The following is a 57,671-nucleotide window of genomic DNA, read 5'->3' on the forward strand; positions in this document are numbered from 1 at the left end:
GCCTGGCTCACCGCTCAAACGCCGCTGCCCAGGAAATCAGGCACCTGGTCGGCGCGGCGGCCAACGCTGTCACCCGCGGTGGCACGCTGGTCCACGCTGCTGGCGCGACAATGCAAGAGGTGGTCGCCAGTGTGCAACGCTTGAGTGCTGTCATGACGGACATCAGTATCGCCAGTACCGAGCAGGAAAGCGGCATCGAACAGGTCAACCGCGCCATCAGTGAGATTGACGGCATCACGCAGCAGAATGCGGCACTGGTGGAGGAAGCCGCCGCTGCGGCGGGAGCAGTGCAGGATCAGGCAGCGACGCTCAAGGGCGTTGTCAATGTGTTCCAGCTTGGCATAGCCAGCTAGGACTGCTGCCGTAGAGTGGACGAAAGTACCTGAGCCGGGACACTGGTGTAAGTTACTGGGCCATTCGCGGCGACCTTTGGACCTCGACGGTCCGTCGGCGAGAACAGCACCCGCCGCGCCGTTTCGATTGGCACCCCATGTTTTTTCAAGTAGTGAAGCGCTTCCTCGCTACCAACCATTTTTTGAAACACAAGAGCAACCTCGATGTGCTGGCGGGTTAACACATCCGCACGCGGCGATTTTTTCATCATTCTGTTCCCGGAAAGCTACGGCAGCCTTACGTAGCAAATTTATTCAATATTTCGTCGGCGTCGGCGGTCAGTGCTGCTTCCTGAACAGCAAATCATGCCTAGCGGCCTGAGCTGTTCGGACGGCCTGGAAAGAACCTGTCGCAGCAAATGCGCGGAAAGACCTGCGTCCTCGACAAAGTTCGCGAACTTTGCTTCGTCGAATGCTGCTTTGGTGAGAAGAGCAATATCAATCAGCTCGGCAGTGCGTCGGTCGATTCTGCGTGTCATGGTTTTGGCGCTATCTGGGGCGTCACGATAACGCGGACTTTGCATTTCTTCAGTGTGCAGCCGCACAGTATGCTCGCACTGTCGCCAGCAGCAGAAACGCCTTACAGAATGTAACAAACCGCTCGCTGCGGTCTGTTTGCCGACAAACCGAACCCGTTCCAGTGAATTGTCCAGACACCCGGACGGATGCCATGCCGACGTCCGGCGACACGGTCACGTGTGCGTTATCTGCGAAAAAACATCGCCTGAGAAGGCGATCGGGGCGGTGACGGAAACCGGCTGGACATGCCGATGGACGAAGACATCACCGACCAAGTCGAGGCCGGGGCGGCACTGCGCACCCGCAAGGAGCGCTTGCGCTTACTGGTGGCGGCGACGGCGCGGATCGTCGATACAGACTAGGGCAAGTCAAGCCGGAACAACAGCGAACCGCGGTCCGGATAATCGTAGGCGACGGGCAGGTCAGCCTTGTCGATCTTCCTGAACCCCGCCCTTTCATAGAAAGCATGGGAGCGCGTTGCCACGGCCGGCGTATCGAGCACGATCGTCCGGATGCCTGCGCCGGACGCAAAGGCAAGCAGTTCGGCATAGAGCCGGATCGCCGGTCCCTCCGGCGTGCCACGATGGTCCGCCCGCACAAAGAACTTTTTCAGCACGGCCGTGATCGCGTCTTCACGTTGCAGCCCGATGGTACCGGCGACCTGCCCGCTTTCGTCCAGCGCCACCCAGAATCCGCCCCCCTGGTCGAGGTAGGAAGACTGGATGGCGAGGATATCGGGTTGCTCCTGCGCGGAGATGCCGACCCCGGCCTCGACGTTCTGGATATGCAGGATCAGGTCGATGACCTGCGCCTTGAGCTCCTCGCGGTAGGGGACAATACTGATCGACGTTTTGCTGTGCATGAATCGGCTTTCCGGGTGGTTGTCGTGACAGGCCAGGCCAATATACTCGACAGGGCAGTCCAGGTCACCTGCACCTACGGCTGGGGTTCCCCGTACATCGGGCCATCGAAGACGAACTTGCCGCCATGGTAGTTCGCCACCGCGTCGTCGGGCGACGGGTAGGTCCCCGATTCGGGCACTGCGCCGCGGAACTGTTCGGACGAATCCTTCGGGTGGAATCCCAGGTGGGCCGCCTTGCGGTTGTCCCACCATTGGCGCTGGTTGTTCGACGCACCGAACAGGATCGTGTGGCCCACGCGCGGTGTCAGCAACGACACGCGCAGTGCTTCGACCAGGTCGTCGTGGGACAGGTAGGTGCACATCATGCGCGGGTTGTCCACGCTGGGGAACGACGAACCGATGCGCAGGCACACGGTCTCGATGCCGGCGCGATCGAAGTAATAGCGTGCCAGCTGTTCGCCGAACACCTTGGACAGGCCGTAGAGGCTGTCCGGGCGCGGCGGGTCGTCGGCATCGATCACCTGCGTTTGCGGATAGAAGCCGATCGCGTGATTGGAGGAGGCGAACACGATACGCCGCACGCCGTGGCGGTGCGCCGCTTCATAGATGTTGTAGGTACCCTGGATGTTGGCGGACAGGATGTTCTCGAACGTGTTCTCGGTTGAGATACCGCCGAAGTGCAGCACCGCGTCCACGCCTTCCATCATCTTCAGCACGGCGGCCTTGTCGGCCAGGTCGCACCGGACGATCTCTTCCCCTTCGCCGGCTTGGCCCATGTCGCCCAGGTCGGACAGGCGCACGATCCACGCCCAGGGCGCGATGCGCTGTCGCAGCACCTTGCCAAGGCCGCCGGCCGCGCCGGTCAGCAACAGGCGATTGAAGGGTTTTTTCATTGTCATGCAGGGCTCCGTTCCTGGGAGGGTTGTTGAACACGCGGGTGACCAGCCACGCATGTCGTCCATGGCGTGGTGCCGGATGCCTCGCACACCTGACTGCCACAAAAAAACAGCTGTCCGGCGAATCGCCGGACAGCTGACAAGGAGGGAAAAGCAGGCAAGCGCTCAGGGCGCGGCGACCTTGTTGGCGGGCAGGTTGGCGTCCGCATTGGCTGCCGTGGCCGTGGCGGCATTGAGTGCCCCGGTTGCGGTGATCGTGTCGCGGGCGCGCAGTGCCTCGAGGAAGACGTTCTGCTCGTTGCCGGCCGAACTGGCAGTGCGCGCTACCAGTTTGCCGGTCAGGAAATCACCGGGTACCACCAGCGTCGATGCCGGCGCCGGGACGGTTCTGGCGAATTCGCCGACGCGGGCGATCGACCGGTTCAGCAGGTCCGGGCTGGACATCAGCCTGGCGAAGGCGGCGTTGCTCGTCAACGGGATCGGCGAATTGGTCGTTCCGGGTGTGACCGGCACGGCCGTCGTGCTGATCTGCGAGGAGATGTATTGCACCAGCAGTTCGGTCACCGGCGTGATGTTGAAGTTGCCGTTGCCCGTGGCGACCGACCGGAGCGTGAAATTGTCGGCCCTGAAGACCTGCAGCACGCAGGGTGCCGCGCCTGGATTGGCCACCGTGACCGAGAAGCTGCCGTCGGCGTTCGTCGTGGCGGTCCCCTGCCCGCGGGCGCAGGTCGCCAGGACGGCAGCGCCGCCGATCGCGCTTGTTTCCGTACCGGCCGCCACGGTGGCGGCCGTACCGGTGATGGTCAGCGTGCCCGACAGGTCGCCGGTATCGTAATCATCGCCGCCGCCGCAGCCGGCCAATACCGCGCCGACGAGCATCATGGTGGCGCCCAGCCGGGCGGGAGCAGCGACAGTTTTCAAAGTGGATTGCATGAATTTTCCTTGGTTTTCCTGTGAACCCGCAGCGCGGACCGGACTCAGAACTTGCCGCGCAGCGTCAACGTGAACGTCTTGCCGGCCAGGTTGGCGTTCTCGATCCGCGAGTGCTCGTCGCCATAGCGGCCTTCGAAGTGGCGCAGGAAGTCGTAGGTGCGCTCGTTGGTCAGGTTCGAACCATCGAGGCGCAGCTCGAGGGCGTCGCTGAACTTGTAGCTGACCGAAGCATCCAGGTAGCCGCGCTCGTTGAACCAGCGGTTGTAGCCCAGCGGATTGAGTGCCGGCGCGCCCTGGTTGGCGAACTCGGTCTTGTGGTTGTACGACGTGCGCAGCGCCAGCGGGCCCTGCTCGTAGTACAGCGTGAGCGCGTAGGTCGATTTCGGAATGATCGGCAGCTCGTAGACCGCGCCGTTGTACTGCGCCTTGAAGCCGGCCGCGTCGATGCGCGTATAACTGACGATCGAACCGAGGTTGTTGAATGGCGCGGGCAGGCGGCGATAAGCCTGCTGATAGGCGATCTCCAGACCCTTGACCTTGAATTCGTCGGCGTTGGCCCAGCGGCGCAGCTCGACCGGCGTGTTCGGATCCGCGGTCACGGTGCCCTGGATGTTGGAGGTCCACAGTTCCTTCGGCAAGCCCAGGCTGCTGAACGGCACGAACGTCGACTGTGACTGCGGCCGGTCCTTGATGTCCTTCTGGAACACCGACAGCGCCAGCACGCCGCCCTTTTCAAAGTACCATTCGAGGCCGGCGTCCAGGCTGCTCGACTGCTGCGGACGCAGGTCCGGGTTGTTGGCGTTGACGATCAGGTCGCCCGCGCCCGGCACGAAGAACGGCCGGGCGATCAGCGAAATCGAGCTGCGCGTCAGCGTCTTGCCCCACGATGCACGCCCCACCAGGTCGTCGGTCAAGTCGTACGCCAGCGACAGCGAAGGCAGCACATTGTGGTAGCTGCTCTTGGCCTGCTGCGGGTTGTACACGTTGGACGAATTGAGGCGGTAGTTGTCGACATCCATCGTGGTGCGCACATAGCGCACGCCGGCATTGGCGCGCAGGTCGCGGTCGAGGAACTTCGTCTCGAAATCGGACTGCACGAAGAAGGCGTCGATGGTTTCCTTGGCAACGAACGTGCCGCCAAAGTTCGGCGCCGCCGCGCGGTTGGCCGCCACGGCATTCAGGTTGCCATAGATGAAGTCCTTGCTGATGACCGCGTAGTCGGTCGGCACATTGTCGATCTTCACATTCTTCAGGTCGTTCGGCACCATGAAGCCCTGGGCATACGCCGCCTTCTCGGCCGCGGTGGATTCGCTGAACAGTTTTCCATTGGCCAGCCGCTGCGCGTTCAGCAGGTTCGTCGTGGTGAACTGGCGCGAATCCTTCGTGCTGACGGCGCGCGACAGGCCGGTCTTGAGCTTGGCCTCGACATTCCAGAAGCCGTAGTCGTACTCGGCCACCAGCTTGATGTTCTTCTGCTTGTCGGTCTCGGTGCGGTAGCCGCCGCTGTAGCCGAATACACGGTACAGGTTGGGATCGAGCAGGTTGCGGTCGGACGACAACTGCGGGAACATCGGGTCATCGGTCGTGTTGAAGGTGATCGTGTGCCGGTTGTCGAAGTTGCCATTGCCCGTTTCGCCATTGATGGACGCGTTGGTGCTCCAGGCCTCGCTGCGATTGGTGCCGAGCTGGCCGGTGAAACGCAATGCATCGGTCGCGCGCCACTTCGCGTTCAGCGTCACGTACTTGAATTCGGTCTCGGCGCGCGAGACGGCCGAGCCGGAAATCGCCTGCACATTGGCCAGGCTGCCCTGCAGGTTGTTTTTCTGGTCGACGGTGACGCCGCGCGGGATCAAGGCGTTCGCGCCCGTGCTGTCGCGGATCGGGAACGCGATCGAGTTGCTCTTGTTCTTGTCCTTCAGCTGCGATGCCAGGGTATCGAGACTGACATCCCAGTCACCCGACTTCCACTGCAGCGATGTATTGAAGCCCACGCGGTCACGCTCGGTCTCGCTGGTGCTGGAGCGAAAGAAGCGCGGCAGGATCGCATTGCGCAGGTCGGCCAGGCCAACGCCGCTGTAGTTGGCGCTGGGGTCGGTCAGGTTGTAGGTGTAGTTGAAGCTGCCCGGATCGAGCCGCTGATTGGTGCTGGCGTAGGTACCCGTCGACTGGAATCCGGCGTTGGCGTTCTTCGACCCGGAACGGGTCACGCCCACCAGCAAGCCCCAGTCACCCCAGGTATTGCTGTACAGGGCGAACATGCGCGGGCTGTTCAAGCCGCTGCGGGTGTTGCGCGCCACCGCGGCCGAATAGCGGAAGGTCTGTTTCTTGCTGTCGAACGGCCGTGGCGTCTGCATGTCGACGACGCCCGCCACGCCGCCCTCTTCCAGCTCGGCCAGCGGCGTCTTGTAGACGTCCGTCCGGCCGAACAGTTCGGACGCGAAAATGTCGTAGTTGAAGTCGCGCGTGGACTGGCCGATGCTGCCGCCCGATGTGGCGCGCACGGCGGCGCCGTTGAACGTCGTCACCGTGTACTCGGAACCCAGGCCGCGCATCTGGATGCGCTGCCCCTCGTTGGTGCCCGGGTCCTTGACCACTTCCACGCCCGGCAGGCGCACCAGCGCATCGGCGATGTTCTGCTCGGGGAATTTGCCGATGTCCTCGGCCACGATCGAATCGCGCGTGCCGATGGAAGCCCGCTTCAGGTTGATGGCGCGCTCGAGGCTGGAACGGAAGCCCGTCACCGTCACCTGCTGCACTTCGCCCGCGGCGACCGGCTCGGCGGGGGTGGTGGCCGCGGGTTCAACCGTACTGGTCGCCGTGGCTGTGGTCTCGGCCGTGTTGCCGGGCGCGCCGCTCTCCTGGGCCAGGGCGGGCTGGATGAAGCCCGCGCAGGCACTGGCGACGGCCAGGCTGATGAGCTTTCGATTATAGTTATTGGGCGACATGGTATCTCCTGTTATTGAGGCGCATGCATGCCGTGGCAGGCCACCCGAACAGCCGACGTGGCGGGCATGCGCCTCAGATTTCAATGTGTTCGAGCAAGTACCAGAAAGCAAGGCACGCAGCTGAAAGTGCAGGGAATTGTGGAGGACGCCGCGAGGGTCGCGCAATTGCGAAATCGCGCCTGTCATTCGCTTTTCTGCGAAAACCGCGATGCGGTGCCGGGACAGCCTGGCGTGGAACAGGCTCCCTTTGGGGCGGGACCGGGCCATCCGGCGCAGCACTGCCGGCGGGATTGTTTATGTTTCTGGCCGGCGTTCGGCGGCCGGGCGCTTGCGCCGGTAAATATCGCAATTGCATCGCGCCGCGCTAGCGTCCAGCATGGCGGCTTGCGCGTCCTCCGCCTGCCGGAGCCGCGCGCGCCGTCATTCGCTCATCCACTTATCCGCGTACCCGCCTCGATGCCCGTCAAACACACTATTCTCGCGGCCGCCGTTGCCGCCCTCCTGGCCTGCAATGCCGCCGCCCAGACCACTCCCGCCACCGAGCCGTGGATGAACCGCGCGCTGCCCGCGGAACAGCGCGCCGGACTCGCACTCGGCGCCATGACCCAGGAGGAAAAGCTCAAGCTGGTATTCGGCTACTTCGCGATCGATATCGCCGACAAGGGTTACCAGCGCCCGCAGGCATCGCGGCCGCAATCGGCCGGCTGGGTTCCCGGCGTGCCGCGGCTGGGGATTCCCGACCTGTTCGAGACCGACGCCGGCATCGGCGTGGCCAGCCAGCGCGGCCCCAAACCGCGCCAGCGCACCGCCCTGCCCTCGGGCCTGGCCACGGCCGCCACGTGGAACCCCGAACTGGCCTACCAGGGCGGCGCCATGATCGGCGCCGAGGCGCGCGCCTCGGGCTTCAACGTGATGCTCGCCGGCGGCATCAACCTGACGCGCGAGCCGCGCAACGGCCGCAACTTCGAGTACGCCGGCGAAGATCCCTGGCTGGCCGCCACGATGGTCAGCGCCCAGATCCGCGGCGTCCAGTCGAATCACGTGATCTCCACCATCAAGCACCTGTCGGCCAACGACCAGGAAACCTCGCGCATGGGTGTCAATGTGAAGATGAGCGACCGCGATGCGCGCCGCTCCGATCTGCTGGCCTTCCAGCTGGCAATCGAGCAATCGAATCCCGGCTCGGTGATGTGCGCCTACAACCGCTACAACGATTTCTACGCCTGCGAGAGCGACTACCTGATGAACCAGGTGCTCAAGCAGGACTGGCAATTCAAGGGCTTCGTCATGAGCGACTGGGGCGCCACGCATTCGACCATCCCGGCCGCCATGGCCGGCCTGGACCAGCAATCCGGCTGGCCGCTCGACAAGCACCAGTACTTCACCGCCGGCCTGCAGGAGGCGGTGGCCAATGGCCACGTGCCACAGGCGCGCCTGGACGACATGGTGCGCCGCATCCTGTGGGCGATGTTCGACAAGGGCGTGGTCGACCATCCGGTCGCCGAGGGCGGCCCCATCGACGCGCAACGCCATGAAGCGATCAGCCAGGCCGACGCCGAGCAGGGCATGGTGCTGCTCAAGAACGACGCCGCGCCGCAAGGCGGCAAGCTGTTGCCGCTTGCCCCGGGCCTGAAACGCATCGCCGTGATCGGCTCGCATGCCGACATCGGCGTGCTCTCGGGCGGCGGCTCGTCCCAGGTCTATCCGCGCGGCGAGCTGCCGCTGCCCGGCCTGGGGCCGAACGAATTTCCGGGGCCGCTCGTATGGTTCCCTTCGTCGCCGCTGAAGGCGCTCAAGGAGCGCCACCAGGCCACCTTCACGTTCGACGCCGGCCGCGACCCGGACAGCGCAGCCCGCGCCGCCGCCGGCGCCGACGTGGTGATCGTGTTCGCGAACCAGTGGACCGCCGAGTCGCTGGATGCGTCACTTGACCTGGCCGAGCGCCAGAACGACGTGATCGCCGCCGTGGCGCGTGCCAACCCGCGCACGGTGGTGGTGCTGGAAACGGGCGGCCCGGTACTGATGCCGTGGCTGGCGCAGGTGCCGGCCGTGCTGCAGGCCTGGTATCCCGGCACTTCCGGGGGCCCGGCGATCGCGCGCGTGCTGACCGGCGAAGTGGACGCGGCCGGCCGCCTGCCGCTGACCTTCCCCGCCTCGCTCGACCAGCTGCCCCATCCGCAACTGCCGGGCCAGGGCAAGGGCCCGGAAGACCGCTGGGATCTCACCTATCCGGAAGGTGCGGCGGTGGGCTACAAGTGGTATGACCTGAAAGACAGGAAGCCGCTGTTCCCGTTCGGCCATGGCCTGTCGTATGGCGAGGTCAAGCTGGAAGGCCTGGGCGCGCGCCTGGACGGCAAGACCCTGAAGGTGACGTTCCGGATGACCAATCATGGCCAGCGCGCGGCCAGCCAGGTGGGCCAGGTCTACGTGGCCGCCCCGCGCGGCCGCTGGGAAGCCCCGAAGCGGCTGGCCAACTTCGCCAAGGCGAGCCTGAAGCCAGGCGAGAGCCGCAGCTTCGAGCTCGCCGTCGACCCGCGCCTGCTGGCCGACTGGGATAGCCGCGGCAAGACGTGGAAGATCGCCGCCGGCAGCTACCAGGTCCTGCTGGCACGCTCGGCCGGCGACATCGTCGCCCGCGTGCCGGTCAAGCTGCGAGCCCGCACCATGGACCTGCATGGCCGCTGAAACAGATATTCCCGGATCGATCATGACTGCCGTTTGCCGTCGTACCGCACCGCGCTTGCCGGCTGCCGCCATGTGCCTGGTTTCGCTGATCGCACTTGGCGCCTGCGGCAAGCCGCACGCCGGGGCGGAACCCCGCTCCCCGGCGCGGGCTCCCACCCCAGCGGTCAGTCTGACTCGCATGCCATTCGGCGCATTGTCGAGCGGAGCGCCGGTCGAAGCGGTCGTGCTGACGAATCGCCACGGCCTGTCGGCAACCGTGATCACCTACGGCGCCACGCTGCAAAGCCTGCGTTTTCCCGACCGGAATGGACAGGTCGCCGACCTGGCGGTGGGCTATGACGACCTGGCCGGCTACGAGGCCACGCCGGGCTATACCAACGTGACCATCGGGCGCTTCGCCAACCGTATCGACGGTGCCGGCTTCGCCCTCGACGGCAAGACCTACAAGCTGTCGGCCAACGAAGGGACCAGCCTGCTGCACGGCGGGGCCGAAGGCTGGGACAAGCGCAACTGGGCCATCAAGGCAATCGACCGGGGCACCGGCAAGGCTGCGGTCACCTTCACCCTGACCTCGCCCGACGGCGACCAGGGATTTCCCGGCACGGTCACGGCCGACGTCACCTATGAGCTCAACGACGACAACGACCTCACCATCCGGTACCGCGCAACCACCGACAAGCCCACCGTCATCAACCTGACCCACCACGGCATGCTCAACCTGGGCGGCATCCCGGCCACGCACCTGGCCACGGATGCCGAACTGGCCATCGAATCCGACGCCATCCTGCCGATCGACGGGTCGCTGATTCCGCTGGCGCAGGCCATGCCGGTAGCCGGCACGCCTTTCGACTTCCGGCGCGCGGCCGCCGTGACCGGCCGGGTACGCATGGCGCACCCGCAACTCGCCATCGCCAACGGCGGCATCGACCACAACTACCTGCTGCGTGGCGGCCGGACCGCCACGCCTAAGCTGGCGGTGACGCTGGAAGACCGCCGCTCCGGGCGCGCCATGACGATCTCGACGACCGAGCCCGGCATGCAGGTCTACACAGGCAATTTCCTGGCCGGGAAGATCGCCGGCAAAGGCGGCCAGCACCTGGCCAAGTACCAGGCCATCACCTTCGAAGCGCAGGCCTATCCGGACAGTCCCAACCGGCCCGACTTCCCGGGCACGCGCCTCGATCCCAGCCAGGTCTACCGGCAAACCACGGTCCACCATTTCTATCACGTGAAGCAGGCAGGAACACCATGACGATTTCCAAGGCAAAGCCGCTCCCGGCGCCACCCGGCACCACGCGGCGTCATTTCCTCGGCGTGGCCGGCAAGGCGACCATGGCGGGCGCGCTGCCGGCAGGCCTGGCCGCGCCAATGGCGGCGCGTGCGGCCGCCGGACCGGCGCACGACGTGCGCCGCCTGGTCGGCCGTGGCGACATCATCGAGCGCGCGTACCGGCCGGAGGCCGCGGTCGGCCGCTACCAGGGCAACGGGCGCTTCGGCGGCGTGTACGCGAAACTGGGCCTGCATGCGCACCCGGACCAGCGCGACGACTACGACAGGCACGGCTTCACGCAGATCATGCACATGAAGCACTGGGGCCGTTTCTTCTTCCACTCGGCGGAGCGCAAGGCCGACACCAGCGCCGACTACCTGCTGCCGCTGGCGCGCATCCACTGGCAGGACCTGCCCGAGGGCGTGACCGACTACCTGCAGCACCAGTCATTCATGGATGGCACCGTCGTCACGCGCTTTCGCACGGCGGCGGGCAGCAGGGCCGGCGTGACCACGTGGTTCGATCCCGTGGCGCGCAATCTGAGCGCGATCGAACTGGACATGGACGGCCCGGCCATGCCGCTGGTACTGGCCGCCGTCACCCGCTTCGTGCCCTACGCGTATGGTTTCGCCGAGCCGACGACGCAAAGCTTCCGCGTCGTCCGCATGGGCGACCAGTGGCGCATCGACATCACCTGCGCGGCCAGCAAGCCGGCCGCCGTGTCGGCGCTGTATCTCAAGACCGACGCCGCCGTCGAAGCCCATCCGGATGGCCTGCTGATCCGGCCGCGCCGGGGGCGCAGCCAGCTGTTCATCTCGTATGGCGAGCCGGTGCCCGCCGATGCGCCAAGGCTGTCGCTGCGGCGTACGCGCGCGCACTGGCAGCGCACGTGGGAAACCTCGGCCATGCTGGACCTGCCGGACGAACGCGCGCAGCAGACATGGGTGCGTTCGCTGGCCTATATCCTGTCCACCTTCAACGACGACGGCTATGGCTTCACGCCGACCAACGGGTTTTCCGGCAATCTGTACATGTTCAACTATGCGCAAGACCTGTTCTATGTGCACCCGACCCTGCTGGCAAGCGGCAACGTGGCACCGGCCAAGGCCTGGATCGAGCGCTTCGCCGCCATGATCCCCGGCATGCGCGACTACGCGCGCCGCCTGTGGCCGGAAACCCGGGGCATCTACCCGCCATGGGAATTGCCGTTCGGCCCGGTCGAGGGCTACCACGACCCGTCGGTGCCGATCGTCTACTGCTACGAGCCGCACAATGCCGGCTACCTGTGCCGCATGGCACATGACACGGCACTGATGGTCGACGATCCCGCCTGGACCCGTGCACATGCGCTTCCCCTGATCGAGGAAACGGCCCGCTTCTTCCACAGCTTCTGCCGCAAGGAACCGGACGGCCGCTGGCACCTGTTCCTGTCGCCGTCCGTCGGCCAGGACGAAGCCGGCGGTCGCAACCAGAAGGATTACCTGTGCGCCCTGTACAGCGCCAGGTACAGCTTCCAGAAAGCCATCGAACACGGGCTCGATACCGACGGCAGGTACCGCCGCATCCTGCAGGACGGCCTGGCGTTCGATACGCTGTTGTCGGACAAGCAGTTCTACTATGCGTCGGCCGGCTCCGGGCCGAAGGACTACGGCACGCAGAAGCACCCGGTGCAGCTGAACGGACTGGCTTACCTGCCCACCGAGAGCAAGCCGCAGCGCCCGAACTGGCCGCCTACCGCCAGCGCTACAGCTCGACCGAGCGCGCAACCGAGCCCTACTTCCATGGCTGGACACTGGGGAATTCCTGCTGGCCGGCACCCACGCGGGCGATCCTGCGGGCTGGCGCCGCGACTGGGACAACGTGCGCCGTTCCGACTACACCGACCCGGCATGGGTGCAGATCTACGAAACCAGCGCGCGCCCGGCCTCGGCGTTCTATGTGACCACCAGCGGCCTGTTCGCCCAGAGCCTGGTGGAGAACCTGGTCAGCGATTACTGGGGCGAGCTGCGCATCGGTGCCTGCAACCCGTTCGCCGGGCCGGTGTCCTTCGCCAACGTGCGCAGCCGGCTGGGCGTGACCGTCAGCGGCACGCTGCGCGACGGCGCCGGCCAGGTCACCCTGCGTGCCTGGAAGGATTGCCGCCTGCTGTGCAATGGCACCCTGGTGACGCTGGCGAAAGGAGTGGCGCGCCAGATGGCGATCGTCGCGCCGCCGGCCGTGCACATCTGATCGCGGAACGCTTCCCGCCACGCCATGCCCGGCAGTTCGACATCGCCGGGCCCCAAGGAGACATCCAATGCATCGTCGCGATTTTCTCGGTAGTTCCGCCGCCCTGGCGGCCAGCATGCCCGCCTGCGCGGTAGCCGGTCCGGCCACCACGCCATCGCAGGCCCCGCCCGTCACGATCCTGCACGGCCGCAAGCCGGCCGCCGGCTGGCGCTTCGCGCTGAAGGACCTGCGCAAATACCTGGCGGCGGCCGGCGTGCCGGTAACGGCGCGCGTGCCGGCACCGGGCAGGCTGCCGGCCGGCGTCCTGGTCGTGCTCGTCGACGACGATGCGGCCATGGCCGCGCTGCGCGGCGCGTATCCGGCGCGCGCGGCACCGGCCGGCAGCGACGCGTTCTCGATCGTCACCCACGACCGGGCCGACGAACCGGGCAGCCCGGTCTACTTCCTGGCCGGCGCCGACCTCCTTGGCCGGCAGTTCTGCTGCTACGACTTCCTCGAACGCTACGCCGGCGTGCGCTTCCTGCATCCCGACTTCGAACATGTACCGCCATTTCGTGGCCCGCCGCAACCGATCGCCACGGCCGCCGCGCCGCCGGAGTTCCGCTACCGCGGCCTGTATCCGTGGAACTACAACTACGACCGGCGCGGCCTGTCCACCTTCTGCGACATCAATGCCCGCTTCGAAGCGCGCGACTGGGCGTGGTTCGAACGGCTGGGCGACTGGCTCGTGAAGAACCGGCAGAACACGCTGTTCTGGTTCGACGACGTGTTCAACGACGACGCCCTGTCGGCGCGTTTTCCGCAGGCTCTCCGGCGCTACTGGCGCGAGCGCGGGCTGCGCCAGGTGCTCGGGCTGGGCTGGGGTTCCAACGAAGGCCGCCCCCGCGGCGGCAAATGGGAAGCGCTCACCTGTGTCGATGCGCAGGGCAGGAGCATCGAGGAGGCCGACTGGCGCAAGACCCTGTGCCCGCGCGTGCCGGAGTATGCCCGGCTGGCCGCGAGCAATATCGCCGGCGTCGACTTCGCCGCTCCCGAGGCGATCGGCACCCTGATCGGCTACGGTGAAAACACCTGGGCGGCGCACCAGGCCAGCCGCTGCAGCCGCCACGCGGGCATCGCCGGCGACGTGCTGATCGAGCGCGACCTGCGCCAGGTCCGCGGACAGGTCGAAGCGCGCGGCGGCGCCAGGCTGCCGCTGGGCTTCGTGATCTCGACCCACGGGGCGAACGCCGACAGCCCCTTCGTCAGTGGCAGGGTGATCGATTTCCTGCCCCGCAACGGCCTGGTCAGCATCCATACCTACCAGCAGGATTCTTGGAACCACTTTGCCCCCGTCTACGAACGCATCCAGGCACGCAACGCCCGCGAGAAGACCGCCATCCGCGCCGTGCACATCGGCGAGGTGGCCTTCCTGTGCAATTACGACATTCCACTGTTCCGCCCGTCGATCCTGCGCCGCCGCGAGGTCGACCTGCGCAGCGTGCCGCGCGACGTCGCGATGGCGCACCTGGCCACGCTCAACACCACGCAATACCTGTACTGGCTGAAGTCGTACCAGATGATGCGCTGGCAGTGGCACAAGGATGACGCCCGCTGGAGCGAGGGCATCGTCGCGCTGGGCATGGACCTGTTCGGCCCCGTGCACGGCAAGGTCTTCGCCGAACTGTTCGGGCGCCTGACCGCGCTGGATTACCTGCAGCCGGCCAGCGCCATTCCTGACCTGCTGGGATCGCTGAAGGAGCCGGAAAAGATCCGCGCCTGGACCCGCTACAACCCGGCCACCCATTCGGACACGTGCGGCTTCTACCTGTGGGCCAAGGGCCATGCGCCCGCCCTGCTGGACGATGCCGCGCGCAATGCCGAGGCCTGCCTCGCGCTCGGCGAGCGCCTGAACGCGTCGGCCGGCGCGCTGTATCGCCGCCAGTTCCACGACACGCTGGCCCTGACCGCCCACTACCATGCGATCCGTATCCACTGGGGCAAGGCCGGCCACGCGCTGGCCGCCGTGCAAGCCGATGTTGCCGCGAACCGTGCCGCGCACATCGCTGCCGCGCTGGGCGAGCTGGCGAAGATGCGCGCCGCCCGCGCGGCCTTCGACGTCCACCTGGGCAAGCTGGTGAACACCGCCGCCGGCGACAGCGTCACGCGCGACTCGATCGCCGCCGATTTCGTGCGCAATCCGCCGCTCGAATTCATCGATGGCAAGATCGCCCTGCTGCGCGCGGCACAGGCGGCCGATGCCGCCCTGCCCGACCTGATGGCCTAGCTTTGCTGCCCAGAAGCCGGGCGGGCCCGATAGCCCATGTGCGCCGTCAGCCACGCCCAGGTGGCGTCGTCGTTGCGAACGGCGGGCGGTGCCGCCGGCGTCCTGGCTGGCTTGACCGGCTTGCCGCGCCAGCGCTCGGCCAGGCGGCGGTACACGTGGGCGGCCGGCTTCATGCGGTTGCTGGTGTCCAGCAGGCCCAGGTCGTACTCGAATGGATGGAATTCGTACTGGCGGCTGACATCGTGGCTGGCCCACCAGGTGAACCAGTTGACGCCCTCCTCCAGCGCCGCTTCCACGGCGACCTCCAGGTAGCGGGGGATATCCTTTTCCGGCATCTCGACATTGCACACGCCGAACTCCTGGATCCACACCGGCTTGGCCGGATCGCGCGCGTGGCTGCGCACCAGCGCCGCCATGGCGGCCGGCAGGTGGGTGTACGGCTTGTCGAGCGGGCCGCCCAGCTTGCCCGCGCCGGTCCAGAACGGCCAGCAGTGCAGCGCCACGATCGGCTGCGTCGCGATCAGCGCCTCGCGCGAGAACGTGTCTTCCTTGAACCAGGGGCTGTTGTCGACGCCGTTCACGTGCACCTTGCCCGGCGCCAGCGCATGCATTTCCTGGAATACGCGGCGCATCCATGCGTCGCCCTGCGCGATCTTGTCCGACCACTGCACGTTGATCTCGTTGCCGATGTCGAAGCCCATGAAGTTCGGGTGGTGCCGCATGCGCGCGGCCAGGGCCTGCAGGTACACCGATTGCGCCCGCGCCCACTGGAGCGAGGTATAGAACGGTTCCTTGTGATAGAACACGGGATCGAAGCGGAAGCCGCTCAGCCAGCCCGTGTAGATGGTCGGCATGACGTCCAGGTTTTCGGCGGCCGCGGCCTGCATCAGCTGGTCGAAGCGGTCCAGGTGGGCGGTGCTGACGGTCTTCGGGTTGGTCTGGAACCACGGCCACACCACCATCACGCGCAAGTGATCGATGCCCAGTTCGGCCATGCGCGCCATGTCCTCGCGGATGTCGGCGATCTTCCAGTCGTTGAAACTGAAATACCAGTTCTTCGACGGTACGTAGTTCAGCCCGAAGCGGTGATGCTGCAGGCTCGGCTTGTTGCCCCGGTAGCCGGGCGTGGGGGCGGCGAGTGCATCGGCGCCGCCGATGGCGCCGAGCGCGGCGGCGAGCGAACCGGTCTTGAGGAAGTCGCGGCGCGAGCCGCCATGGGGATCGTTCGGGTGCATGGTGTCCTGGTAGTTGAAGACAATGACAGCGGCCGGCTTGCAGCAGGCGGCAAAGTGTGGCACACGCCAGGACGATCAGACATTATGAAATCTGCGTGTCGATGCACGGATTTTGCAAAGCATCCGGCTGCCCGCGCTGGCGGAAGTCGCGCGGCGTGCAACCCAGTTCACGCGCGAACACGCCATACAGGTACTGCACCGAACTGTAGCCGCAGCGCGCGGCCACCTCGGCCAGGTCGCCATGGCCGTGCAGCAGCATCGCCTTGGCCGCGTCGAGCCGGCGCCGGAAGATGGCGTCGTGCAGCGAGTGTCCCAGCTCGCGCTGGAACTGGCGTTCCAGCCAGGAGCGCGACAGGCCGACATGGCGCGCCACCTGTTCGGCCTTGATGCCGTCCGTGGCGTGCAGGTCGATGAAATGCAGGGCGCGGGCCACCGCCTCGCCGTGCGCGCCTTCGCGCGGCGCGGCGCCGTTCATGCCCGAAGGCGGCAGCAGGATGTTGCGCACGCCCAGCCCCAGCCCCAGCATGTCCTGGTGCAGCAGCGAGGCGGCGGCGCGGCCGATGGCGTCGGTGGCGTGCATGACGGAGCTGATCGGCACGCGCGCCAGCGTGTGCACCAGCGGGTCGTTGTCGATGCCGACGATGCTGATGCTGCCCGCCAGCGCGCGGGGGCCGGCGGCGCAGGCCTGGAGCAGGTGGCGTGCGCGCGCGTCATTGACAGCCAGCACGGCCGCCGGCTTGGGCAGCAGGACCAGCCAGTCGACCAGTTCCTCGAGCTGCGACTCCCACGCCAGCACGCTCGGTTCATGGCCGTGGTAGACGGGTCCGACCGCGCCGTCGGCCGCGCACAGGCGGGCAAACGCCCGTTCGCGTTCCACCGCCCAGTGGCGGTTGTGCGCCGGCGGCAGGCTGTACATCGCGAGGTGCGGCGCGCCCTGCTCGACCAGGTAGCGGTAGGCCTTCTTCACCAGTGCCAGGTTGTCCGACCCGGCCATCGAGAACGGCCCGGGCGGCGTGTCGGCACTGGCGCTGCCGACCCCGACCACGCAGGCGCGCGCCGCGGCCAGCTTGTGCACGGCCTGCGGCTGGTCCATCTCGGCGATGATGCCTTCGATGCGCCACTGCGCCACCTGCTCGATCGAGCAGGACGACAGGTCGGCGGCGATCAGTTCCCAGTCCAGGCCATGGCGCGCCACGTGCGCCGCCACGCCGGCGGCCACGTCGCGGTAGTAGAAATTGCTGGCGGTGAACAGCAGGGCAATGCGTTTGCGTGCGTGGTTCATGACGGGTCTCCTGCGGTCATCGTAGGCGCAGCGGCGTGGGCGATGCAACAGGCGAGTAGATTTCATAAAGCGCCCGCGCAAGAAGCATAAAACCTGACCGCCGTGCGCTGGCTATCCTTTGCCGAAGGTCGGCCGCACTGCACCGCACTGCGCAGCGCCGCCCCGACCGCTGACAACGACATCAACGAGGGCACTGCCCCGGGAGACCCATGCATTCCATCATCGACACCGGTCCGGCGCCAGCGGACCAGGCCGGCACGCCCGCCGGCGACGCCCCGGTCAACCTGCGCGCCCTGATGCTGCTCGGCCTGGCCGGCGCGTTCGGCGGCATCATGTTCGGCTTCGACATCGCCATCATCACCGGTGCCGGCCCGTTCATCGAAAAGCAGTTCGGGCTGACCCACCTGCAACTGGGCTTCGCCTTCAGTTCACTGCTGTTCGGCTGCATGCTCGGCGCGGCCGCCGCCGGCGCGCTGGCCGACCGCCTGGGCCGGCGCGGCGTGATGCTGTGGGTGGCGCTGCTGTTCGGCGCGACCTGCGTGGCCAGCGGCGCGGCCACCGACTTCACCTGGTTCAACGTGGCGCGCTTCCTGGGCGGGCTGGCGGTCGGCGTGGTGTCGCTGGCGGCGCCGGTGTACATCTCGGAAGTGGCGCCGCCACGCCTGCGCGGGCGCATGGGCGCGCTGTACCAGATGGCCATCGTGACCGGCATCCTGGTGTCCTACCTGATCAATTACGCGCTGTGCGACGCCGGCCCGGATGCCTGGCGCCTGATGTTCTACACCGGCGCCCTGCCCTCGGCCATGCTGTTCGCCCTGATGCTGGCCTCGCCCGAAACGCCGCGCTACCTCGCCAGCCGCGGCCGTGATCACGAGGCCCTGCGGGTGCTGGCCCGGGTCAGCGGCGACGCCCACGCCCGGCGCGAGCTGGACGCCATCCGCGCTTCGCTGGCGCAGCAGGATGCCGGCTGGCGCGCGCTGGCGGCGCCGGCCAACCGCCGCCCGCTGCTGGTGGTGCTGGTACTGGCGATCCTGGTGCAGCAAACCGGCATCAACACGGTGATCGACTATTCGCCGATGATCTTCCGCTCGGCCGGTTTCACGCTGGACGCCGCGCTGTTTTCCACCTTCGTGGTCGGCCTGGCCAACTTCGTGTTCACGCTGCTGTCGTTCTGGACCATCGACCGGCTGGGCCGGCGCCCCCTCTACATCACCGGGTCGATCGGCATGGCGCTGACCCTCGCCGGGCTGGCCGTGGCCGCCTGGACCGGGCACTTCGAAGGCATGCTGGTGCTCGCCCTGGTCGTGCTCTACCTGTTCTTCTTCGCGGCGTGCATCGGCCCGGTGTTCTGGACCCTGCTGCCGGAACTGCTGCCCAACCATATCCGCAGCCGCGCCATGATCGTGCCGGTCCTGGCCCAGTGGGCCGCCAACGCGGTGGTGGTGCTGCTGTTCCCGGATGTGTTCAACCGGCTCGGCAGCGCCGCCACGTTCACCCTGCTGGCCGCCTTCTGCGCCACGCAGGGGCTGTTTGCCTGGTTCTTCGTGCCGGAAACCCGCAACCGCTCGCTGGAAGACATCGCCGCCGGCTGGAACAAGGCCCGCTGAATCGCTGGCCATGCGCTCCCGGGCGCACGGCTACCCCACATATTCAACCTGCATCCGAAAGGGATTGCCATGCCCAACTACGTCCTCGACCAGGACCAGAAAGCCGCCTACGACCGTGACGGCTATGTCCTGCTGCCCGCCTTCTTCAAACCCGCGGAGGTGCGGCTCCTGCGCGACAGCGCCCAGCAGGACCGGGTGCTCGACCAGGCTTCGTTCGGCCGTGCCGACGGCGAAGGCGGCGTCGTGCGCCTGTCCCTGTGGAACCACCCGACCGACACGATCTACGGCGCCATCGCCCGTTCGCGCTCGCTGGTCGACTCGATCGAGACGCTGCTGGGCGGCGAGATCTATCACTACCATTCGAAGATGATCATGAAGGACGCCCGGATCGGCGGCGCGTGGGCCTGGCACCAGGACTATGGCTACTGGTACCAGAACGGCGTGCTGTTCCCGCGCCTGTGCAGCGCGTTCATCGCCATCGACCCCTGCACCCGCGACAATGGCTGCCTGCAGGTGATCCGGCAATCGCACCTGCTCGGGCGGCTGGATCACCAGCAGACCGGCGACCAGGCCGGCATCGATCCCGAACGCATCGCCGCCATCACCGCGCGGCTGGACACCGTGCACGTGGAGATGGCCCCCGGCGACCTGCTGCTGTTCCATCCGAACACGCTGCACCGCTCCGACCAGAACCATTCGGACCAGCCGCGCTGGTCGATGATCTGCTGCTACAACGCGGCCGACAACGATCCATACAAGCCGTCCCACCACCCGAACTACACCCCGCTGCACAAGCTGGACGACGACCAGGTCCTGGCCATGGGACAGAAGCGCTTCGCCGACGATGACAAAGCGTTGATGGCGCCGGAGACCGACCGCTCGGTCAGCACCCTGGCGGGGCGCTGACCGTGGTGCCTCCACAGCACAGCCTGGTGCGCATGCTCAGCACCTGGACGCTCCGCGCGCTGCCCGCCTGGTCCAGGGCGCCGCTGCAAGACGATCCGCAGGCCACCGTCGCGGCCATCCTGCAGGCCGGCTATGCCGGGCTGCAGGTCGAAGCAGGCGATCCCCTGATGGATGCCGGCTTTCGCGCCGGCGCCGTGATGCACGCGGCCGGCCGGGTCATCGCGCCGGCCCAGGCGCACGAGCTGGTATCCCGGCACAAGGCGCTCGGCTTCGGCCTGACCACGATCCACCTGGGCACCGGTTTCGAGTCGGCGGCCGAAGGCCATGCGCTGGTCGAGGCGGTACTCGAGGCGGCCGCCGCGCAGCGCTACCCCGTCCACGTGGAAACGCACCGCGCCACCCTCACCCAGGACCCGCGCCGCACGCTGGACCTCGTGGAGCGCTATCCGGCGCTGCGCTTCAATGGCGATTTCTCGCACTGGTATGCCGGCTGCGAACTGCGCTACGGCGACTGGGAACGCAAGCTCGACCTGCTGCAGCCGGTGTTCGACCGGGTGCGCTACCTGCACGGCCGCATCGCCGACTGCGGGGCACTGCAGCCGGCCATCCTCGACGAGGGAGTGCCGCACGTGCGCGACTTCCGCGCGTTGTGGACACGCGCGATGGCGGGCTTCCGGGCCCATGCCGGTCCCGGCGAGTCGCTGTACTTCGCGCCCGAGCTGCTGCCGCACGCGTTCGAGGTGGAGGGGCGCATGGTGTACCCGGCCTATGCGCGCCAGCGGCGCGGCGTGGACGGCCGCACCGAGGACGACTGCGACCGCTGGCAGCAGGGGCTGCTGCTGGCCGACATCGCCGAGGACTGCTGGGAAGCGGCCGGCGGCGCGTGAGGGCATTCAGGCGAAGCGACACGCCCAGTGCCAGCAATCGGTATAGGAATCAGTTCATACCGGCGTTGCGATGACCTCCCGCAACCACTGATGGGCAGGATCCCGATGGGAACGCTCATGCCAGAGCATCACCATCTCGTACCCGGGAACATCCACAGGTGGCTCGATGACCTGCAGTGTCCGGGTATTGCGCACCAGGCGCGAGGGCAACATCGCCACGAGGTCGGTGCTGGCCAGGACGGACATCATCAACAGAAAGTGGGGAACGGAAAGGACCACCTTGCGCTGCAATCCGGCTTTGGCAAGCGCATCGTCAGTGACGCCATGGAAGCCGCCGCGGTCCGGCGACACCATTACGTGCTCCAGTTCGCAGAATTCCGCCAAGGTCAGTTGCGGACGCAAACGCGGATGCCCCACCCGGCCGGCAAGCACATAGCGCTCTGTGAAAAGTGACCGACGGCGCAGTCCGGGAGGGGAGTCTTCGACAGTATGGAAGGCAAGATCCACCTCCCCCTGTTCAGCTTGCTTCGCAAGGCGTGACGGTACCAGGTCCAGTACTGCAAGCCGGGTTCCCGGCGCCGCCGCCCGGATAGCGGTCATCGCGGGTAAAAGGATGGTCGATCCACTGGAGTCCGAAGCGGCGACGCGCCAGGTATGTTCGGACTCGGCCGGGTTGAACGGCCGCGCTGGCGTCACTGCGCGCTCCAGCGATTCCAGCGCTTCGCGCAATGGCTGGCGCAATGCCTCGGCTCTTGCGGTGGCCTGCATGCCGCGCGGACCGGGGAGCAGCAGCGGATCGCCAAAGATATCCCGGAGCTTGGCGAGGTGAACGCTGACGGAAGGCTGCGAATAGCTGAGGCGCCGCGCTGCCCGCGTGACATTCCGTTCAGCCAGCAGCACGTCGAGGGTGACGAGCAGGTTCAAGTCGAGGTTTCGCAAATTAACCATCTTAATAGCTCGTATGTTGACAATTCATTTCCAATATACCTGAATCGAACCTATCCTGCCCTTCCCTGCTTACGTTTAAAGAACAATCATGAACATCCTTCTCGTCCATGCGCATCCGGAATCCCGGTCCTTGAACGGTGCGCTGAAAGATTTCGCCGTACAGCGGCTGCAGAGCGCCGGACACTCGGTAAAAGTGTCGGATTTGTACGAAATGAATTGGAAAGCGGCTGTCGATGCTGCGGACACCACCCAACGGCTGTCGACGACCCGGTTCGATGTCGCCTTCGAATCGAAGCACGCTTTTGAAAACGGCTTCCAGAGTGAAGACATCGGCCGCGAGCAGGAAAAGCTGTTGTGGGCCGACGCGGTGATTCTTCAGTTCCCGCTATGGTGGTACTCCATGCCGGCGATTCTGAAAGGCTGGATCGAGCGGGTTTATGCGTTCGGCTTCGCGTATGGCGTTGGGGAGCATTCCGACACCCATTGGGGGGATCGCTTTGGCGAGGGCACATTGGCCGGAAAGCGAGCCATGCTGATGGTGACGGCAGGTGGCTGGGAATCGCATTACGGTCCGCGTGGCATCAATGGTCCGATCGATGACATCCTCTACCCGATCCAGCATGGCATCCTGTTCTATCCGGGCTTCGACGTGATGCCGCCGTTCGTGGTGTATCGAGCCGGCAGCACGGATGAGAGCAGGTTTGCCCGCATCCGCGACGAACTCGGACAACGACTCGATACGCTCTTCAGCGCGGATCCCATCGCGTTTCGTCCTCAGAACAAGGGCGATTACGACATTCCGGCGCTTACCTTGCGGAGCGACATACTCCCCGGGCAAACCGGCCTTTCCGTCCACGTCTCGGATCGCAAGAGCGAGAGTCGTCATTTGACTGAATAGCATGACGTTGGCCAGTTAAAAAACCGCGCTTGTCCCATCCTCGAGGAGAGATTACTGATGAGTATCACATCAAACAAACATGTCGTAGAACGCTTCCTCAGCCACTTTGAAACTGCTGGAGCAAACGAGCTTCTTGCCATGCTGACGGATGACGCGACCTGGTGGGTCAACGGAAAACCGCACCTGTTTGCGTTTTCCGGATCAAAAACGAAAGCTGAAATGCGGCCCGTTCTTCACGATCTCTTTGCTTTTTTTGATGGTGGATTAAAAATGCAGTTGAACAGCTCGATTGGAGAGGGCGATACTGTCGCCGCAGAAGCGCGTTCGCTTGGAAAAACGAAAAGTGGAAAACGCTACGAGAACGAGTATCACATCCTGTTTCGGCTTCGTGACGGGAAGATCGCGGAAGTCCGGGAGTACACCGACCCGATGCATGCGGTGGAAGTCATGACGGCATAATATTTTTTTGTTTGCCGCATTGGTAATGCGTGTCATGCAGCAAGCTCCAGCTGTGGGCAAGATCTGGTTGCCCGTGGTATCGGCAGCGAGTTTTCGAAATCGCTTTCGAGACCTGCGCGTTGGGCAAGTATGTTCGGACACAACGATAGGTTGCATTGCCAGATGCCGTTCGTGGACAGCGCGATCCAGACGAGGTCCGTCGAAGCTGATCCGGTCGGGCCGCCAGTTCAGCGACCCGGCCCGCGCGAGTGCGACGGCGGTGGGAAAGCGCTGCCCCACTTTCCTGGCTTGTCGCTCATGGTGAACTTGAGTGTCGCGCCGCCAACCAGGTCGGCATGGCGGATCCAGGGCTGCGTCCAGGCACGCCCATTGACCGTGAGCGCGGCGATGTACTTGTTCGCCACGCTGGCGGCTGGCGCCTCCAGCGTGACGCGCTTTCCATCGGCCAGATGGATCTGCGCGCGGGTGAATACCGGGCTGCCGATGTAATACCAGTCCTGGCCGGCGTTCGGGTACAAGCCCAGCATCGCCCACACCAGCCAGGCCGAGGTGGTGCCGCTGTCGTCATTGCCCGGCAGGCCCGCGGGCGTCGCGCTGAAATGGCGCAGCGCGTGGCGTGAATAGTGCTGGGTCAGATCGGGACGGCCCGCATGGCTGAACAAGAAGGTCTGCAGCATCCCGGGCTCGTTGTAGGCCTCGTAGTGCCGGTCCACCGCCGTGCGGAGCCGTTCCACGAAGCGCTCGTTGCCGAAGTTCAGAGTGATCAAGCCCTGCACATCGTGCGGCACATGCCAGCTCCAGGTCCATGCGCTGCCCTCGTAGTACTGCTCTCCGGTGCCGTACCACAGACCAGCGCCGCTGCCGTGGGCGTTGGCGACCGGATCGAAGGGCGCAAGCCAGCTGCCGTCCTTGCGCTTGCCGCGCATGAAGCGGGTCTCTCCATCCCACACATTGCGATACCAGAGCACGCGCCTTTCCAGTTCCGCGACATCTTCGGTGCTGCCGAACCGGCGCGCCAGGGTCAGTACCGCGTGGTCATTGTGCGCGTACTCCAGGGTACGCGATACGGCCTGGATGGCTTTGTAGGTACTGCTGGCGTCGACTGGCACGTAGCCGTGTTTCCGGTAATCGTCCAGCCGGAAGCGCCCCTTGTCGGGACGGCCGTCGATCGCCGGATCGTCGTCCACGAAAGCGTTCTTGCGGATCGCCGCGTAGGCGTCGCGCCAGTCAATACCCGGCAGCTTCTTCACGAATGCGTCGGCCACCACGACATCGGCGCTCGAGCCGTTCTGCACATGCTCATAGTGATGGGCGCTATGGGCGTCGCCGGTCCAGCCGTCGTGCTTGTAATAGTTGATCAGGGTGTTGACGATGCCGGCCTGGACGGTCGGCTGGATCAGTGTCAGCAGCGGATTGACGGTGCGGAACGTATCCCACAGGCAGAGCATATTTTCATAATAGGTCGCAGTGCCATAGCGGGCCGGGGCTTCGCCGGTCCAGTCGTTGGGCGTCATGTGGATACGGTACATGGCCGAGTGAAACTGGGTGCGCTGGTCCCGGGTACCGCCTTCCACCGTGATCTTGCCCAGCACCTCGCCCCAGGCGGCGCGTGCGTCCATCCTGGCGCGCTCGAAAGCAACGTCGTGCGTTTCCTGCTCCAGGTAAGCGTGGGCCTGCTCCAGGCCCGTATAAGACAGGGCCACACGCGCTCCCACCACGCTCGCCTCGGTCTCGGCAAAGCGCAGCCAGGCGCCGATCCGCTCGCCCTCGAGATGCGCCACGCGCACTTGTGGTGACGCGCCTGCCGTCCAGGCGCCAAAGTCGGCGAAAGCCTGGTCGAACCTGGCCACGAAATGGATTTTGTAGCGGCGCGCGCTGCTGCGTCCGCCCTGGTAAGTCATGTGTCCGCTGACTTCGCGCCTTGCCGGGTCGATGCGTACCTCGCCCTTGACCGGCCTGGCCGAGTTCCATGAGGGCTTCCCGGCGCCGTACAGCACATGGCCGATGTCGAGCGCCACGCTCCGGGCGGCGCCGGCCGGGAAGGTATGGCGGTGCAGCGCCACGTGCCGGGTGGCGGTCAGTTCAACCCTGACCCCGGACGGTTGCAGCGTTACGGCGTAATAGCCGGGCGTGGCGACCTCGTCCGATTTGCCAGCAGCGGCCAGGCGTGCCGGATCGATGAACGCGCCAGCCACCGGCATGAGCGAAAGGTGGCCATACAGCGGGCCGCCCATGCCCGAGATATGCTGCTGCGAGAAGCCGGTGATCGGCTTGTCATGCTTGTAGCCCGACGCGCCGCTGCCAGGACCGGTGTCCGGGCCGGGCTGGAGGAAGCCGAACGGCAGTGTCGCTCCGGCAAATACATTGCCTTCGCCAAGCGTGCCAATGAAGGGGTCGACCTGATCGACCGGCTCCTTGGCGGCCGCGTCATACGTCAGGAGGCAATACAGCAGCGCGGCGCGAATGCTCGGGCGCAGGGTCATGATGGGTCCAGTCGCAAAGGCCAGGGCAGCCGATCGTAGCGCCACTCGGCATTGGCCTGAATTGCGAAATTTGTGACCCCGCTTTCGATATCTCGGCCCAGGTGAGCTGCCCGACGTTTGCCTGGCTGCGCCCGGATCACCGTCTTCATATCGTCGTGCCGGATGCTCTTCGGGATGCCCGCCGAGCACCGCGAAGGCGCGGTCATGCCACCCAGTCAGCGTTGCACCTTCGTGTGGCCGACGAACTTCGCATGGCACGGCTGTGGACGCGCCTGCACATCTCCAAGAGCAAAATATTGCCGCCTCCATACAGCAATTTTCATACGGAACTTTGTTACAAAGTAACCAACAAAGCTCTTTGACAGTCGGTAATTGCCTGTCGAGAATAGGCCTGTATCTCTTAATAAATTCTTAAGACTGGTACCATACCCAACGTACCAGACTGGCTCCGTCCATCCCACGGTGGCGCAGCGATACGGGTTTTCCGACACACAAGGACTACCATGAAGAAGACTTTGACGATGTTGCTGCTCGCCGCGCTCCAGGTTACCGCAGTGGCCGCGCCCGATTCGACTGTCACGTTCGGCCAGGGAGCAGAAGGCTGGCAAGGCTTGCAGCCGATGGACGGCAATGGCGGCACGAGCATCGACACGTCGCTGGGCAACGGGGCCCCGGCCCTGCACACGCAGATCGAGCACTTCGGCGCCACGTGGAGCACGACGACCAACACAAATTTTGTCCGCGACTATACGCAGATGCAGGGTGTCACCTTCGGCATCGACGTGCTGGCCAACAGCGTCTGGTTCTTCAACCGCGAAGTCACGCGCGACCTGGTCATCGAATTGCGCGACTACGACAACCAGGCCAACGGCTTGCCCTACACGAGCGTCTGGACCAAGGTGGGCACGCTGGACGCCAGCAAGGCGGGCTGGCAGCATCTGTCCGTGACGATTGCCGACACGTCTGCGCTGGGCCTCCCCGCCGGCTGGGGCGGCTACGGTAACGAGGATGCGCAAGGCAACCCGTACCTGCCGTCCGACCGCACCTTTGCCAGCGTGCTGGCAGGCGTGGACGAAGTAGCCTTCACCACCTTCGTGCCGGGCTTTGCCTTCGGTTTCACCTACTTCGACGTGGCTGTCGACAATATCAGCATCAGCCCCGTGCCCGAACCGGCGCAAGGAGGCATGCTGCTGGCCGGCCTGGCCGCCATGGCCGCGCTGGCACGTCGCCGCGCCCGCCGTTGAGCGATCGGGGCTGACACGGTTGCTGCGTTGCCCGAATAAGCAAGGCGGCCTTTGCGTCACCGCAGCAGCCGTAATGCCCCTGCCGCTCACCTCGTCCGACGAACCTCACGCCTGTGCCCTGCTAAACGGTTCGCCAAGTCACGCTGGTTGAATGCGCTGGCCGTGCAGCAGGAAAGCCCGCCTCGTCGCGATCGCTTCAATTTTCTGGCGTCGACTCGAGGCTGGCCAGGAGCGTAATTTGTTTGCCGAATGATCCACTTGAAGCTGGTGACCCCAGCATTGTTCCATTCAATCCAAGGCACGAAACATGATGACATCAGCTCGTTTTGCTCTTGCGGCAACTGCTTTCGTTGGCAGCTTGACCGCCCCACTCGCTCACGCGGCAGGCAATCTTTGGGATCTCGGTTATGGCATTACGGTTTCAGGTTCATCGGCGAACGGCAGCGTGATCGGCGCTTATAGCGAAAACGGGGCCTATTACATGTGGACCGCTGCCACCGGCGTTACTTCCATTGGCGGGGCATGGCAAGGTGGCATGGCTGGTGTGTCGGCTGACGGTTCGCGCATCTCCGGCTCGGCCTACGGAAGCGATGGCCTGAGCTATGCGGGATACTACTCGGTCGGCACCGGCCAGTGGACAACACTGGGCGGCATTGGCGGCATCTCGGGGACGTCGGCCAGCGCAAGCTGGGGTATATCCGGTGATGGAAACACTGTGGTTGGCCTGGGATGGGTTGACGGTGGCACTGCTCATGCCACCGCGTCCACTGCCGGCGGCGTCAGCGACCTCGGCTCTCTCGGAGGCTCCTCGCGTGCCAATGGCGTGTCCCATGACGGCAGCGTCATCGCTGGCTGGGTCGAGCAACCGAACGGGCAATGGACCGGTGCCTACTGGAAGGACGGCACGCTGCATGACATGGTCGATGGACAGGGCAATGCTTTACAGGAGGCGGGTGCGGTATCGGGGGACGGCCGCTGGATTGTCGGGACCGGTAACTTCGGCCAGGCCTGGCGATACAACACTGTCACTGAGCAGACAGAGTGGCTCGGCGACCTGGACGCGGCGGGTGACTTTCAGGGGGCAACCGGAATTTCGGCCGATGGCCAGATCATTGTCGGCTACGACCGGGGCTTCGGCCCCGCTGCCGCCGGCCAAGGCACCATCTGGATCGAAGGTCAGGGCATGCTCGACTTCACCGATTACATCACCAGTCACGGGGTAGACCTTGGCGGTCGTACGCTGGCATTGCCTCTCGGCGTTTCAGCCGACGGAAAAACCTTTTACGGCATGGATAGTGATGGTAGCGGCTTCGTCGTTACGCTGTCACCGGTCCCCGAGCCGGCCACTTATGCCATGTTGGCTTTCGGACTGGGAGTACTGATCGCACGCCGACGCATACAGCCTGGTAAAAAATAGGAGAGCGATCCGCGTGCATGGGACCACCGCCGGCCAGGTCGGCCGGCGCGGATGCCGCAGATGCAGGGAGTCATACGCGTCTCCATGGGTCCGCATGCCACGCACCGTCGGCGGATGCCCGGGGTGGCCGGCGTGCTCAAGCACGATAGCGCCGTGCCGCTACCTCGCGCAGCGCCTCGAGCATGGCTTTCGCGCCTGGCGAGAGCCGGTGACCGCGGCGCGTGATGAGGCCGTAGATACCCTTGCCGATGCCCAGGTCGAACGGCGCGACCACCATGCTGCCGTTGTCGAGATAGGGCTGCATCAGTTCGCGCGGCAGCGCGACCACCATGTCGCTGCCTGCCACCAGATTGGCGATCAGGGGCAGTGCCGTGGATTCCACCGTGTCGGCGGGCGGTTCCAGCCCTTTCGACAGGAACAGCGTGGCCAGGCGCTTGCGCAGGATGCTGCCGGCCGGCGGCAGGATCCAGCTCTGGCGCGCCAGCTCGGCCAGCTCACGGAGCAGCCTCGATGCCGCGGGCTGCGTGAGATTGGCAGCGTGCGCCGCGCCCATGATCGAGCCGTGCTTTCCCAATGCCACCAGCAGGACCAGGTGACGCATTTTCAGATGCGCGCGGACCAGGCGTTGCGACCCTGGGTCCGTCATTGCCTCGCCTTGCGGTGATGCGGCGCTGATGTGCGCTTGCGTGCGCGCCCTTGCCGTTTCAAGCCGGTCCCGGCTGTTCATCCCAGGTCGGACCAGCCGTGCGCGGCCGACCGTCCTGCCACGCCATCCGGTCGATGCACATGCGCCGTGCCGTGCGCGCCACATCCCAGGCGTGATACACGATCCAGGTCTGTGTGCCGTCCGGCGACAGCGTGAAGGAGTTGTGGCCGGGGCCGATCACCCGGCCGGGTGCGGTGCGGATCAGCAGCGCGCCGCCGCCCTCGTCCGGCCGTGTAAACGGGCCGAGCGGATGGTCGGCCACCACGTAGCTGACCCCGTAGTTCTCGCGTTCCCACGCGCCGCCGCTGTAGAACAGGTAATAGCGGCCCGCGTGCCTCTGCACTGCCGGGCCTTCGACCGTGTGCCAGTCGTACACCTTGCCGTACATGCTGCGCTGCTTGAGGAACAGATGCCAGTCGGCATGCGGACGGACCGCAAGGCGCGGCTCGCCCGCCAGGGTCAGCATGTCGAGCATGCGGTCGACCACGATGCCGGTGCCGACCCGGTGGTCGCCCTCGAGCTCGAGGAAATCGACCGAATAGTACAGGTACCACTGGCCGTCCTGGTCGCGGAACGGATGGGCGTCGATGGAGAACGGCTGGTCCGGCACCAGCTTGCGGCCGGTATCGAGGAACGGCCCTTCGGGCCTGTCGCTGACGGCCACGCGCAATTGGTGGTCGCAGCCGTCAATGCCTTGCGCCGAGTAGTACATGTAGAAGCGGCCTTCATTGAAGGCCACTTCGGGCGCCCAGAAGTCGTTTCCGCCAGGCGCGACCAGCGCGTGGCCGAGCGGCTCCCAGCCGATCAGGTCCGGCGAGCGCAGCACAGGGAAGCATTTGCCGTCCGCTGCGGCGGGTGCGGTGCCGTAGGCATAGTAGTGGCCTTCGTGGCGCAGCACGAACGGGTCGGCCATGGTGTCGTGGTAGACGGGATTGGTGTAGGTTCCTGGCATAGGTTGGGGAGTGGGCAGGGAATGGGCAGGGTTTGACGCGCGGGCCTGCCGTGGGCCTCGACGGTCCATGGCAGGCATGCACACTGGATGATGGCGCGATACGATGACGAGAGGCATGCGGCTGACCGCCGCATGCCTTGCCTTACATCTTGAAGCGCAGGCTGACGCCGTACACCGTGGGCGAGTAGCGGATGTCGCGCGGACGGCGCGGATCGCCCACGTAGCTCTCGTACTTTTCCTTGGTCAGGTTGATGGCGTCGAACTGCAAGGTGAGATTCCTGGTCAGCTCGTAGCCCAGGCTCAGGTCCACATAGGTCGAGTCGGCAACGATGCGGTCCTGGTCGAAGCGTGGCTCGGCGATCTGCTCGACGTACTTGCCGCGATGCGTGGCGGCCAGCCTGCCGGTCAGGCCGTGGCCTTCGTAAAGCAGTGCCAGGTTATAGCTTTTCCTGGCCACGTCGATCAGTTCGGAGCGCTTGAAGACGCCGCTGCCGAACGTGGTCTCGGTCTCGTTCTTGCCGTCGATCCACGTATAGTTAAACTGCGCGCCGAAGTTGCTCCATGGGCCTGGCAGGAAGTCAAAGAACTTCTGGATGCCGAACTCCGCGCCCTTGAGCGAGCCCTTGCCGGAGTTGCGAGGCCGGGTGACGCGGTAGTTCTGGCCGTCGATCGTCTCGGCCACTTCGAAGTTCTGCAGGTAGCCGTCGATATCGCGGTGGAACAGCGCCACCTGGGCAAAGCCGTTTTTCTCGAAGTAGTACTCGAGCGTCGCGTCGGTGTTGACCGACTTGGTCGGCTCCAGGTTCGGATTACCCGCCGAGCCGGTACCAGGCGCATTGACGGTCGGCGGAATCAGCGACAGCGCGGGATTGAGGCGCTGGAATTCCGGCCGGGTGATCATCTTGCCCACGCTCAGGTGCGACTGCAGCTTGTCGGTCCAGCCGACCACCGCCGACAGGTTCGGCAGTACATTGGTCTCCGAGGTCGACAGGTCGATGTCGGACACCACGTTGCCGACCCGGCTCTTGCCCTTGAGGTCCCGGTTGACGCGCACGACCCGCGCGCCGGCCTGGCCGCTGACGTCGATGCCCATCACGGTGGCCTGCCAGCGTCCGTTCAGGTACAGCGTGCCGGTGGTCTCGCGCTGGTCGAACAGGCGGTTCGGGTCTTCCGCCACCCGCCCTGCCGGAGCGCCGTAGAACGCGCGCACCTTGTCGGCCTGGCCGATCAGGTATTCCCGCGATGGGGTGACGAAGGGACCGCCCAGGCGGTCGACGCCGCCCACCAGTTTCTCGAATCCGGGCCCGAATGCCTCGACCGGATTCGGACGCACGGCAGTCTGGACGTCGTAGTGGGCCTCGCCGCCGTGGAACGTCACATCGCGCCGGGACAGGCGCACCCCCATGTCGAGGGCGGACAGGATGCCGGCGTTCAGGCGGTAGGTGGCGTCGGTGCGCCACTGGGCCTGCTCCCCCTTCGAGACGGCGAAGTTCTCCACCATCCCGCGCATCACGAACTGGCGTGGATCGGTCAGCGGCGCATTGCTGGTCGGCGTGGTGATGGCATTGAAACCGCCATGGCCATCGGCGCCGTAGGTGTACACGCTGGAGCTTGCGCCGGGAATCGCCTGGTCGACGATCAGGCGTTCATCGGTGAACCTGGAGCGCGAGAAGGCGGCGTTGGACACCACTTTCCATGGGCCGTCCTTGTATTCCAGGGCAAAGCTCAGGTAGTGGCCCTTGGTGCGTTCCTGCACGCCCCAGGTGCTGGTGGCGGTGAACGGATCCCAGTCGTACGGCCCGCCGAAGCTGGCGGCCGGTGCGGTGGCCGAGGTGATCGGGCAGATCGCGCCATCCCGGGTGCCGCACCAGGCATCGTCTTTCGGCAGTACCACGTTGGTCAGCCTGGGCGCCCAGCCGACGATCGAGAAGATGTAGTCGACCTCGTGCTCGCCACGATAGCCCATGCCCAGGTACTGGGTGGTGAATTCAAGCCTGGGATTGATCTTCCACTGGAAGGCACCGTGCAGGCTGGAGCGCGAACGTTCGCCGTTGTTGTAGATCCCGCCGATGTGCGGCAGGTTGCCGAGCCGGTCGCCGGCCTTGAGCGGCGCGACCGGCTGGTCGTCGTTCAGGCGCACCGCGGTGCCGTCCGGGCTGACCGAGAACAGGCGGTCGACGCGGTCGTTCCACTGTACCGGATAGGTCCAGTTCTGGCGGTTCCACGAGGCGTCCAGCACCACGCCCATTTCGCCCATGCCGCTGTTCCAGCGCTTGCTGTACAACACGCTGCCGCCCGGATCGGTCTTGTCCCTGGCATTGCTGCTGCCATTGGTGGACGAACGGCGCCCTTCGACGTGGCCGGTCAGGGTGTCCTGCTTGAAGTCGAACGGGGCGCGCAGGCGCACGTTGACCCCGCCGGCGATGCCGCCCTCGAGCTGGTTGGCGCTGGCCGATTTGTACACGTCGAGCCCGCCGATCGAGGAAATCGGCAAGTCCTGGTAGGACAGGCGGCGCCCGGTGCCCGTGAAGATCTCGTTGCCGTCGAATGTGGTGGAGACGTCGGGAAGGCCGCGGATGATGACACTGTTGGTCTCGCCCCTGTCGCGCCCCACCTGCACGCCGGCGATGCGCTGCAGCGCGTCACCGGCCGCGCGGTCGGGGAACTTGCCGATGTCGTCGGCGTTGATCGAGTCGACCACCTGCGCCGCCAGGCGCTTGATCTGCTCGGCCGAACGGATACTCTGGCGCAGGCCGGTGACCTGCACCGTCTGGACCGGTGCGGCGGTCGGTTCATCGGGGCTTGCAGCGGCGCCTGCCGCCGGACTCGCGGGCGCGCCAGGGGCAGCGGCGCTGGTGCCGGATTCTTGCGCAAAAGATGGCGCGGCGTAAGCGGTCAACAACATGATGGCCGCGCATACCGGCCGGAGAGTGAATACGGTCATGCGTGCGTCTCCTGATTTTATTAGTCGACGACCACGGACTTCCGCCCGCGATCGCAAAGTCCATGCTTGAGGACGACTAATACTATCGAAGATTATTACTAATAACAATTACCAATTTTCGTGACCGTGTTGGAAATACGACAAGCCGGTCCTTCAGGCGGCCGGCGGGGCCACCGAGTCTCGTGGCACCAGCGGGCATTCCATCTTGATGGCGACGCGCCGCAACGGCGCCTCGGCGCGCGCCTCGGCGATCAGGGTTTCGGCCGCCCAGCGCCCCATTTCGTAGTTGGGCAACAGCACCGTCGACAGGGGTGGATGGGTATAGCGCGCGATGTCCTGGTCGTCGTAGCCGACCACCGACAGCTGGTCAGGTATTGCCAGCTTCAGTTCGCGGGCGGCGTCGATCGCGCCCAGCGCCATCAGGTCGTTGGCGCAGAACAGCGCGGTGGGACGCCCGGGCCTGGACAGCAGGTCGCGCGCGTGCTCGAAACCGCTGCCGACCTGCCAGTCGCCCTGGCGCACCAGCGCCGGATCGAACGGGATATCACAGGTCGACAGTGCCTGGCGGTAGCCCTTCAGGCGCTCGCCCGATGCTTCGATCCAGCCCTCGCCCGTGATCATGCCGATGCGGCGATGGCCCGCTTCGATCAGGTGCATGGTGGCCGCGAAGCCGCCCAGCATTTCGCTGGGCACGACGGAGGAATGGGTGCGCCCTTTGGTGTGGCAGTTGAGCAGGACGGTCGGCACCTGCGCCAGGGCCGCGGGCACCGTGGTGGCGCGGGTAAAGATGGTGGAATAGATCACCCCCAGCAACGCCGGGTTGTCCAGCATCTGCGCCAGCACTGCGCTTTCCAGGTCGGGATTGCTGCGGGTGGCGAAAACGGCCACCAGGCAGTCCTGCTCCCAGGCGTAATCCTTGGCGCCGTCGATGGTCTGCATGGTGTGCGGACTGGTGGACAGTTCGTCGGTCAGGTACAGGATCAGGTTGCGCTGCTGGCGCGCCGGGCCGCGCACATGGCGGTCGATCGGGTAGCCGATCTCGCGCGCGACCCTGAGGACTGTCTCGCGCGTGCGCGCAGAGACCTGGGTGCCGCGCACATCGTTGAGCACCAGCGACACGGTCGACTGGGAGACCCCGGCCAGCTTGGCGATATCGGTCATGGTGGGACGGCGGGAGCGGGTCGGTTCGGTCATCGTTGTTATTTATTCACTTACCAGAGATATATCAGTATACCGGAGCGATGAAGCGGAAAAAAACTATATCGATTTATTACTAATAATAGTGATAGAATTCGTCCAATAAGAAAATATTGCCTACAACAAAGGAGACCCCATGGCACGCCTCACCGCCAGCCAGCTGGACCAGCACGCCGCCGATGTCCGGCGCGACGGCATCACCATCCTGCGCGAGCATTTCGATCCGGCCATGCTGCGTGCCTGGGCCGCGGCCTTCACGCCGCTGCTCGACGCCCACCTGGCCCGAACCCAGGATTCCAACCGCGGCGCGGCGCGCCACTACATCACCCTGCCCCTGGCCGGCATCTTCGCCGATCCGGCAGTGTTCGCCGATGCCGACATCCTCGGCATCGTCGACCGCCTGGTCGGCCCCGAGCCGGTGCTGTGTCAGCTCGCCACCGACACGCCGATGCGCGGCTCGGATTACCAGCCGCTGCACCGCGACACGCCGCCGCTGTTCCCCGAGACCGGCGAAGAAACGCCGGCTTTCCAGCTGGCGGTCAACTTCCCCCTGTGCGACGTGACGCTGGAGAACGGTCCGTTCGAAACCACCCGGGCCACCCACCTGATGCCGCGCCAGGAAGCGCTGGCGGGCATCGAAGCCGGCAGCATCGCCGTGCTGCCGGTACCGATGCGGCTGGGCGACGTGATGATCCGCGACGTGCGCGCGATCCATCGCGGCACCCCCAACCGCACCGAGACCCCGCGCCCGATGGTGGTGCTGGGCTACTCGCGGCGCTGGCTGCTGCGCCCGGAAGTGAGCATCGCGGTGCCACGCGCCCTGCTGGCCAGCCTGCCGGAGCGCGCCGCCCACCTGCTGCGCTTCAATCCGGTGGTGGACGCGGCGGGCGACGCCGTGGGCGAAACAGCGGCGCCGGCTGGCGAACGCTATCAGAGCTTCATGCACTGACGGCCGCCGTGCTCTGCGCCATGCTGCTCCCGATCCTCTCCATGAACGCCCGCCTGCGGGCGCCCGGATTCACCCTTGCGCTGGCGGGCACGCTGCTGCTGGGCGCCTGCGGCAGCGGCGCGCCGGCGCCCAGCACCGCTGCCGGCGTTCCTGTAGCCCCCGCTGCGCCGGCCACGAGCTCCCTGGGCGACTTCCCGGATCCCTTCGTGCTGGCCGATGGTGGCGGCTGGTATGCCTACGCCACCAATGCATCCGGCCGCCACGTGCAGGCCGCGCACTCCACCGACCTGCGCGCCTGGAAGCCCCTGCCCGATGCGATGCCCACGCTGGCCAGCTGGGTCAGGCAAGACCGGCCGGATGTGTGGGCACCGGAAGTCGTCATGCTCGGTGAACGCTACGTGCTGTACTACACGGCGCGCGAGCACGCCAGCGGCAAACAGTGCATCGGCGCCGCCGTGGCGACCGCGCCAGGCGGGCCGTTTCGCGACCCGGCCGGCGTGCCGCTGGTCTGCCAGCGGGCCGAAGGCGGCACCATCGACGCCAGCCCGCTGGCCGCCGACGGCCGGCTGTACCTGTATTTCAAGAACGACGGGAACTGCTGCGGCATGCCCACCCATCTCTACGCGCAGGAGCTGAGCGCCGACGGCCTGGCCCTGAAGGGCGCGCCGGTTCCCCTGCTGCGCAACCAGCGCGGCTGGGAAGGCGGCGTGGTGGAAGCGCCCAGCATGTATCTTCACCAGGGCCGCCATCTGCTGTTTTACTCGGCCAACGACTATGGCGGCAGCGCCTACGCGGTCGGTTATGTCAGCTGCGCCGGTCCGATGGGACCGTGCCAGGCGGGTGCCGAGGCGCCGCTGCTCCACAGTCGCGGCAACCTGATCGGCCCCGGCCACCAGCACCTCTTCGACGCCGGCGGCCAGACCTGGATCGCCTACCACGCGTGGGAACAACTGGCGGGCGGCGCAAAAGGCGATCGCCGCTTCATGTATATCGACAAACTGGACTGGGTGGATGGCGCACCGCTGGTGCGCGGCCCCACCATGGTGCCTTGAGCGGACTGGCGATGAGACGACTCCTGAAGAACCCGCTGGGCCGTGGCGCGACGTTGTCGATGCCGCTGCTGATGCCGTTGCTGATGCCGTTGCTGGCGCTGACGCCTGAAAACGCCCGGGCGCAAGCGCCGGACAGTGCGCCGGCAACCTACCAGAATCCGCTGCCGGTCCGGCTGGCCAACGGCACGCTGGCCGAGAACTGCGCCGACCCGGCCCTGCTGCGCGACCAGCAGGCCGCCCGGGCGACCTGGTACCTGTTCTGCACCACCGACCCGGTCAGCCGCACGGAGCGGGCCGATGGCGACCCGGCAGCCTGGAAGTTCCGCCTGATGCCGGTCTACCGGTCGAACGACCTGGTGCAGTGGGACGAGGTGGGCGACGCCTTCACCGGCCTGCCCGCCCTGGCCGCGCCCAAGGCCGGACTGTGGGCGCCCGAGCCGGTCTGGCTCAACGGCCGCTATCACCTGTACTTCACCGTCACCGACGTGATCGATGCGCTGAGCCCGGAGCCGGGCTGCGACAAGGACAGCGCGATCGCTGTCGCCACCTCGGCTTCGCCCACCGGCCCGTGGCAGGTCGGCGATGCGCTGGTGGTGCCGCCGCGCCGCGCCGCCGCCGGCAAGGGCTGCGACTTCGAATGGACCTTCGATCCCGAAGTGGCCGTCGATGCCGATGGCCGCGGCTACCTGTATTACGGCAGCTACGGCGGCGGCATGTTCGTGCAGCCCTTGAGCGAGGACGGCCTGCGCGCCACCGGCATGCCGGTCCGCATCGGCGCCGCCGGCCGCTATGAGGGCGCCGAGGTCGTGCGCCATGGCGACGCCTGGTACCTGTTCGCCTCCGCCACCGACTGCTGCAACGGCCCGCTGACCGGCTACGCCGTCTTCGTCGGCCGTGCCGCCGGCCCGCAAGGCCCGTTCCTCGACCGCCTCGGCAACGACATGGCGGCCAGCCGCGCCGGCGGCTCGCCGCTGCTGGCGCAGAACGGCAACCGCTGGGTCGGGGTCGGCCACAACACGGTCTTCCCCGACCTGGCCGGCCAATGGTGGACCATCTACCACGCCGTCGACCGCAACAATCCCTACTTCAGCGCGAAGGACCGCCTGACCCGGCGCGTCGCCTTGCTCGACCGCATCGACTGGGTGGACGGCTGGCCGATTGCGACAGGGCCCTCCGACCAGCGCCTGCCGGCGCCCAGCCTGGTTCCGGCAACCGCGCCAGGCGCTGTCCCTGCCGGCATCGAGCTGGCGCCCAGGGCGACGCTGTTGTGGCGCGAGCGCTTTACCGCATCGCGGCTGGCGCCGCGCTGGCGGTGGGTGCGCAAGGCCGATGGCTGGCGCACCGGTGCCCAGGGCTTGCAGGGCGAGACCCGCAAGACCGACCTGCACCAGTCGAGCAACGACGCCGGCGTGCTGACGACGGCCCTGCCGGCCACCGGCGACTACCGGATCGAAGCACGCGTGCGGCTCGGCGCGCCGGACGACTGCTGCGCCGATCCGGTCCAGGCGGGCGTGGTCGTGTACGGCGACGACGACAAATACATCAAGCTGGTCGAACTGGCCCACCGCGGCCTGCGCCAGGTGGAATTCGCCAAGGAGACCTGGCCGGTGGAAGAAGGCTATCCACGCTACGGCAACACCGTGGTGGGCACGCCCGGCGAGTGGACCTGGCTGAGGATCGATGTCCGGCGTGGTGGCCGCGGCAGCGATGGCGGCGCCGGCCACGACGAACTGTACACGGCGTACTCCAGCCAGGACGGACGCACCTGGGTGCGCGGCGGCAGCTGGACCCACCGCCTGGGCGGCAATGTCCGGCTGGGCCTGGTGGCGATGGGCGGGGACGGCCAGCGCGCCACGTTCACCGACCTCGCGCTCAGCCGCCTGGAACGCTGAATCCCTGCGAACAATTCCAGTTTTTCAACCAATCGAACACAACGCGCCGCCAGTGGCGCGCACTCGGCTTTCAAGGAGGAATCACACCGTGGACTATCCCCGCCCGCAGATGCGGCGTACCCAATGGCTCAATCTCGACGGCGCATGGGACGCCATGCTCGACGACCAGGCGCACTATGCCGACCCGGCGACGGTACCGTTCGACCGTACCATCATCGTGCCCTTCCCGCCCGAGGCGAAAGCCAGCGGCGTGCACGACACGGGCTTCCGCCGGCGCGTCTGGTACCGCCGCGTGGTCGGGCTGGACGACGACAGCCTGGCGCCGGGCCGGGACGAGCGCCTGATGCTGCATTTCGGCGCGGTCAACCACCGCGCGCGGGTATGGGTCAACGGCCATTTCGCCATCCAGCACAAGGGCGGCCACAGCCCGTTCTCGATCGACATCACGCGCTACCTGGTGGCCGGGCAAGGCGAGCGGATCGAGCCGGTCGAAATCATCGTCCAGGCCGAGGACGACCCGACCGACATGCACAAGGTGCGCGGCAAGATGGACTGGGAACTCGACCCGCACTCGATCTGGTATCCGCGCACCACCGGCATCTGGCGCACGGTCTGGCTCGAGAAGGTATCGCGTGCCCACGTCGAACAGCTGCGCTGGAGCGCCGACGTGGCTTGCTGGCAGATCCACCTGAACGCGCTGGTGTCGCACGTGCCGCCGGACTGCACCCTCAACGTCATCCTGCGCCTGGGCGACAAGACCCTGGTCAACGACCGCTGCATGCTGACCGGACCGCGGCTGTCGCGCATCTTCCAGCTGCCCGACCCGGGCATCGACGACGCAAGGGCCGAGTGGCTGTGGAGCCCGGAAAGCCCGCAACTGATCGAGGCCGAAGTCAGCCTGCACGACGCCGACGGTACCCTGCTCGACACGGTGTTCAGCTACACCGCGCTGCGCACGGTGGGCGTCGACGGCGACCGCTTCGTGCTCAACAGCCGGCCCTACTACCTGCGCATGGTGCTCGACCAGGGCTACTGGCCCGAGAGCCTGATGGTGGCCTCCAGCGACCAGCTCAAGGAAGACGTCATGCTGATCAAGCGGCTCGGCTTCAACGGCGTGCGCAAGCACCAGAAATCCGAAGACCCGCGCTGGCTGTACTGGTGCGACGTGCTGGGCCTGTGCGTGTGGGGCGAAATGCCGTCCGCCTATGGTTTTTCCAGCGAGACCGTGCACGGCGTGATGGAGGAATGGAAGGAGCTGGTCGAACGCGACATCTCCCACCCCTGCATCGTGGCCTGGGTACCGACCAACGAATCGTGGGGCGTGCCTGAACTCATGTACGACAAGCGCCAGGTCGACTTCGTGCGCGCCATGTACCACATGACGCGCGCGCTGGACGGCTCGCGTCCGGTGGTCGGCAACGACGGCTGGGAAATGCCGTGCGGCGACTTCGTCAACATCCATGACTATCACGCCGATCCCGAAGAGCTGTACGGGCGCTACGGCACGCGCGACAAGGTTGCCTATACGCTCGAACACGTGCGTCCGGCGCGCCGGCGCCTGGTCATCGACGGCTTCTCGGGTGCCGGCAAGCCGCTGTTCCTCTCCGAGTTCGGCGGCATCGCCTGCCTCGATTCGTCCAAGGAAAAAGGCTGGGGCTACTCGGTGGCCAAGGACGGGCCGGAACTGCTGGAACGCTACCAGAAGCTGATGGCCGCGATCCACCGCTGCCGTCCCCTGTCGGGTTTCTGCTACACCCAGCTGACCGACACGTTCCTGGAAAAGAACGGCCTGCTGACCGAGGACCGGGTTCCCAAGGCGCCGATCGCGGCGCTGGCCGAGGCCACGCGCGGTCCGGAAGCCAACCTGCACGACTGGTACATCGACCCGCTCGGTCACAGCGAGAAGTGGCGCGGCCGCCGCGGCGGCGACTGGGAGCTGGAATGGATGCTGACCGGCGCCGAGATGCTGGCCCAGCCCGGCCTGGCGGTCCTGCCTGCCGGGACACCGGCACCGGCGGAGACGGCCGACGTGCTGCCGCCGCTGGATCGCCAGCTCGGCGTGGGGCCGGACGATGCGCCGGGCGGCGCCAGGCCCATGGCGAGCCGCCAGTGACAGGCAAGGATGCGTGACAGGTCGCGACGGCACGTCGCGGCGCGCAGCAGGTAGAGAAGAGCCAGAACAGCAACACTACAAGATTGGAGACACCGTGACGTTTATCGGAAAATCGCTTGCCGCCCTGCTGGTCGCGCTATGCGTCCCGGCGCTGGCCCAGGCCAGGCAGCAGGAAGGCGAACAGATCGAAGTCAGGCTGTGGACCTTGCTGAGCGGGGGCGACGGCGCACGCATGGCGGCATTGATACAGCAGTTCAACGCCAGCCAGCGCGAGGTGCGGGTGGTCAGCACCACCCTCAAGTGGGGCGAGCCCTTCTACACCAAGCTGATCACCGCATCGGTGGTCGGCGCCGGCCCGGACCTGGCCACGGTCCACCTGTCGCGCATTCCCAACCTGGCCAGCGGCGGCGTGCTGCGGCCGATCGCCGCGCCGGAACTGGCGGCCTCCGGGCTGGCCGGCCGGGACTTCTTCCCGCGCCAGTGGCAAAAAGCGCAGTACGAGGGCGACCTGTACGCGGTGCCGCTCGACCTGCATCCGCTGGTCCTGTACTACAACAAGACGCTGGCTGGCGAGGCAGGCCTGCTCGACGGCGCCGGCAAGCTGAAACCGATCGAAGGGGTCGATGCGCTCACCGCAGCCTTCCGCGCCGTCAGGGAACAAACGGGCAAGGCCGGCATGACGATGGAGAGCAGCCAGAGTTCCTACGCCATCTGGCGCCTGTGGCTGTCCATGCTGGCCCAGCGCAATGTCGCGGTGATCGACCAGGGCCGCTTTACCTACGGGCGCGCCGGCGAGGAATGCCTGGCCCAGGTGGGCGCCTGGTTCGACCGCGGCTATGCCGTGCCGGGCCTCGATTACGCGGCCTCGACGGCCCAGTTCATGGGCGGCCAGGCCGGCTTCATGATCAACGGCGCGTGGGAAGTGCCGGAAATGGTGCGCGCCAGTACCGCCGGCACGCTCGGCTTCGACTACGGCATCGTGCCGCTGCCGCGCATGTATGACAACGCCAGCGCCTGGGCCGACTCGCATGCCCTGGCGATCCCGGTCAACCAGCGTACCCCGATGTCGCCGGCCAAGGCCCGCGCGGTGCTCGGCTTCGCGGCGTTCGTGAGCCGCAATTCGCTGCGCTGGGCGGAGGGCGGCCACATTCCCGCCTACCGCCCGGTGGCCGAGTCGGCCCAGGCGCGCGCCCTGATGCCCAACGCGATGTATGCGCAAGCCGCGCAGAACGTCGTGTACGACCCGGACGGCTGGTACCTGGGCGCGGCCGGGCCGCTGCAGGCGATGGCGTCCAAGTTCCTGCCGGCGGCGCTGTCGCGGCAGCTGACGCCGGCCGAGGCGCTGGGCATGTTCGAGAAAGAAGCCGGGCGCCTGATCAAGAAGCGTCCACCCATCTACTGAAGCGGGAACCTCGATGAAACCGAACTTCCATTCGCCGCCGGCCGGTGCGCGCGCGCGCCGCGAGAACCTGGCCGCGGCCATGCTGCTGGCACCGTTCGCGCTGGTATTCCTGCTGTTTTTCCTGGTGCCCGCGCTGCAGACGCTGTACCTGAGCCTGACCGAGAGCAGCCTGACCCGCACCAGCGGCTTCGTCGGCCTGGCCAACTACGCCACGCTGGTGCAGGATCCCGGGTTCTGGGCTTCGCTCGGCAATACCTTTTATTTCGCGTTGCTGACCGTGATCCCGCTGACCGCGCTGGGCCTGGTGATGGCGCTGCTGGTCGAGCACTTCACGCGCGCCCGCTCCTGGCTGCAGGGAGCGTTCTTCCTGCCCTTCGTGCTGCCCATCTCGGTGATGACCCTGATCGCCGACTGGATGCTGCAGCCCTCGTCGGGCATCGTCAATCACCTGCTGGGCACGCAGCGCGCCTGGCTCGCCGACTTGCACTGGGCCATGCCGATGGTGGCCATCGGCACCATCTGGTGGACGGTCGGCTTCAACATGCTGATGTTCATCGCCGGCCTGCGCAACATCCCGGTCGACCTGTACGAAGCGGCGGCACTCGATGGCGCGCGCGGCTTCACGCTGTTCCGCCACATCACGTGGCCCGCGCTGCGTCCGGTGGTGGGCACCGCCGTACTGCTGTCGCTGATCGCCTCGCTCAAGATCTTCGGCCAGACCTACATCCTGACCACGGGCGGGCCGTTCAATACCACCCGGGTCACCCTTCACTATATGTACGAAACCGCGTTTACCCAGAGCGACGCGGGCTACGCCGCCGCCATCGCCATGGCCTTCGTGGCCATCGTGATCGCCCTGTCGCTGCTGCAGGGCGGCCTGGTCAGATGGTCGGCAAGGAAACGGGCATGACAAGCATGCATGACAAGAACGACATGAGGAGTACGACATGAGGAGTACAGAATGAAGCGGCGCAGCAGCATCGGCTGGTCGGCCGTCGCCCTGGTCTCGGCCATCACCCTGGCCGCCCTGTGGGTGTTTCCCCTGCTGTGGGCGCTCAGTACCGCGTTGCGCCCCGAGCACGAAACGGTCTCCAGCGTGTTCCACTTCCTGCCGCGTACCTGGACCCTGGAGGCGTTCGCCAAGGTGCTCGGTGCCGGCAACGTGCCGCGCTGGCTGTTCAACAGCGCGGTGGTGGCGGTGCTGGTCACGGTGCTGACCATGGCCCTGAGCCTGATGGCCGCGTACGCTTTTTCGCAGATGCGCTTTCGCGGGCGCGGCTGGCTGTTCGGCCTTACCATGGTGGCCTTCCTGCTGCCCTTCGAAGCGCTGCTGGTGCCGCTGTTCCGCACCATGAACCAGCTCGGCCTGATCAACAGCTATGCCGGCATCGTCTTGCCGCAAGTGGTGTCGCCGATGGTGATCTACGTGTTCAAGCAATTCTTCGACGCCATTCCGAAAGACTTCCGCGAGGCGGCCGTCATCGACGGCGCCTCGCCCGCGCGGGTGTTGTGGAGCCTGTATCTGCCGGTCTCGGCCAACATCGTCTGGGCCATGGCCATCGTGACCTTCATCGGCGCGTGGAACAACTTCCTGTGGCCGTTCATCATCGTCACGTCGAACGACATGATGACCATCCCGCTCGGCCTGACCCAGACCTACGATGCCTACGGCGTACGGTATGCCCAGCTGATGGCGGCGGCCCTGCTGGGTGCCTTGCCGGCGGGCCTGGCGTATGTGCTGTTCCAGCGCCGCGTGACCCAGGGCTTCCTGGCCGCAAGCGGGCTCAAATAAGCCTGGCATTTCCTGGGCAATCCCAGTCAATCATCTGTTTGGAGTCGACATGGCATCGGTCAGTCTGCGTGGCATCACAAAGCAATACGAAAACAATCCGGTCATCAAGGGCATCGACCTCGATATCGAAGACCAGCAGTTCGTGGTATTCGTCGGCCCTTCCGGCTGCGGCAAGTCGACCCTGCTGCGCATCATCGCCGGCCTGGAAGACATCACCGAAGGCACGCTGGAGATCGGCGGCAAGGTCTGCAACGAAGTGGAACCCGCCCGCCGCGGCATCGCCATGGTGTTCCAGAGCTACGCGCTGTACCCGCACATGACCGTGGCCGAGAACATGGGCTTTGCGCTCAAGCTGGCCAGGGTGCCGAAGGCCGAGATTGCCGAACGGGTGGCGCGCGCCGCCGAGATCCTGCAGATCGGCCACCTCCTCGAACGCACCCCCAGGGCCCTGTCGGGCGGCCAGCGCCAGCGCGTGGCGATCGGCCGTGCCATCGTTCGCAAACCGGACGTGTTCCTGTTCGACGAACCGTTGTCGAACCTGGATGCGGCCCTGCGCGGCCAGACCCGCATCGAGCTGGCCCGCCTGCACCGCGAGCTCAAGAGCACCATGATCTACGTCACCCACGACCAGGTCGAGGCCATGACCCTGGGCCAGCGCATCGTGGTGTTCAACGGCGGGCATATCGAGCAGCAGGGCACGCCGCGCGAACTGTACGAACGCCCGGCCAACAAATTCGTCGCCGGCTTCCTCGGCTCGCCGCACATGAACTTCCTGGACGGGGAACTGGCCGGCTGCGAGGAAGGGCTGGCCACGGTTCGCCTGCCCGGGGGCGCGCTGGTGCGCGTGGCGGCCGATGCCGGAGCCTTGCCGCCGGGGGCCAGGGTCACGCTGGGGGTGCGTCCCGAGCACCTTGCCCTTGCCCGGCCGACGAACGGGGGGATTCCTGCCACGGTCGCACTGGTGGAGTATCTGGGCGACGTCACCCTGGTACACGCGCAAGTGCAGGGCAGCAGCGAGACCGTGGCCTTCAAGTACGAGCACGACGTGCCTGTGCCCGAAGGAGGCGCAACCATCGCGCTGGCGCTGGACCCGCGGTGCGCCCACCTGTTCGACGAAACCGGCGCCGCCGTCCGGCATGCACTCGCGAAAAACGTTTGATGTTCCGACAATAATTTCCGAGATGGCGGCGCGCCCGTTACCGCCCATCGATCACAGAGGAGCCGCATGTTCGATCCCACAGACCATCCCCATCGCCGTTTCAACCCGCTCATCGGCGAGTGGGTGCTCGTCTCGCCGCACCGCGCCAGGCGGCCGTGGCAGGGGCAGCAGGAAGCGGTCGACGATACGCCGAAGCCCGCCCACGATCCGCACTGCTACCTGTGCGCCGGCAACACGCGCGTGAACGGCGAAGTCAATCCCGACTACAAGGGAACGTTCGTCTTCAACAACGATTTCGCCGCGCTGATGGCCGATACGCCGGACGCGCCGGCCGGCACCGACCCGCTGTTCCGGAACACGAGCGCGCGCGGCTTGAGCCGGGTCATCTGCTTCTCGCCGGACCACGGCAAGTCGCTGCCGGAAATGGACCTGCCGGGGCTCGAGCAGGTGGTCGACACGTGGTGCGCGCAGGCCGGGGAGCTGGGCAGGACGTACCCGTGGGTGCAGGTGTTCGAGAACAAGGGCCAGGCGATGGGCTGCTCCAATCCGCACCCGCATGGCCAGGTGTGGGCCAACAGCTTCATCCCGAACTCGCCGGCCAGGGAAGACGTGCAACAGCGCGCCTATCACCAGGAACACGGCCGCCCGATGCTGCTCGACTATGCCGAACGCGAGGCGGCGGCGGGCGACCGCACCGTCGTCATCACCGGGCATTGGCTCGCGGTGGTGCCGTACTGGGCCGCCTGGCCGTTCGAGACGCTGCTGCTGCCGCGCTTCGAAGTGAAGCGCCTGGAAGAGCTGACGAAGGAACAGCGCACCGACCTGGCCGTGGCCATCAAGCAGCTGACCATCAAGTACGACAACCTGTTCCAGACCTCGTTCCCGTACTCGATGGGCTGGCATGGCGCCCCGTACGCGGTGGACGGCCAGGGCGGCAACGAGGGGAACACCAGCGCGCCATGGCAGCTGCATGCGCACTTCTACCCGCCGCTGCTGCGCTCCGCCTCGGTGCGCAAGTTCATGGTCGGCTACGAGATGCTGGCCGAGGCGCAGCGCGACCTGACGCCGGAGCAGGCGGCCGCGCGGTTGCGCGCGCTGCCCGATGTGCACTACCTGCAACGCCCGTAGTGCACACCGACGACTTACCCCTATTCGACACGCAAACAAGAAGAGATCCTGATGAGCGAAATGCTGATTGACCACACCCGCACCGCGTTCGAGAACAAGTTCGGTGCCGCACCCGAGGTGATGGTGCAGGCCCCCGGCCGGGTCAACCTGATCGGTGAACACACCGATTACAACGACGGATTCGTGCTGCCGGCGGCCATCGACTACAGCACCGTGATCGCCGCGCGCCGCCGCGCCGACCGCATCGTGCACATCGTGGCGGCGGACTACACATGCGCGGAAGACCAATTCTCGCTGGAAGCGCCGATCGAGCGCCGCGACGAACCCATGTGGGCCAACTACGTGCGCGGGGTGATCCGCGACATGGTGGAACGGGGCTTGCCGCTGCAAGGCTTCGACATGGTGGTATCGGGCGACGTGCCGCAGGGCGCCGGCCTGTCGTCGTCGGCATCGCTGACGGTGGCCATCGGCCGCCTGTTCGCCACGCTGCCGGGCCTCGAGGACGTGAGGCCGATCGACATCGCCCTGGCCGCGCAGCGCGCCGAAAACAACTTCGTCGGCACCAGGTGCGGCAACATGGACCAGATCATCTCGGCCTCCGGCATCGCCGGCCATGCGCTGATGATCGACTGCCGCTCGCTGGAAACCACGCCGGTGCCGATCCCGGCCGGCGCGGCCATCATGATCTTCAACTCCAACGTGCAGCGCGGCCTGGTGGACAGCGAGTACAACACGCGCCGCAGGCAGTGCGAGGCGGCCGCCCGCCACTTCGGCGTGAAGGCGCTGCGCGACGTCGACCAGGCGATGCTCGATGCGCGCGGCGGCGGACTCGATGCCGTCACGCTCAAGCGTGCGCGCCACATCGTTTCCGAGAATGCCCGCGTGCTGGCGGCCGCCGATGCACTGGGCCGGGGCGACCTGGCGCGCATGGGCGAGCTGATGGCCGCGTCGCACGCATCGATGCGCGACGATTTCGAGATCACCGTGCCGCTGATCGACCAGCTGGTGGACATCGTCAGGAACGTCATCGGGTCCGAGGGCGGCGTGCGCATGACGGGCGGTGGATTCGGCGGCTGCGTCGTGGCGCTGGTTCCGGACGCCAGGGTAACGCCCGTACGCGACGCCGTGACGAAGGAATATACGGGTCCGAACGGGATGGGCGCCACGATCTACGTGTGCAAGGCTTCACCCGGGGCAGGTGTCGTGCCGGCCTGACTGTCCGACAGTATTGCCCGGCTGCGTGGCTGTGCAGTCCACGCCACTGCCGGCGTCTCGAATCTCGGCCAGCCGGAACGAGCGCATCATCGCGCGACAGCCGTCCATGCCATGTTCCCGCAATGTGCACCCGCTATGCTGGTCATGGCGCCTGCCTGCCGCTGCGCCGAACCGTACTGGAGGGAAGCCATCGATGAGAATCTTGCTGGTAAAGGACGAGATCGAATTTGCCGACACCGTGCGCAGCGCACTGGAGCGAGAAAAATTCGTGGTCGACCACGCGGACCGCCTGGGAGTGGCCCGCGAGGCATGCCGCCTGGCCACCTATGACCTCGTCCTGCTCGACCGCACCTTGCCCGACGGCGACGGGCTGTCCTTGCTGCCCGCCTTGCGCGGCGCGCTTCCTGGACTGGCGGTGATCGTGCTGAGCGCCCGAGGCGGGGTGGCCGAGCGTGTCACGGGACTGGACGAAGGGGCGGACGACTATCTGGTCAAGCCGTTCGCGCTGGAAGAGCTGTTTGCGCGCATCCGCGCGGTGCGGCGTCGTCCCGCCGACCTCGGCGTCGAAGAGATCGGGGTCGGCGCGCTGGTTTTCGACATCGCCAACGACGAAGCCAGCGTGGCCGGCGTCCGCCTCGTCCTGGCCCGCCGCGAGTTGCGCGTGCTGGCCACGCTCATCAGGAGGCGTGGACGCACGGTCCTGCGGGAATCGCTGGAGCAGAGCGTGTATGGCTTCGACGATGCGATCCAGTCGAACACGCTCGATTCACATGTTTCGCGGCTGCGCCGCAAGCTGGCCGAGGCGAATGCGGGCGTCGAGATCCACGCCATCAAAGGGGTCGGCTACCTGTTGCAGGCGCGCCCGTGAGGCAGCGGCTGCCTTCGCTGAAGTGGCCGCTGATCGTCCAGCCGCTGCTGCTGCAGTTGACCATCCTGTTCCTCGGCCTGGTCGGCATGATCGCGCTGGCGACACGGATCGACAGCGGCGGACCGTACACCGACGAGACCATCACCCCCGTCATCGCCGGCGCCATCGTGCGCGACGGCGATGGCCGGCTGGCGGTGCGCATGACGCGCGAGCTGGCCGCGTTGCGCGCGGAGACGCCGGCCCTGTGGTACATCGCCGAGGACGATGCCGGCCGCCGCGTCGGCTTCGGCCAGGTGCCGGTGGAGTACGCCGCATTCAGCGGCGTACTTCGTCAGCTCGCGTATGGACATGTGCGCGACCGCTTCGCGCCCCACGTCATGTCCGCCGTCATTCGCCGCGAACCTTCGCCCGCTGGTCCACTGACGATCATGGGACACGGCAAGCTGACCGAACTGAGCTTCACCGTACTCCTGGCCTCCAGCGTTGGCGCCCTTCCGGTCGCGCTCCTGATGGTCCTGGTGTCGTTCATCGCCACTCCCCTGATCGTCAGGCGCTCGCTGGCCGGCGTGGCGCAGATCGCCCGGGAAGCCGAACGGATCGGCGCAGGCAGTCGCGCCGCCAGGCTCAGCGAGGAACATGTGCCGGTCGAGATCGCGCCGCTGGTCAGGGCGGTGAACGATGCCCTCGGTCGCCTCGATGAGGGCTATGAGCGACAGCGCCGCTTCATCGCGTCCGCCGCGCACGAATTGCGTACGCCGATCGCGATCCTGCGCGTCAAGGTCGATGCGGCGCCGGAGCCGGCTACGCGCAGGCTGGGCATCGATATCGAGCGGCTCGCCAACCTGGCGGAGCAGATGCTCGACCTGCAGCGCCTCGATTCGGCCTGGCACGAACAGGCGTTCGACCTCGCCCTGCTGGTGCGCCGCGTAGCCGCCGACCTCGCGCCCCTGGTGATCGCAGCGGACCGCTCGATCGAGGTCGTGGTCGATCACGCGCAGCAGGTCAGCGGCGATGCCAGCGCGATCGAAAGGGTGCTGACGAACCTGGTACAGAACGCGATCGACCATGGCGGGCGCTCTGTCACCATCCGGGTCCAGGGGACGGCGGTCGAAGTCGAGGACAACGGTCCGGGCATTCCGCCGGACGAGCGCGAGCGTGTATTCGAACCGTTCCACCGCCTGCGGCCGCGGTCGACGGGAAGCGGTCTCGGCTTGCACCTGGTCCAGCACGTGGTGCAACGGCACGGCGGCCACGTGTCGATCAGCGACGCGCGCGGTGGCGGCACGGTCGCGCGGGTTGAATTTCCTCCGGTACGCCCTGCCCTACGGGACACGCCATGATCCCGCAATCCTGAACTGTTCTACTGTCGTACAGCCAGGGTCCTGCCACCCGATCGCAGGGCCATGAACCGAAACCGTACAACAGGAGAACAGACCATGAAGTTGCCTTACTCGACCAGAATGACCCGCCGCGCGCTTGCGCTCGGCTTCGCCGCCGCGTGTGGCGCGGGCCTCGGCGCGTGCGCATCCCCGGAGCAGAAGCGACAGGCCAACCTCTACCAGGACGGCGCGACCTGTACCGAGTTCGGCGCGCGCTCCGGCACGCCGGAGTACACCGAATGCATGCTGACCCAGCAAAGCCGGCGCGACAACAAGCAACGCGACTCGCTCGAACAGACCGCGCTGACCAGCCAGATTGCCAGGGACAGCCAGGAAATGAGCCGCAAGGTGCGATGCGATCGCGACGCGAAGAAAGACCGTGAGGCTGGACTGCGTCCACGACGCTGCGACTGAGCGGCCACGGGCGGTTGGGCGCAACCGGATTCCCGTTCGACCTTGGCGAAGGCCGCTCATCTGGTCGCGCTCCTACCTGGCTTCGTAATATCCGCCGAAGTATTTCACGGGCGACCATGACGGCAGCACTTCGGGCAGTCGTGGCGCCAGCGTGCGATAGTCCTGCGCGCCGAACACCACCCTGCCGTCCATCACGGTCAGGACCGAGGCAATCGACTTGATCTGGTTTTCCGGCACCGTGAAGTAATCCTTGTCCAGCAGGACGAAGTCGGCCAGATGGCCTGGTGCGACCATGCCCAGTTCGGACTCCGCGTTCATGAACCATGCGGCGCGCCGGGTGAACAGGTCCAGCGCTTCGGCCCGCGAGAGCCGGTTATCCGCTGCCAGCACCTCGGACCCGGAGACCGATTTTCCGGTCACCATCCAGCTGATGCCGACCCAGGGGTTGAAGGTCGCGGCGCGGAAGGCGTCGGTACTCATCGCCACGTTGACACCGCTGTCGACGAGCTGGCGCAGGCGTGGCGTCATCAATGCCTTTTCGCGGCCGTGCGTCTTGATGAAGCCATCGCCATGCAAGGCCATCTTGGGGTCCAGCGCAATCCCGCCGCCCAGCGCCTTGACCCTGGCGATGTTGGCCGGACTGATGGTCTCGGCGTGCTCGATACTCCAGCGCAGGCCGGCGAGCGGCTTGCGTTTGTTCAGCTCTTCCAGGGCGTCCAGGAAAGGCGTGATGTTCTCGTCGTAGCTGATATGCAGGCGGAACGGGATGCGACGCTCGACGAGCTTGGCCACATCCTGGTTCACGAGTTGCCGCATCTTCCCGGGCTCGATGATGACGGCGGGCTTGTCGAAGTTCTCGTGATCGTGGACATCCAGGTGCAATACTTCGCCGGCGCCGCGGTAGACATGGCCGTGGGCCAGTTCCGGGTGCAGATTCTCGCCAGGACTGATTGGCGCGGTCCGGGTGATGGCGGTGATCTGCGCATCGACCATGTTCATCGGGCTGCCGTCACCGAACTGCATGTCGACAAACGGCATGCGCAGATTGAGCCGGTTTTCGCGCGCCAGCGCTGCCACGTTGGCCTGCATGCGCGGGTAGCCGCGGTTGCCGGCATCGATCGCCGAGGTGACGCCGAAGCGGTTCATCGCATGCACCACATGGACAAGCGAACTGACCTCCTCTTCCGCGCTGAGCTGCGGCACCATGGTTTCCACCGCAATGAAAGTAAAGGTATAGCCGTGCACGACACCGGTGTAGTTCCCCTTGCTGTCCTTCTCGAATTCGGTGCCGGGCAGGTTGGGAAATTTATCGGTGCCGACGCCCAATGCCTTCATCGCACGCTGGTTCACGAAAGCCCGGTTGTAGGCGTATTGCACGATCAACGGATGGTCCGGGACGGCCTTGTCCAGTTCCTGCATGGTCGGGAAACGGTTCTCTTCGAACTGATAGGGAGACCAGCCCCCGATGGCCTTGACCCATTGTCCCCTGGGTGTGCGCTTCGACTGCTCGCCCAGCATGGCCAGTGCCCGCCGAAGCGTCGGCACGCCATCCCAGCGCACGTTGTAGGTATAGCCGGATTCGTTGAGCACATGGGTGTGCGAGTCGATAATGCCTGGAATCAGCCTGCGCTGGCGCGAATCGATGAGGCGCGTCGCGGCACCCTTCAGTGCGAGGATCTCGGCATCGCCGCCGACGGAGTAGATGCGGCCATTCCTGACCGCCACGGCGGACGCTTCGGGCTGCGCCGGATTGCCGGTGAAAATTCTTGCGTTGTGGACGATTAGGTCCGCGCCAGCCGTCTCCTGCTTCGCCTGGCCATGCGCGAGTGTCACGGCGCCCGCCGCCATGAGCGTCATCAGTAGTTTGAAAATCATTGCCATTCCCTCCTCATAAACAACAAGAACATGCTGCGGTCAGCCCTGGAATACCGGGACACTGCCAGTGGCCTGGCGGCGGTCGCCAGCTGCGGTCAACAGCGTGCGCAGGTGCTCGATATTGGCCTCGCCCCTGGCCAGTGCCGCCGCGGATGTGTGCACCGAGTAGTGCCCGAGATGCAGCTCGTGGGCATGCGGCACGGCGCTGCCGATGACGATCACGGCGTCGCCCTCCGCGCTCGCCTGCACGGTGAACGATTGCCCGGATTGTTCGAAGACCAGCATGTCGCCCGCCGTGGCGGCGGTATCGCCTTCCAGCGCGCCACTGGCAACGGCCAGCCAGGCCCTGATTCCGTCCGGCGCGCGCGCGGGGCTGCGCGCGGCGCCATAGCTCCCCAGGATCACGCGGGCAGGTCCGCTCGCCGGCACCTGATCCGCTTCCACGTATTGACTGTCCACCGGCGCGAGCTCCAGCCCGGGCCCCAGGGCGATCCACAGCTGGAAACCCTTCACCCTCGGCGAGTCGCCGGCGGACATTTCCTTACCGTGCCAGACGCCGACGCCGGCACGCATCCATTCGAAGCCCCCGAAGCCGATGCGCCCCATGCCGCCGGCGGGGTCGTCGAAGCGCATGTCGCCATCGGCGAGAACGGTGATCGTCGCGATGCCCGAGTGCGGGTGGATCGGGAACTCGGCACGGGGATCATGCAGATCCAGGTCGAACAGGTCGAGGAATACAAAGGGCTTGAGGGACCGCCCCAGGGTGCCGGGGCTCATCAGGCGCCTGATCCCGCCATGCTCGGTGCCGCGCGTTCGCCTGAGGATCCGCCGCGCGGAAGTCGCTGCCAGGGTTTCCTGTGAATCGATTCGGTTCATGATTTTCTCCTATGTCAGATAACGGTATCGGGCAGGCGACGTGCTCAGAACATCGCGCCGTCCATGGCCGCTGAGAACGCGCACGGGTTCCAGTACTCCCGGTAATTCACGATCAGCCCATTGTCGAAGGTCACGAATGTCGCGTAGCTCATCTCGTAGGGATTGCCGTTGCTGATCACCTGTCCCGAAACGCTCCACTCGGCGATGGCAAGGCGCGGATCGTCGGTGCCATGGATGCTCATCGTGCGTGTCGTCTTCAGGTCGATGACGCCGGGATAGTCCTTCAGGTACTCGTAGATCGCCGCCCGGCCGACGATCTTCCTGGATGCTTCATCGGGTGCGAAGGGAAACTCGACGATCACGTTCTCGTCGCACAGTGCGGCCCAGCCTGCGATGTCCTTGGCCAGGAACGTTTCCAGGCTGCGCCGCAGCAGTTGCACTGCGTCAGGGGTAGCGCCTGGCGTCGCCGGGTGGCTATTTGGAAATGCGTTTTGCATGTCTTTCTCCATGTGGGAAGCGCCATGGCGGCATGGCCGCCACGCGTCGTGCTGCGATCCGGATCAATCAATCTCGCTCCGATGCCGGTCCGGCCCAGCCAATGTCGTGCGATGGATTCAATGGTAGTGAGCGGGGATGGATGGCGCGTTGCCTGCCTTGCGCCAAGGGTGCCGATCTTGCGGTTCGATGCGCGGCCGGGCCGCGAACGGCAGGGCGATGCCTGCACGCCGGCTATTGGGCGGAATGCGGAAGAGACGTCCCCGGAGGGATGGGATGGAGAAGCAGGGGCGGCGGACCGCTGACGGCACGCCTGCCGGGTTTATGGAAGGCGCGGCCGCGTTGACGGGCGTCAGGTCCTGGTATTGCGAATGATACGGCGATACTCGGTCGGGCTCCGGTGAAAGTGCTTGAGGAAGATCCGCGCCAGCACCTGGTTGGACGAATAGCCGACTTCCTGGGCGATCTGGGTAATCGTCAGCTCGGTCTTTTGCAACAGCTCGGTTGCCCTTTGCATTCTCAGTTGCGTGAGATAGACCCTGGGGGGCACGCCGAGGCTCTGCTTGAACATGCGAGCAAAATGAAACACCGAGAGCCCTGCATCGGCAGCCAGTTCGTCGAGACTGAGATCTTCCGACATCCGTGCCCGCATCGCTTCGAGGCAGCGGCGCCTGATCAATGGAGCAAGGCCGCCGGTCACCGTTTCCAGCGGCGCACCGCCCAAGCGGCAAAGCTCGGCAAGGATTTCACATCCGGCGGCGCGCACCAGCAGCCGCGATGGCACGCCCTCTTCCTCACCGAGGAACCACAGGTTCTGGAGTGCCGAACGGATGACTGGCGAGTGGAAGGCGCCACGGTAAAGACGCAGCGATTCAACGGAAAACTGCCCGCCGGCTGCCTCGTCCAGCATGGTCTGCCACTGCGTGAGGGAAAAGGACAGGCTGCGGACGTGATGACTCCTGTCGACCATCACGGTTTGCGCAAAATTGGGGGCGGCGAGGAAAAAATTGCCCTGCTCGCTTTTCACGCTGAAAAATCCGCCTCCCGCGTTGGCGCTCACCTGGCCGCCACCGACTTGATCCTGGTACAGCACGAGTTCCGCCAGCGCCGGATGCGACATGTCGCCGGCCGGGCGCGCCAGATCGACCAGATCGAGGAGCCCACCGGGAGATTTCCTGGTGCGCACGTAGCTTGCTTCGTGACTGGCGCTGTACCACTCGGTAAAGCTATTGGTATTGAGCATTCCAGAATCCTTTCGCAGAAGCGGCTGGCAGCGAAGTCCTCCGTTTGCTACCCTCCGGCCTTTCCCGATCTGACGGACACCGGACTTTCGATGTCCTGGACAATCTTACGCCAATCGGATCCTATCATGACAATATCGTAACGGCCGAGGCACTACTGTGGCCCGGGTGAAGGTCAAGGAGAAAGTCGCCGGATCACTCGACGATTATCCGCGTCGGCCGTGGACATTGTCGAGTTACCGCCCATTGCGTTTTTTGGTGGCCGATTGTGTTTGTTCATTGCATCGCCAGCCATCTTCCCGCCCACCGGGAGAGCAGCGGCATCAGCCAGTACACCATGATGGCCGAGATGATCGCGGCGGTGAACGCCAGCACCAGGACACCAGGCACGGCCAGGGGCAGCTTGCGCGCCAGCGCGCCGACGAGCGCAGGGATCACCGCGGTCAAGGGAAAGACAGCCAGTGTCGACAGCAGCCATTGCTTCCAGCGTTTGGGTGGGCTGGATTTGCCGGGCGTTGAAAACCAGAATTCATTGTTGTCATGGACCCGATAGGTGTCTTCACGCAGGAGCCAGGGCTCGACCTCCTTCAACAGCGCCGCACGCACGCCCGATCGGAGCCACGCCTCGGCGTCGGGACCGGAACAGAACCGGAGTATCACCACGTAGCGCAGACCTGCCCCCACCGGCCGGATGATATCCGTTGCCAGATACCCCTGGAACAGCCGGTGGGCCGCTACCGCCGTATCGATCCACGCTTCGTAACTGGCGTGGCGGTCGGGTGCGATGTCGTGGACGATCACACTGGTTCCCTGTGCGGCGTCGGTATGTGTGTTCATTGTTTTCGACCTCTACGTCATTGCATAGTGATGAACGGCCATCGATCGCAGGATGTGCGCAATGAAATCACAGGTCGCGGGCCGAAGCGGCTTGGCCTTTCGTGTTCCTCAACCAAAAAGCCGGCCGGCGGTTCGGGCAACCAGCTCCCCCTTGGTGCCGCGCTCCACCCAGTTCGATCTCGCTCGGCTGGCACTGCCCCTGGCCACCGGCGATGGTGGTCCCTCGGTACGAAAAGACGGATAACGACGGCACTTGTGGAACGCAGTTAGTCCTGACTGTCTTTCAATGGATCAGGCCACCCCCGGTTGCATGACGATGTGTTTGTGTTCCAGGAAATCCTCGAGTTGCGCAACGCCGCGCAAACGCCCCTGCCCGCTTTGCTTGTATCCGCCTTCCTCGAATTCATCGCGCATGACGGCCCAGTCGTTGATCCAGATCGTTCCCGCTTCAATGGCCCGCGCGACGCGCAGCGGCCTGTCGACATCCCGCGACCAGATACTCGCCGCCAGGCCATACTCGCTGTCGTTGGCCAGCGCGATGGCCTCCGCCTCGGTGTCGAATACCTGCATGGTCAACACGGGGCCGAAGGTTTCTTCCTGCACGATCGCCATCGTCGGGTCGTTCACTTCCAGCAGCGTTGGCAGATAGAAGGCACCGCGTGAGAGGGGACCATCGAGCACCGGTCCGCCGCGAACGATGCTGCTTGCGCCGGCGGCCAGCGCGGCTTCGACGATCCGGTCGACGCGAGCGACATTGGCTTTATCGATCAGTGGCCCCATTTCGCTGGACGGGTCCGATGCCGGCCCTGCTTTCACTTCAGGCAGTCGTCGCTTGAGCCGCTCGCGCAGCTGGTCGGCAACGCCACGCTGGACCAGCAGACGGCTGCCGGTCATGCAGAATTGGCCAGCGAAGGTCGTCAGAGCCTTCTCGATGCGCGGCAAGGCGGCGTCCAGGTCGGCGTCGTCGAACACCAGGAAAGGCGTCTTGCCACCCAGTTCGAGTCCGAAACGCTTGAGCCGCACAGCGCCGGCCCGGGAAATGGCCCGTCCGGTCGCGGTGCTGCCCGTGAAGCTGATCGTCGGCACGTCAGGCGCGTCGACGAGGTAACTGATCACTTCCTTGCTACCGGTCACGATGTTCACGACACCAAGCGGCAACCCGGGTGTTTCGCTGATCACCTTGCTGACCAGTGCGTTGACCTGGGCGGTCTGGGCCGGCATTTGCACGACTGCCGTGCAGCCGGCCGCCAGCGCAGGCGCAAGCGAACGCACCATCAGTCCGACAGGCGAATTCCACGGAACGCTGATGCCGGCAACGCCCATCGGTTCACGCAGGACCATGGAAAACCTGCCGGGCGACCACTCGGAGGCGCGTCCCTGGTCGGTTGCAATCAGTGCCGCGCAGTAGCGCAGACCGGGCGCCGCCAGCGCGATTTCAAAAGTAGCCTCCGCCGCGATCTTGCCGTTTTCAAGACTCAGCAGTGCCGCCAGTTCGCCGGCGCGCGCCTCGAACCGGTCGGCCATTGCATGCAAAACGCGAACGCGCAATGCCCGGTCGTGGCGCCATGGCCCGGATTGAAAAGCGCGCGAAGCGGCAGCCACGGCATCGGCTGCCTCATACTCGGCGCCAAAAGCGTAGCGCCCGATGACTTCACCGGTGGCCGGATCGAAGCTGTCGCCATGCTCGGCGGAGTCGCGCCAGGCGCCGTCGATCCAGTGCCGTGCGTGGGGGAATGTCAATGCGGGTAGTTTCATATGGCCTCCAGAAAAGTAGGGTTCCTCCAGGGCGCTCCATGTTTCAGTGCCCTTCCCTATTCCTGTTTGCAAGCGCCATGCCAGCAAATATCGATCCGATGACGGGCTCACCGGAGCTGGCTGCGCTGCACCGCAAAAGACACATCGACAGAAGAGAAATCGTCAAAGATCGCAGCAATAATGCTGCATTGCAAAATAATATTTCCCGTTATCTATAATCACCATTTCGTCATTTTATGTAGAGCACGTAGCTCAAGGTGACGAAATGATCAATCGAGCGGGACGGTTGGACACGGAAGTGCCGAGGCTCGGGATAGCCGTGCAGCAGGACAGAAACGCGCCACCAACCCGGCGGTGGACAATGGCGCTATCGCGCGTGGCGGAAAGAGCAGCCACGTCGACCGATCCTCATGCGGGCGCCGAGAGCCACGCTACCGTGAGCGACGCAAGGTCTCCGGCAGCCACTTCCTCTCTCACACGGCCCAGCACCATGGCGTCGGACAACGCTTCGGCCGCCCCGACGATGCCAACGCAGCGGCGCCGCACTTCATCGGAACGCAAAGGCGATACCGGCGCCAGGAAACGGTGATAGAACTCGACATAGCCGTCGATCATCGTCCGCTGATAGCGCTGCATTTCGGCATCGCCGCGCAGCGCGGCGCCGATCGCATGCCATTCCGGCCCCAGCGCTGCATGGCAGGCCATATAGGCCGAGGCCAAGGCGCCTGCCACATCCGCGAGATTGGCCGGAACCTCCCGCAGTGCCGCGGCAACCGTCTGCAAGCGTCGCTGGTTGATGTCTTCGTAGAGCGCAATCATGAGCCCCGGGCGCGTCTGGAAATGGTTGTACGCAATGGGCTTGCTGATGCCTGCCCGCTGGGCCAGCGCGCCGAGGGTCAGCGCATCGGTGCCGTACTCCCGGACGATATCCCACGCCGTGGCGAGCAGTTGCGCCCGCCGTTCGTCCTTGCTCATCTTCTTCATGCATTCCCTTTCGTGCGCGCTTGACACCGTGTCCGAGCCGATTATACTTACCAAACGTAACTTACGACACGTAGCTTACTCAT

The 57,671-nt window shown here is 65.9% G+C and carries 46 protein-coding genes (1 of these 46 only partly in view); 26 read left to right on the top strand and 20 right to left on the bottom strand.

The genetic code is table 11. From position 1 onward, the window contains the following. On the top strand, positions 1-353 hold the 3' end of the coding sequence (locus tag EWM63_RS01655) for a methyl-accepting chemotaxis protein (RefSeq protein ID WP_130184996.1). 1,201 nt of this gene lie to the left of the window's left edge; the window shows 353 of its 1,554 coding nt (coding positions 1,202-1,554); its start codon lies off the left edge, out of view; its stop codon occupies positions 351-353. Here EWM63_RS01655 and EWM63_RS01660 read toward each other — a convergent pair. From EWM63_RS01660 to EWM63_RS01680, 5 genes are all read right to left on the bottom strand, one after another. Next, positions 350-604: a hypothetical protein gene (locus tag EWM63_RS01660; protein ID WP_130184997.1), complete on the bottom strand. Its 255-nt coding sequence runs from the start codon at positions 602-604 to the stop codon at positions 350-352. The genes EWM63_RS01655 and EWM63_RS01660 overlap by 4 nt on opposite strands. 665 nt (positions 605-1,269) lie before the next feature. Continuing rightward, positions 1,270-1,773 carry a GNAT family N-acetyltransferase gene (locus EWM63_RS01665; RefSeq protein WP_130184998.1) on the bottom strand — a complete coding sequence of 168 codons (504 nt, stop codon included), beginning with the start codon at positions 1,771-1,773 and terminating at the stop codon, positions 1,270-1,272. Positions 1,774-1,847: 74 nt separating this feature from the next. Continuing rightward, a complete protein-coding gene (locus EWM63_RS01670) occupies positions 1,848-2,666 on the bottom strand; it encodes an NAD-dependent epimerase/dehydratase family protein (RefSeq protein WP_207221299.1) in 819 nt (272 codons plus the stop codon). Positions 2,667-2,834: 168 nt separating this feature from the next. Continuing rightward, a complete protein-coding gene (locus EWM63_RS01675) occupies positions 2,835-3,602 on the bottom strand; it encodes a hypothetical protein (RefSeq protein ID WP_130185000.1) in 768 nt (255 codons plus the stop codon). A 44-nt stretch (positions 3,603-3,646) separates the two neighbouring features. Further along, complete coding sequence (locus EWM63_RS01680; protein ID WP_165390721.1) at positions 3,647-6,547, bottom strand: TonB-dependent receptor; 2,901 nt, start codon at positions 6,545-6,547, stop codon at positions 3,647-3,649. Between the two features lie 456 nt (positions 6,548-7,003). Here EWM63_RS01680 and EWM63_RS01685 point away from each other — a divergent pair, with 456 nt between their 5' ends. Genes EWM63_RS01685 through EWM63_RS01705 form a run of 4 tightly spaced genes read left to right on the top strand, consistent with a single transcriptional unit; the run spans position 7,004 to position 14,997 of the window. Next, positions 7,004-9,232 carry a beta-glucosidase family protein gene (locus EWM63_RS01685; RefSeq protein ID WP_130185002.1) on the top strand — a complete coding sequence of 743 codons (2,229 nt, stop codon included), beginning with the start codon at positions 7,004-7,006 and terminating at the stop codon, positions 9,230-9,232. Between the two features lie 22 nt (positions 9,233-9,254). After that, positions 9,255-10,484 carry an aldose epimerase family protein gene (locus EWM63_RS01690; protein WP_130185003.1) on the top strand — a complete coding sequence of 410 codons (1,230 nt, stop codon included), beginning with the start codon at positions 9,255-9,257 and terminating at the stop codon, positions 10,482-10,484. After that, a complete protein-coding gene (locus EWM63_RS01695) occupies positions 10,481-12,865 on the top strand; it encodes a hypothetical protein (RefSeq protein ID WP_130185004.1) in 2,385 nt (794 codons plus the stop codon). Before EWM63_RS01690 ends, EWM63_RS01695 begins: the two co-directional genes overlap by 4 nt. Next, positions 12,799-14,997 carry a hypothetical protein gene (locus tag EWM63_RS01705; RefSeq protein WP_165390722.1) on the top strand — a complete coding sequence of 733 codons (2,199 nt, stop codon included), beginning with the start codon at positions 12,799-12,801 and terminating at the stop codon, positions 14,995-14,997. Before EWM63_RS01695 ends, EWM63_RS01705 begins: the two co-directional genes overlap by 67 nt. On the opposite strand, the gene EWM63_RS01710 is transcribed toward EWM63_RS01705, so the two are convergent. Continuing rightward, entirely contained in the window at positions 14,994-16,232 is a 1,239-nt protein-coding gene (locus EWM63_RS01710; RefSeq protein WP_130185007.1) for a glycoside hydrolase 5 family protein, read from the bottom strand. The genes EWM63_RS01705 and EWM63_RS01710 overlap by 4 nt on opposite strands. Before the next feature lie 82 nt (positions 16,233-16,314). Further along, positions 16,315-17,514, bottom strand: coding sequence for an AraC family transcriptional regulator (locus EWM63_RS01715; RefSeq protein WP_165390723.1), 1,200 nt, complete (start codon positions 17,512-17,514; stop codon positions 16,315-16,317). Positions 17,515-17,723: 209 nt separating this feature from the next. Here EWM63_RS01715 and EWM63_RS01720 point away from each other — a divergent pair, with 209 nt between their 5' ends. From EWM63_RS01720 to EWM63_RS01730, 3 genes are all read left to right on the top strand, one after another. Further along, complete coding sequence (locus tag EWM63_RS01720) at positions 17,724-19,121, top strand: sugar porter family MFS transporter (protein WP_130185009.1); 1,398 nt, start codon at positions 17,724-17,726, stop codon at positions 19,119-19,121. A 69-nt stretch (positions 19,122-19,190) separates the two neighbouring features. Continuing rightward, the gene (locus EWM63_RS01725; RefSeq protein WP_130185010.1) at positions 19,191-20,027 is read left to right on the top strand and encodes a phytanoyl-CoA dioxygenase family protein; all 837 of its coding nucleotides are present in this window, start codon (positions 19,191-19,193) and stop codon (positions 20,025-20,027) included. Between the two features lie 2 nt (positions 20,028-20,029). Next, a complete protein-coding gene (locus EWM63_RS01730; RefSeq protein ID WP_130185011.1) occupies positions 20,030-20,914 on the top strand; it encodes an IolE/MocC family protein in 885 nt (294 codons plus the stop codon). Positions 20,915-20,968: 54 nt separating this feature from the next. Here the strand turns inward: EWM63_RS01730 and EWM63_RS01735 are convergent, their stop codons facing one another. After that, positions 20,969-21,862 carry a LysR family transcriptional regulator gene (locus EWM63_RS01735; RefSeq protein ID WP_130185012.1) on the bottom strand — a complete coding sequence of 298 codons (894 nt, stop codon included), beginning with the start codon at positions 21,860-21,862 and terminating at the stop codon, positions 20,969-20,971. Positions 21,863-21,950: 88 nt separating this feature from the next. On the opposite strand from EWM63_RS01735, the gene EWM63_RS01740 reads away from it, so the two are divergent. Together EWM63_RS01740 and EWM63_RS01745 are read left to right on the top strand one after the other, a co-directional pair. Continuing rightward, positions 21,951-22,760 carry an NAD(P)H-dependent oxidoreductase gene (locus EWM63_RS01740; protein WP_130185013.1) on the top strand — a complete coding sequence of 270 codons (810 nt, stop codon included), beginning with the start codon at positions 21,951-21,953 and terminating at the stop codon, positions 22,758-22,760. Positions 22,761-22,817: 57 nt separating this feature from the next. Then, positions 22,818-23,219 (top strand): nuclear transport factor 2 family protein, encoded by a 402-nt coding sequence (locus EWM63_RS01745; RefSeq protein ID WP_130185014.1) that lies wholly within the window; start codon positions 22,818-22,820, stop codon positions 23,217-23,219. A gap of 227 nt (positions 23,220-23,446) precedes the next feature. Here the strand turns inward: EWM63_RS01745 and EWM63_RS01750 are convergent, their stop codons facing one another. Beyond that, on the bottom strand, positions 23,447-25,702 hold the full coding sequence (locus tag EWM63_RS01750) for a GH92 family glycosyl hydrolase (protein WP_165390724.1): 2,256 nt from the start codon (positions 25,700-25,702) through the stop codon (positions 23,447-23,449). A 503-nt stretch (positions 25,703-26,205) separates the two neighbouring features. On the opposite strand from EWM63_RS01750, the gene EWM63_RS01755 reads away from it, so the two are divergent. Together EWM63_RS01755 and EWM63_RS01760 are read left to right on the top strand one after the other, a co-directional pair. Then, positions 26,206-26,946, top strand: coding sequence for a PEP-CTERM sorting domain-containing protein (locus tag EWM63_RS01755; RefSeq protein ID WP_229487675.1), 741 nt, complete (start codon positions 26,206-26,208; stop codon positions 26,944-26,946). 307 nt (positions 26,947-27,253) lie between these two features. After that, entirely contained in the window at positions 27,254-28,363 is a 1,110-nt protein-coding gene (locus EWM63_RS01760) for a PEP-CTERM sorting domain-containing protein (protein ID WP_130185016.1), read from the top strand. Positions 28,364-28,499: 136 nt separating this feature from the next. Here EWM63_RS01760 and EWM63_RS01765 read toward each other — a convergent pair whose 3' ends face one another. From EWM63_RS01765 to EWM63_RS01780, 4 genes are all read right to left on the bottom strand, one after another. Beyond that, positions 28,500-29,009 carry a LysR family transcriptional regulator gene (locus EWM63_RS01765; RefSeq protein ID WP_130185017.1) on the bottom strand — a complete coding sequence of 170 codons (510 nt, stop codon included), beginning with the start codon at positions 29,007-29,009 and terminating at the stop codon, positions 28,500-28,502. Between the two features lie 58 nt (positions 29,010-29,067). Then, positions 29,068-30,021: a glycoside hydrolase family 43 protein gene (locus EWM63_RS01770; protein ID WP_130185018.1), complete on the bottom strand. Its 954-nt coding sequence runs from the start codon at positions 30,019-30,021 to the stop codon at positions 29,068-29,070. Positions 30,022-30,163: 142 nt separating this feature from the next. Then, complete coding sequence (locus EWM63_RS01775; protein WP_130185019.1) at positions 30,164-32,965, bottom strand: TonB-dependent receptor; 2,802 nt, start codon at positions 32,963-32,965, stop codon at positions 30,164-30,166. A 153-nt stretch (positions 32,966-33,118) separates the two neighbouring features. Then, positions 33,119-34,159, bottom strand: a complete 1,041-nt coding sequence (locus EWM63_RS01780) for a LacI family DNA-binding transcriptional regulator (protein ID WP_229487676.1) — start codon at positions 34,157-34,159, stop codon at positions 33,119-33,121. A 139-nt stretch (positions 34,160-34,298) separates the two neighbouring features. On the opposite strand from EWM63_RS01780, the gene EWM63_RS01785 reads away from it, so the two are divergent. The 13 genes from EWM63_RS01785 to EWM63_RS01845 all read left to right on the top strand — a co-directional run bounded on the left by EWM63_RS01785 (position 34,299) and on the right by EWM63_RS01845 (position 49,525). Continuing rightward, positions 34,299-35,111, top strand: a complete 813-nt coding sequence (locus tag EWM63_RS01785) for a phytanoyl-CoA dioxygenase family protein (RefSeq protein ID WP_130185020.1) — start codon at positions 34,299-34,301, stop codon at positions 35,109-35,111. 41 nt (positions 35,112-35,152) lie between these two features. Beyond that, entirely contained in the window at positions 35,153-36,163 is a 1,011-nt protein-coding gene (locus EWM63_RS01790) for a glycoside hydrolase family 43 protein (RefSeq protein WP_130185021.1), read from the top strand. An 11-nt stretch (positions 36,164-36,174) separates the two neighbouring features. Continuing rightward, on the top strand, positions 36,175-38,055 hold the full coding sequence (locus EWM63_RS01795) for a family 43 glycosylhydrolase (protein ID WP_130185022.1): 1,881 nt from the start codon (positions 36,175-36,177) through the stop codon (positions 38,053-38,055). 88 nt (positions 38,056-38,143) lie between these two features. After that, positions 38,144-40,168, top strand: coding sequence for a glycoside hydrolase family 2 protein (locus EWM63_RS01800; protein ID WP_229487677.1), 2,025 nt, complete (start codon positions 38,144-38,146; stop codon positions 40,166-40,168). A gap of 94 nt (positions 40,169-40,262) precedes the next feature. Beyond that, positions 40,263-41,570, top strand: coding sequence for an extracellular solute-binding protein (locus EWM63_RS01805; RefSeq protein WP_229487678.1), 1,308 nt, complete (start codon positions 40,263-40,265; stop codon positions 41,568-41,570). 13 nt (positions 41,571-41,583) lie between these two features. After that, on the top strand, positions 41,584-42,480 hold the full coding sequence (locus EWM63_RS01810) for a carbohydrate ABC transporter permease (protein WP_130185024.1): 897 nt from the start codon (positions 41,584-41,586) through the stop codon (positions 42,478-42,480). Between the two features lie 51 nt (positions 42,481-42,531). After that, positions 42,532-43,362 (top strand): carbohydrate ABC transporter permease, encoded by an 831-nt coding sequence (locus EWM63_RS01815; RefSeq protein ID WP_130185025.1) that lies wholly within the window; start codon positions 42,532-42,534, stop codon positions 43,360-43,362. A gap of 49 nt (positions 43,363-43,411) precedes the next feature. Then, positions 43,412-44,521, top strand: a complete 1,110-nt coding sequence (locus EWM63_RS01820; protein ID WP_130185026.1) for an ABC transporter ATP-binding protein — start codon at positions 43,412-43,414, stop codon at positions 44,519-44,521. A gap of 66 nt (positions 44,522-44,587) precedes the next feature. Further along, positions 44,588-45,649, top strand: coding sequence for a UDP-glucose--hexose-1-phosphate uridylyltransferase (locus tag EWM63_RS01825; protein WP_130185027.1), 1,062 nt, complete (start codon positions 44,588-44,590; stop codon positions 45,647-45,649). Between the two features lie 51 nt (positions 45,650-45,700). Beyond that, entirely contained in the window at positions 45,701-46,864 is a 1,164-nt protein-coding gene (galK, locus tag EWM63_RS01830) for a galactokinase (protein ID WP_130185028.1), read from the top strand. 193 nt (positions 46,865-47,057) lie between these two features. Beyond that, on the top strand, positions 47,058-47,732 hold the full coding sequence (locus EWM63_RS01835; protein ID WP_130185029.1) for a response regulator: 675 nt from the start codon (positions 47,058-47,060) through the stop codon (positions 47,730-47,732). Continuing rightward, entirely contained in the window at positions 47,729-49,072 is a 1,344-nt protein-coding gene (locus EWM63_RS01840; protein WP_207221219.1) for a sensor histidine kinase, read from the top strand. Before EWM63_RS01835 ends, EWM63_RS01840 begins: the two co-directional genes overlap by 4 nt. Before the next feature lie 96 nt (positions 49,073-49,168). Beyond that, entirely contained in the window at positions 49,169-49,525 is a 357-nt protein-coding gene (locus EWM63_RS01845) for a hypothetical protein (protein WP_130185030.1), read from the top strand. A gap of 72 nt (positions 49,526-49,597) precedes the next feature. Here EWM63_RS01845 and EWM63_RS01850 read toward each other — a convergent pair whose 3' ends face one another. The 6 genes from EWM63_RS01850 to EWM63_RS01880 form a co-directional block, all read right to left on the bottom strand. Beyond that, positions 49,598-51,400, bottom strand: a complete 1,803-nt coding sequence (locus EWM63_RS01850) for an amidohydrolase (protein ID WP_130185031.1) — start codon at positions 51,398-51,400, stop codon at positions 49,598-49,600. Between the two features lie 39 nt (positions 51,401-51,439). Further along, positions 51,440-52,276 (bottom strand): pirin family protein, encoded by an 837-nt coding sequence (locus EWM63_RS01855; protein ID WP_130185032.1) that lies wholly within the window; start codon positions 52,274-52,276, stop codon positions 51,440-51,442. Positions 52,277-52,320: 44 nt separating this feature from the next. Then, positions 52,321-52,773 carry a nuclear transport factor 2 family protein gene (locus tag EWM63_RS01860; RefSeq protein ID WP_130185033.1) on the bottom strand — a complete coding sequence of 151 codons (453 nt, stop codon included), beginning with the start codon at positions 52,771-52,773 and terminating at the stop codon, positions 52,321-52,323. A gap of 350 nt (positions 52,774-53,123) precedes the next feature. After that, on the bottom strand, positions 53,124-54,014 hold the full coding sequence (locus EWM63_RS01865) for an AraC family transcriptional regulator (protein WP_130185034.1): 891 nt from the start codon (positions 54,012-54,014) through the stop codon (positions 53,124-53,126). A gap of 274 nt (positions 54,015-54,288) precedes the next feature. Continuing rightward, the gene (locus tag EWM63_RS01870) at positions 54,289-54,849 is read right to left on the bottom strand and encodes a putative antibiotic biosynthesis monooxygenase (protein WP_130185035.1); all 561 of its coding nucleotides are present in this window, start codon (positions 54,847-54,849) and stop codon (positions 54,289-54,291) included. A gap of 291 nt (positions 54,850-55,140) precedes the next feature. Further along, complete coding sequence (locus EWM63_RS01880) at positions 55,141-56,604, bottom strand: aldehyde dehydrogenase family protein (RefSeq protein WP_130190119.1); 1,464 nt, start codon at positions 56,602-56,604, stop codon at positions 55,141-55,143. 77 nt (positions 56,605-56,681) lie between these two features. Between EWM63_RS01880 and EWM63_RS31665 the strand changes: the two genes are divergently transcribed. After that, positions 56,682-56,822 (top strand): hypothetical protein, encoded by a 141-nt coding sequence (locus EWM63_RS31665; RefSeq protein WP_165390725.1) that lies wholly within the window; start codon positions 56,682-56,684, stop codon positions 56,820-56,822. A gap of 190 nt (positions 56,823-57,012) precedes the next feature. Here the strand turns inward: EWM63_RS31665 and EWM63_RS01885 are convergent, their stop codons facing one another. Next, a complete protein-coding gene (locus tag EWM63_RS01885; RefSeq protein ID WP_207221220.1) occupies positions 57,013-57,588 on the bottom strand; it encodes a TetR/AcrR family transcriptional regulator in 576 nt (191 codons plus the stop codon). Between the last annotated feature and the right edge of the window lie 83 nt (positions 57,589-57,671).

Origin of the sequence: Pseudoduganella lutea (assembly GCF_004209755.1) — a bacterium.
Classification (GTDB): Bacteria; Pseudomonadota; Gammaproteobacteria; order Burkholderiales; family Burkholderiaceae_D; genus Rugamonas; species Rugamonas lutea.

Bases quoted from the DNA above. Each gene is read 5' to 3' on its own strand.
- EWM63_RS01660 (WP_130184997.1), bottom strand. From the start codon at position 604: ATGATGAAAAAATCGCCGCGTGCGGATGTGTTAACCCGCCAGCACATC.
- EWM63_RS01665 (WP_130184998.1), bottom strand. From the start codon at position 1,773: ATGCACAGCAAAACGTCGATCAGTATTGTCCCCTACCGCGAGGAGCTC.
- EWM63_RS01670 (WP_207221299.1), bottom strand. From the start codon at position 2,666: ATGAAAAAACCCTTCAATCGCCTGTTGCTGACCGGCGCGGCCGGCGGC.
- EWM63_RS01675 (WP_130185000.1), bottom strand. From the start codon at position 3,602: ATGCAATCCACTTTGAAAACTGTCGCTGCTCCCGCCCGGCTGGGCGCC.
- EWM63_RS01680 (WP_165390721.1), bottom strand. From the start codon at position 6,547: ATGTCGCCCAATAACTATAATCGAAAGCTCATCAGCCTGGCCGTCGCC.
- EWM63_RS01685 (WP_130185002.1), top strand. From the start codon at position 7,004: ATGCCCGTCAAACACACTATTCTCGCGGCCGCCGTTGCCGCCCTCCTG.
- EWM63_RS01690 (WP_130185003.1), top strand. From the start codon at position 9,255: ATGACTGCCGTTTGCCGTCGTACCGCACCGCGCTTGCCGGCTGCCGCC.
- EWM63_RS01695 (WP_130185004.1), top strand. From the start codon at position 10,481: ATGACGATTTCCAAGGCAAAGCCGCTCCCGGCGCCACCCGGCACCACG.
- EWM63_RS01705 (WP_165390722.1), top strand. From the start codon at position 12,799: ATGCATCGTCGCGATTTTCTCGGTAGTTCCGCCGCCCTGGCGGCCAGC.
- EWM63_RS01710 (WP_130185007.1), bottom strand. From the start codon at position 16,232: ATGCACCCGAACGATCCCCATGGCGGCTCGCGCCGCGACTTCCTCAAG.
- EWM63_RS01715 (WP_165390723.1), bottom strand. From the start codon at position 17,514: ATGAACCACGCACGCAAACGCATTGCCCTGCTGTTCACCGCCAGCAAT.
- EWM63_RS01720 (WP_130185009.1), top strand. From the start codon at position 17,724: ATGCATTCCATCATCGACACCGGTCCGGCGCCAGCGGACCAGGCCGGC.
- EWM63_RS01725 (WP_130185010.1), top strand. From the start codon at position 19,191: ATGCCCAACTACGTCCTCGACCAGGACCAGAAAGCCGCCTACGACCGT.
- EWM63_RS01735 (WP_130185012.1), bottom strand. From the start codon at position 21,862: ATGGTTAATTTGCGAAACCTCGACTTGAACCTGCTCGTCACCCTCGAC.
- EWM63_RS01740 (WP_130185013.1), top strand. From the start codon at position 21,951: ATGAACATCCTTCTCGTCCATGCGCATCCGGAATCCCGGTCCTTGAAC.
- EWM63_RS01745 (WP_130185014.1), top strand. From the start codon at position 22,818: ATGAGTATCACATCAAACAAACATGTCGTAGAACGCTTCCTCAGCCAC.
- EWM63_RS01750 (WP_165390724.1), bottom strand. From the start codon at position 25,702: ATGACCCTGCGCCCGAGCATTCGCGCCGCGCTGCTGTATTGCCTCCTG.
- EWM63_RS01755 (WP_229487675.1), top strand. From the start codon at position 26,206: ATGAAGAAGACTTTGACGATGTTGCTGCTCGCCGCGCTCCAGGTTACC.
- EWM63_RS01760 (WP_130185016.1), top strand. From the start codon at position 27,254: ATGATGACATCAGCTCGTTTTGCTCTTGCGGCAACTGCTTTCGTTGGC.
- EWM63_RS01765 (WP_130185017.1), bottom strand. From the start codon at position 29,009: ATGACGGACCCAGGGTCGCAACGCCTGGTCCGCGCGCATCTGAAAATG.
- EWM63_RS01770 (WP_130185018.1), bottom strand. From the start codon at position 30,021: ATGCCAGGAACCTACACCAATCCCGTCTACCACGACACCATGGCCGAC.
- EWM63_RS01775 (WP_130185019.1), bottom strand. From the start codon at position 32,965: ATGACCGTATTCACTCTCCGGCCGGTATGCGCGGCCATCATGTTGTTG.
- EWM63_RS01780 (WP_229487676.1), bottom strand. From the start codon at position 34,159: ATGACCGAACCGACCCGCTCCCGCCGTCCCACCATGACCGATATCGCC.
- EWM63_RS01785 (WP_130185020.1), top strand. From the start codon at position 34,299: ATGGCACGCCTCACCGCCAGCCAGCTGGACCAGCACGCCGCCGATGTC.
- EWM63_RS01790 (WP_130185021.1), top strand. From the start codon at position 35,153: ATGAACGCCCGCCTGCGGGCGCCCGGATTCACCCTTGCGCTGGCGGGC.
- EWM63_RS01795 (WP_130185022.1), top strand. From the start codon at position 36,175: ATGAGACGACTCCTGAAGAACCCGCTGGGCCGTGGCGCGACGTTGTCG.
- EWM63_RS01810 (WP_130185024.1), top strand. From the start codon at position 41,584: ATGAAACCGAACTTCCATTCGCCGCCGGCCGGTGCGCGCGCGCGCCGC.
- EWM63_RS01815 (WP_130185025.1), top strand. From the start codon at position 42,532: ATGAAGCGGCGCAGCAGCATCGGCTGGTCGGCCGTCGCCCTGGTCTCG.
- EWM63_RS01820 (WP_130185026.1), top strand. From the start codon at position 43,412: ATGGCATCGGTCAGTCTGCGTGGCATCACAAAGCAATACGAAAACAAT.
- EWM63_RS01825 (WP_130185027.1), top strand. From the start codon at position 44,588: ATGTTCGATCCCACAGACCATCCCCATCGCCGTTTCAACCCGCTCATC.
- galK (WP_130185028.1), top strand. From the start codon at position 45,701: ATGAGCGAAATGCTGATTGACCACACCCGCACCGCGTTCGAGAACAAG.
- EWM63_RS01835 (WP_130185029.1), top strand. From the start codon at position 47,058: ATGAGAATCTTGCTGGTAAAGGACGAGATCGAATTTGCCGACACCGTG.
- EWM63_RS01845 (WP_130185030.1), top strand. From the start codon at position 49,169: ATGAAGTTGCCTTACTCGACCAGAATGACCCGCCGCGCGCTTGCGCTC.
- EWM63_RS01850 (WP_130185031.1), bottom strand. From the start codon at position 51,400: ATGATTTTCAAACTACTGATGACGCTCATGGCGGCGGGCGCCGTGACA.
- EWM63_RS01855 (WP_130185032.1), bottom strand. From the start codon at position 52,276: ATGAACCGAATCGATTCACAGGAAACCCTGGCAGCGACTTCCGCGCGG.
- EWM63_RS01860 (WP_130185033.1), bottom strand. From the start codon at position 52,773: ATGCAAAACGCATTTCCAAATAGCCACCCGGCGACGCCAGGCGCTACC.
- EWM63_RS01865 (WP_130185034.1), bottom strand. From the start codon at position 54,014: ATGCTCAATACCAATAGCTTTACCGAGTGGTACAGCGCCAGTCACGAA.
- EWM63_RS01870 (WP_130185035.1), bottom strand. From the start codon at position 54,849: ATGAACACACATACCGACGCCGCACAGGGAACCAGTGTGATCGTCCAC.
- EWM63_RS01880 (WP_130190119.1), bottom strand. From the start codon at position 56,604: ATGAAACTACCCGCATTGACATTCCCCCACGCACGGCACTGGATCGAC.
- EWM63_RS31665 (WP_165390725.1), top strand. From the start codon at position 56,682: ATGCCAGCAAATATCGATCCGATGACGGGCTCACCGGAGCTGGCTGCG.
- EWM63_RS01885 (WP_207221220.1), bottom strand. From the start codon at position 57,588: ATGAAGAAGATGAGCAAGGACGAACGGCGGGCGCAACTGCTCGCCACG.